This is a genomic window from Aureimonas sp. AU22 (assembly GCF_001463745.1).
GTDB lineage: Bacteria > Pseudomonadota > Alphaproteobacteria > Rhizobiales > Rhizobiaceae > Aureimonas.
In genome coordinates, this window is the sequence record NZ_BBWJ01000048.1 from 1 (window position 1) to 54,810 (window position 54,810).

Consider the following 54,810-nt stretch of genomic DNA (forward strand, 5'->3'; position numbering starts at 1 on the left):
GGCGCGGCTCGGGCGCACCGCGGCGACCTGCACTGCCGGCTCGGGCGCGGCGCGCGCCGGAGCGGGCGTCCGGCCGACCGGCGCGGCCGTGGCCTCGGCTTCGTCCTCCGCCTCGTCCGCACCACCGCCGAAGATCGCCGCGAGGAGCGAGCGACCGCCGCCCGACCGCGACGACGACGCGATCTGCACGTCGTTGGCGCCCTTGCGCTTGTTGTAGGAGGCGAGCGCCGTCTCGTAGCCCGCCAGGGGCTTGCCGTCGGACGGCACGTGGATCGTGTTGCCCTTCGGGAAGATGGCGGCCAGTTCGCGGCGGCTCATGCGGGGCCAGTAGCGGCCCTTTCCGGTGTCGAAATGCACGAAGGGCGAGCCCGAGCGGGGATAGTAGCCGACGCCGCCGAGCTGCATCTTGAGGCCGATGTCGCGCACCTTCTTGAGCGGCACGTCGGGCAGGAAGAAGTCCACCGCCTTGCCCGACATGTGAAGGCTGGAGCCCGCCACGCCCGACGAGCGCGACCGCAGCATCTTGTTGGTGCCGGGGGAGCGATAGCCGCCGATGACGTGGATGTAGCCGCGCGAGCCCGATTGCCTATGCGCCTCGTAGAGAAGGTCGAGGAGCTTGGGGTCCATCGTGGTCGGCTTGTTCTCGCGCCAGTCGCGCAGCGCCCAGTTGGCCTTCTTCAGACCGTCGGGCAGGAACTTGCCGTCACGCTTGTAGACGATCTCGGACTTTTCCTTGAGATGGACGTGATAGAGCTTGAGGGTCCGCGTCTCGGCCTGCGCGGCCGTCGCGGCCAGGAGGCCCATCAGGACGACCGCCGCACGTTTGAAGGCGCGTCGCGAAACGCATTCGGTCCATCCGAACATGCGGTACTTCCCCCGGTGCGTCGTCCCGCTGATGGAAGTCCCCCATCAGTTCACGAATGGTCCCGATCAAGCGGATGAGCTTATTCGGCAACGAGTGCGGCACGAAAATGACACTTGGTCTATTTCTGCGCCAATACACAGGATTTTGGTTAACGGCGAGTGAAATTCGGGCGAGGGTCGTGGCTTGCCTATCGAATCGATCGCTCGCTTCCCCCTGTTCGCCCCCCGATGCGGCGACCGGTGGACCGTCCTATATGCGTGCGCTCGAAGCCCCGCCTTTCGCCATCCGGAGTGTCGTCCCATGAGTTCCGTCCAGCCGACCCGTTCGCACACCCGTGCTGCCGGGACCCTTCCCGAATGGAACCTTGCCGATCTCTACGCGGGCATCGACGCGCCCGAGATCGCGCGCGACCTGGATGAGGCGAGCCGTCGCGCGAGCGCCTTCCAGGGTCGATGGAAGGGCAGGCTGGCGGAAGCCGCCGGCGCCACCGGCGACGACGGGCTCGGCGCGGCGATCGCCGAGTTCGAGGTGCTGGAAGAGCTGCTCGGCCGCCTCGTCTCCTATGCCGGCCTCGTCTATTCCGGCGATACCGCGTCGCCCGCCAACGCCAAAATCTATGGCGACATGCAGGCCCGCGTCACCGACATCTCCTCGCTCCTCCTGTTCTTCGCGCTGGAACTGAACCGGATCGACGAGGCGACGGTGAATGCCGCGATGGAGCGCGACGCCGCACTTGCGCACTACCGCCCATGGGTGGTGGATCTGCGCCTGGACAAGCCCTTCCAGCTCGAGGACCGGGTGGAGGAGCTGTTCTTGGAGAAGTCCGTCACCGGCCACGGCGCCTGGAACCGCCTCTTCGACGAGACGATGACGGCGTTGCGCTTCGAGGTGGACGGGGAGGAGCTCGCGCTCGAGGAGACGCTGAACCTCCTGCAGGATCCGGACCGGAGCAAGCGACGCAAGGCTGGCGCGGCGCTGGCCGAGGTCTTCCGGCGCAACCTGCGAACCTTCGCGCTCGTCACCAACACGCTGGCGAAGGACAAGGAGATTTCCGACCGCTGGCGCGGCTTCACCGATGTCGCCGACTCGCGCCACCTCGCCAACCGCGTCGAGCGCGAGGTGGTGGACGCGCTGGCGAAAGCCGTGTCCGACGCCTACCCGGCGATCGCCCATCGCTACTACGCGCTGAAGGCCCGCTGGCTCGGGCTCGACGCACTGGAATTCACCGACCGCAACGCGCCGCTGCCCGGCGCCTCGCGCCGCGACATCGGCTGGGACGAGGCGCGCGAGACCGTGCTCTCGGCCTACCGGGGCTTTGCGCCCGACATGGCCGAGATCGCCGGTCGCTTCTTCGAGCGGAACTGGATCGATGCGGCCGTACGCCCCGGCAAGGCGCCGGGCGCGTTCGCGCATCCGACCGTGCCGAGCGTTCACCCCTATGTTCTCGTCAACTATCTCGGCAAGCCGCGGGACGTGATGACGCTGGCGCACGAGCTCGGCCACGGCGTGCACCAGGTGCTGGCAGGCGACCAGGGCGCGCTGATGGCCTCGACGCCGCTGACGCTCGCCGAGACCGCGTCGGTCTTCGGCGAGATGCTGACCTTCCGCTCGCTCCTGGAGCGCGCCGCCACGCCCGCCGAACGCCGCACGCTGATCGCCTCCAAGGTCGAGGACATGATCAACACGGTGATCCGGCAGATCGCCTTCTACGAGTTCGAGCGCGAGATCCACACCGAGCGCCGCCAGGGCGAACTGACGGCCGAGCGGATCGGCGAGATCTGGATGGCGGTGCAGGCTCGCAGCCTCGGGCCCGCGGTGCGCCTCGGGCCGGGCTACGAGACCTTCTGGACCTACATCCCGCACTTCATCCATTCGCCGTTCTACGTCTACGCCTACGCCTTCGGCGACTGCCTCGTGAACTCGCTCTACGCGGTCTACCAGAACGCGGACGAAGGGTTTCAGGACAAGTATTTCGCGATGCTCAAGGCGGGCGGCACCAAGCACCACTCGGAGCTTCTCGCGCCCTTTGGGCTCGACGCCGCCGACCCCGCCTTCTGGAGCCAGGGGCTTGGCGTGATCTCCGGTCTGATCGACGAGCTGGAGGCGATGGACCGGGCGGGCTGAAGCCTCAATCGGGCAGGCGGTCGCCCCAGTCGGCCCGCCGCGCCCGGCGAAAGCGCTCGCCGTCGCGCTTCGTCACGAGCGTCTCGACCGCCGTGCCGTCCGGCCGGCAGAGCTTGAGGCGCACCTTGCCGCTGCCCGCGCGCGGCGGAGCAAGGATCCGGGCGAACGCCTCGTCCTCGGGGCGATCGCGCGCGAGGGCGACGTAGGCGAACTTCTCGTCTTCGAACGGGACTTCGGCTTCCTTGGCGCGCAGGTGAAGGCGCGAGCGCGGCAGGCGCTGGGCGAAATGGCACCAGTCGGGCGGCACGATCGGGCAGGCCTTCTCGTGCGGACACGGGGCGACGACACGCGCGCCGGCCGCGACGAGGCGCTCGCGCACGAGGAGGATGCGGCGCCAGCCGGCCGGCGTTCCCGGCTCCACCACCAGAAGAAGCCCGCGCGTCTTCGCAAAGAGCGCGTCGGCGAGGGGTGCGATCGCGTGGGGAGCGATCTCGTCGAGCACATAGGACAGGGTGACGAGATCGGCCTCCGGCAACGCGCCGAGGTCCGCCGAGAGGTCACCGGCGCGCCATTCCGGCGGGAAGCCGAAGGCGCCCTCGCCGAGGCGCTCCCCGAGCCGGCGGATCGGGTCGGAGGCTTCCAGAAGCGTCGCGCGGCCGAGCGCCGGATAAGCGTCGGCGACGGCCCACAGCGCGGTTCCCGGTCCCGCGCCGACATCGAGAAGGCTCGCCGGTGCGAAGGCCGGAAGCGCCTCTCCAACCGCTTCGAGGCAGGCGCGCAGGGCCGCATAGGTGGCCGGCAGGCGCGCCGCGGCATAGGCCTTGGCGAAGAGGTCGTCCGACAGGTGCAGGCGCCCGTCGCGCGTTTCGGCGCGGTATCGCCCCGAAAGAACCTCGCCCGCCCGCTGCAGGTCGGCGAGCGGCGTCGAGCCGAGTTCCGCTTCGATCGCGGCGCGTAAGGCAAGCGGAAGGTCCATGGGATCGGTGTGCCGGTGGCATGGAACCAGCGTGCTTTTGCAGGCCGGCTCGGACCGCGAGCCCTTTTATTTGACAGCATTCTGCTCTAGCCCGGCCCTTCCAGACACGTCCAGACCGAAAGGGACCCCATGGCAGACGAGAACTTCCCGGTCCACGCCGAGATCACCGGCCCGATCGTGATGATCGGCTTCGGCTCCATCGGGCGCGGCACCCTGCCCCTGATCGAGCGCCATTTCCGCTACGACAAGTCGCGCTTCACCGTGATCGACCCGCGCGACACGAGCCGCCATCTCCTCGACGAGCGCAACATCCGCTTCATCCAGGAAGCCGTCACCCGGCAGAACTACCGCGAGCTGCTGACGCCGCTTCTCACGGAAGGGGGCGGCCAGGGCTTCCTCGTCAACCTGTCGGTCGACACCGGCTCGGTCGATCTCATGCGGATGTGCCGCGAGCTCGGCGTCCTCTACATCGACACGGTGATCGAACCCTGGCTCGGTTTCTACTTCGACGAGAACATGTCGAACGCCGACCGCACGAACTACGCGCTGCGCGAGACGCTGCGCAAGGAGAAGCGCAAGCATCCCGGCGGCACCACGGCCGTCTCCACCTGCGGCGCCAATCCCGGCATGGTTTCCTGGTTCGTCAAGCAGGCGCTGGTCGACATCGCGCGCGACACCAACCTCGAGTTCGATGAGCCGGCGGCGTCCGATCGCGAAGGCTGGGCGAAGCTCATGAAGAAGGTGGGCGTCAAGGGCGTCCACATCGCCGAGCGCGACACGCAGGTCGCCACCAAGCCGAAGCCCCGCAACGTGTTCTGGAACACCTGGTCGGTCGAGGGCTTCCTGTCCGAGGGCATGCAGCCGGCCGAACTCGGCTGGGGCACGCACGAGAAGTGGATGCCCAAGAACGGCAAGACCCACAAGAAGGGCTGCCAGGCCGCGATCTATCTCGAGCAGCCCGGCGCCAACACGCGCGTGCGCTCGTGGTGCCCGACGCCGGGCCCGCAATACGGGTTCCTCGTCACGCACAACGAGTCCATCTCGATCGCGGACTACTTCACCCACCGCAACAAGGAGGACGAGGTCACCTACCGGCCGACCGTCCACTACGCCTACCATCCGGCGAACGACGCGGTCCTGTCGCTGCACGAGCTGTTCGGTGCCGCCGGCAAGATCCAGCCGGAGCATCACGTTCTCGACGAGAACGAGCTGGTCGAGGGCATCGACGAGCTCGGCGTCCTCCTCTTCGGCCACGAGAAGAACGCCTACTGGTACGGCTCGCAGCTCTCGCTGGAAGAGACGCGGCGCCTTGCCCCCTACCAGAACGCGACGGGCCTTCAGGTCACCTCGGCCGTGCTCGCGGGCATGGTCTGGGCACTGGAGAACCCGGAAGCCGGCATCGTGGAAGCCGACGAGATGGACTACCGCCGCTGCCTCGAAGTGCAGCGTCCCTATCTCGGCCCGGTGAAAGGCTACTATACCGACTGGACGCCCCTCACCGATCGTCCCGGCCTCTTCCCCGAGGATCTGGACGAAAAGGACCCCTGGCAGTTCCGGAATATTCTGGTCCGATAGAGTCCACAGACCAAAATCAACAGTGGAAAAGCCGCAGGACGACCTGCGGCTTTTTCGTAGGATGCTGGCGCATCGCTTTCCCCGCCCTAACATTCCTGCCCAAGTGCTTGATGCGCTTGAGGAGTGACTGATGGGCGAGTTTCTGACCGAAGCCCAACGTAAGCATAGTATGATCCGGGAGATCATGGACGCGGCGATGGCGGGCTCCGCCGGCTCGATCGCACGTCATTTCGCGCCGGGCGCCATGTTTTCCAACCGGAACAACGCGGGGATCATCGACGCGCCCTGGTTCAACCGGATGGAAGGGGAATATCGCCTGCAGGGCGAAGAGGAGGCCAAGTCCTTCCTGAACGAGCTTCTGCGCCGGGCGACCTATATCTCCTACAAGCCGCGCGGCATCGTCGTGGAGGACGACGAAGGCGCCAGCCGCTGCGACTGGACGCGCCAGGACGAGACCAACGGTTCGCTCGTCACCGGCAGCACCATGTACTGGTTCTCCTTCACCACGGACGGGCGCATCCGTTCGATCGAGACGATCGGCACCATTCATTCGGTGATCGCCGCCAAGCGCGAGGAAGCCTTCGCGGGGTCGGCATCGCGCGTCTAGCGCTCCGGCCGCGTGTTGCGGGCGGGGCGGGGCGGTGGATCCGGTGTCGGAGCGCGGTGCAAAGTCCCCAGCAGCCGGCCGAGACGGTGCCACAGCGCCGATCCGCGCGAAGTCCCGGGCGAGATGCCGAGAGATGGGGATAGTCCCCCGCCGGGCCGATGACTCCGCAAGGCGTCTGCCGTAACTTCGTTAAACCTTTATCCATCGACCTTTCGGAGTCGCCGATGCGTTCCCTTTCTCGCGCTCTCCCGCTCCTGGCGGCGGCTCTCGCCCTGTCCGCCTGTCAGACGGCCGCTCCGCCCACGCAGGTCGCGGTCGCACCGCGCGCCACGGGGCTGGAAGGCCAGTGGTCGTCGATGGGGGGACCCGTCGCCTACACGGCGACCTTCGCCAGCGGTCGCTTCACCTCGCGCGAGGCTGCGACCGGCGCGGTTCTGGCCGAGGGCAACTACACCAAGACCGGCGCCAGCCAGGCGAGCATCATCTACACCTCGCGCTCGCGCAACCAGCAGATGTCGGTGAACTGCAACCAGATGTCGGCGGACCGCCTCGCCTGCGTCAACGCCGACGGCAGCCGCTTCGAATTCAGCCGCAAGGCGTGACGACGGCGCGGGGCGGGCGTCGGACGGAGCGCGCCGGGGGTCTCGCGACGAGATCCGCCGGAAGAAAGCGACCGCGCACGGTGTTGCGGACGAGGATCCGTCCGACCGACCCCGCGCGACCCAGCTCGGGGTCGGACGACTTGTCCGCTTGCCCATCCGCGCCTCCCTGTCCATATCCGGCAGGGAGAGGGGCGAGAGCGCCCGCTAGCCCTGCCGCCCCACCCCGAGCGATCCCGTCCCGCCCATGCTGACCAGTCCCCGCCCCGTCGACCTTTCCACCGCGATCGGCCCCCTGCCCGCTGGGCATCCGCCGGTGAAGCCGAAGAAGGTCGGCGTCCTCCTGGTCAATCTCGGCACGCCCGATGGCACCGACTACAAGCCGATGCGCCGGTATCTGCGCGAGTTCCTGTCGGACAAGCGCGTGATCGAGTGGCCGCGCGCGGCCTGGTATCCGATCCTCTACGGCATCGTGCTCAACACGCGGCCGAAGAAGTCCGGCCACGCCTACGAGCAGATCTGGAACAAGGAGCGCAACGAGAGCCCCTTGCGCACCTTCACCCGCTCGCAGGGTGAGAAGCTCGCCGAGCGCATGGCGGGGGAGCGCAACGTCGTCGTCGACTGGGGCATGCGCTACGGCCAGCCCTCGATCGCCGAGCGTGTCGAGGCACTGCGGGCGCAAGGGTGCGAGCGCATCCTCTGCTTCCCGCTCTATCCGCAATATTCGGCGTCCACCACGGCGACCGTGAACGACAAGTTCTTCGAACACCTGATGGCGCAGCGCTGGATGCCGGCGGTGCGCACGGTGCCCGCCTACCACGACGAGCCGGTCTATATCGAGGCGCTCGCGCGATCGATCGAGGCGCATCTCGCCACGCTCCCCTTCGAGCCCGAGCGGGTGATCGCCTCCTATCACGGCATTCCGCAGAGCTATTTCCGCAAGGGCGACCCCTACCACTGCCACTGCCAGAAGACCTCGCGGCTCGTGGAGGAGCGTCTCGGCTGGGAGAAGGGGCGTTTCATGACCACCTTCCAGTCGCGCTTCGGGCCGGAGGAGTGGCTGCAGCCCTACACCGACAAGACCGTCGAGGCCTTGGCGAAACAGGGGATCAAGCGCATCGCCATCCTGAATCCCGGCTTCGTCTCGGACTGCCTGGAAACGCTGGAGGAGATCGCCGGCGAGGCGGGCGAGATCTTCCGCGAGCATGGCGGCGAGCATTTCAGCCACATCCCCTGCCTCAACGATTCCGAGGACGGGATGGACGTCATCGAGCACATGGTGCGGCGCGAACTCGGCGGCTGGGTCGGCTGAGGCCGGCGCCGTCGCAGCATCGGTGAAGGGGCCGCCGCGGGAAACCCGGCGGCCTTCTCTTTGTGTCCGGCAGATCGGCGCGGACCGAGCGGATCGCCGTCAGGCGACCCCGAGACGCAGCAGGTCGTGGAGGTGGATGATGCCGACCGGCTTCTCGTTCTCCACCACCATCAGGGCGGTGATGTTGGCGCCGTTAATGATGTCGAGCGCCTTGATCGCCAGCGTATCGGGGCGGATCGTCTTGGGCGCCGGCGTCATCACCTCGTCCACCGTGCGGGCCAGGAGGTCGGGCGCGAGATGGCGGCGCAGGTCGCCATCGGTGACGATGCCGAGCAACCGCCCATCCTCGGCCACCACGGCCACGCAGCCGAAGCCCTTGCGCGAGATGGCAAGGATCGCCTCGCCCATCGGCGTGCCGCTCGCCACCAGCGGCAGCGCTTCGCCGCGATGCATGACGTCGCCGACATGGCGCAGGCTCGCGCCGAGCTGGCCGCCGGGGTGGAAGACGCGGAAGTCGTTGGGGCTGAAGCCCTTGCGCTCGAGAAGCGCCACGGCGAGCGCGTCGCCGAGCGCCAGTTGGAGCGTCGTCGAACTGGTTGGCGCGAGGCCGTGCGGGCAGGCTTCCGCCACGCGCGGCAGAACGAGCCGCTCGTCGGCAGCGGAGCCGAGCGCCGAGGTCTCGCGCGACGTGACGGCGATCAGGGGAATGCGGAAGCGGCGCGTATAGGACACGATGCCCTTCAACTCGGCCGACTCGCCGGACCAGCTCATGGCCAGCACCGCGTCGTCGCGCCCGATCATGCCGAGATCGCCGTGATTGGCCTCGACCGGATGGACGAAGAAGGCCGGCGTTCCCGTCGAGGCGAAGGTCGCGGCGATCTTGGAGCCGATATGGCCGCTCTTGCCGATGCCGGTGACGACGAGACGGCCGCGCACGGCCGCGATGATGTCGAGGCTGCGCTCGAAAGCGTCCCCGAGCTCCCCGCCCAACGCTTCGGCAAGAAGGGCGAGCCCCTCCGCCTCGGTGCGCACGGTGCGTATGGCGGATTGGGTGCCGGGACCCGACACGGCGGCGAGCGGAAGAGCTTGGGACGTCATGCGCATCCTCTACTCCCCGACGCGAACGGGCGCCAGCGTCGGCGCGAACACCTTCCGCTCGGTCAGCCCTGCACCATCGTGGCGCTTTACGACTGAACGCACGCCGCGAGCGCCGACCATCCACCCGGCGCCTCCATAAACGATCGGACATGACGCGAAGCCTTCGTCCCTTTCTCGCCTCGCTGCTCCTGACCGCCGGGCCAGTCGGTCCGGCGCTGGCGCAGAGCGTGCGGCCGGACGAGCCGCCCCGGCGTGGCGAGAGCGAGATACGCCTCTCCGACACGTCCGATCTGCGGGCGCAGACCCCGCGCGATTCCGAGCGCGAGGCGATGCAGCCGCTGGACCCCGCGCTTCGCGAACTCTCGAACGATCTCGACGCGGGCCTCGCCGACCCGACCACGCCCCCGCCACGGCCAACGCCGGAAAACGCGGGGATCGGCGCCGTCGAGGCGCTCGACCTCTTCGCCGGGCCGCCGGAGCCCCGACGCGAGAACCTTCCCCAGTCCACCCGGCAAGCCACGCCGACCGGGCCTGTCGATGCGGCGGTGCGCCCGGCCAGGGCCTCGCGCAACGGCACGGCCGTCCCGCGCGAGGACGGCGTCGCGACGGATGCCGACATGGTGGACACCGACGATCGCGAACGCTCTTCCGGGGCCGAGGCCCCCGCCGAACTCTTCCGCGCCGTCGGGCCGGTGCGTAGCCCGACGCAGGACACGCGCCTGGGCCGCCAAGGCGCGGCAGGGCTCGACGACCTGCGCCGCGCCCTGCCGCGCTCGCCGGACGATCCCTTCGCGGCGCTCGGTCTACGGGTCGGAACCTTCACCCTCACCTCCTCGCTGGAGCAGAGCTTCGGTACGTCCGACAACCTGACCAACACGCTGGACGGCGTGCGCGGCGCCTTCTCGGAGACGACGGCCTCGGTCCGTCTTCTGTCGAACTGGACGCGGCATGAAGCGGAGATCAACGCGCTCGCCAGCTATCGGCGCAACGACTCCGGTCCGTTGAGGGACGTCCCCCGGATCGATCTCGACGGGCGGCTCCGCATCGATATCGACCGCGACTGGACGGCGACGGTGCGCGGTGCGCTGCGCTTCGACCGCGACGATCCGCTGGTCAGCGGCCCGGCGACGGCGGACGCCTCGACGCGCGACATCCTAGCCTATTCGGCCGGCGCCTCGCTGTCGCGCGACGTCGGGCTTATCCACAACGAACTCGACCTGTCGGCCGTTCGCGAGGACCGCAGCGACGGGCTGTTCGACGGAACGGTGCGCCGCCTCGACGACAGCTTCACCACCTGGAGCGCGGGCGTTCGCAGCGGCTACGACGTGACGCCGGCCATCCGGCCCTTCGTGGCCGCGAGTCTCGGGCGGCGCCTGTTCGACGAGGACGCGCCGAGCCTCCTGTCGCGGGACAGCACGATCCCGGCCCTTCGGGGCGGCGTCGGGTTCGACTGGGGCGAGAAGATGTCGGGCGAGGTGGCGGTCGGCTATGCCTGGAACCTGCCCGACGAGGACGCGCTGGAACGCACGGCCAGTCCCACGATCGACGCGCGGATCAACTGGTCTCCGCGTCGGGGAACCGATGTTCTCCTCAGCGGCGAGACCTTCTTCGAGCCGGACACGACGGGCCTCTCGACCTCGACCCTGTATCAGGCCTCGCTCGGGCTCCGGCACCGGGCGACGGCGCGGATCGATCTGGAGGGCCGGCTGATCGCCGGCCTGCGCGATGGTCCCGTGGCCGGCGACGAGAATCTCTACGCTGCCGAGACTGGGCTGACCTACTGGCTCAACCGCGCCCTCGCTGTCACGGCGCGCTACCGCTACGACCGGTTCGATGGCCCCCTGCCCGGTCTCGACTACGACGCCAACACGTTCCGCCTCGGCATCCGTCTGCAGCGCTGACGAAAAAGGGCGCCGGTCGGGGCGCCCTCTTCCGCGTTGGATCTTGGCACTCCCGCCTATTCGGCGGCGGTGCGAGACGTCGAGCGGCGCTCCTCCGGCTCCACCGTGCGCATCAGCTCGTCGAGGTCGTCGAAGACCTTGTGGCGGATGTCGTTGCGCCACAGGGCGAAGGCGACGTTGGCCTGGATGAAGCCTTCCTTGGAGCCGCAGTCGAAGGTGCGCCCGGTGAAGGGGTAGGCGAAGAAGTCCTGCTGCTTGGCGAGCTTCAGCATGCCGTCGGTCAGCTGGATCTCGTTGCCCGCGCCCTTTTCCTGCGTCGACAGGATGTCGAAGATCTCGGGCTGCAGGATGTAGCGGCCGGAGATGAAGTAGTTGGACGGAGCCTCCTCGGCCTTCGGCTTCTCGACCATGCCGTCGATGCGGAAACCCGAGCCGACTTCGGCGCCCTTGCCGACGATGCCGTACTTGTGGGTCTCGGCCGGGTCGCACTGCTCCACCGAGATGACGTTGCCGCCGGTCTGGTCGTAGAGCTCGACCATCTTCTTCAGGCAGCCCTCGGTGTCCTGCATGATCATGTCGGGCAGAAGCAGGGCGAAGGGCTCGGGGCCGACGAGGTCGCGCGCGCACCAGACCGCATGGCCGAGCCCGAGCGGCGCCTGCTGGCGCGTGAAGCTGGCCGTGCCGGGGGTCGGCTGGATGTCGTCGAGAAGGCTGAGCTCGATGGTCTTGTTGCGCTCCTTGAGCGTGTTGACCAGCTCGACCTGGATGTCGAAATAGTCCTCGATCACGCCCTTGTTGCGGCCCGTGACGAAGATCAGGTGCTCGATGCCCGCCTGACGGGCCTCGTCCACCACGTACTGGATCACAGGGCGGTCGACGACCGTCAGCATCTCCTTGGGGATTGCCTTGGTGGCGGGGAGGAACCTCGTTCCCAGACCCGCGACCGGAAAGACGGCCTTCCTGACCTTGCGCATTCGTGATCCTTCCTGCCGATTACGAGAACGTGACTATAAGGCGTTCGGTGCGACTGCGTCGAGTGAATCGACGGACGCGCCGTGATTTCGCCTAAGAAGATGCTGATTAGATGACACATCACGCGTCGAAAAGCTTTTCGTGTCCGGACGTGGTAAAGGAAGCGTTCACATCCGCCCTCTAGACTCGAGGCCCTCGCTAACGTTCTGTCCTTCCAAGGAGTAGACCCATGCCTGGACCGATCCACAAGCGCTTCCTGGCCCTTGGCGCCGGCTGCCTCGCGCTCCTGGTCGCCTCGGCGTCCACGCCCGCCCTCGCCGACGCCGGTTTCCGCAACTGGATCTCGGGCTTCGAGAAGACGGCCGTGGCCAACGGCATCAGCCGCAACACCTATCGCGCCGTGTTCTCGGGCGTCAGCGAGCCCGATCCGGACGTGATCCAGAAGGCGCGCTTCCAGCCGGAGTTCCAGGACAAGATCTGGGATTATCTCGACAACCGGGTGAACGATGAATCGGTCGCCGAGGGCCGGCGCATGCTGGTCCAGTACAAGCCCTGGCTCGACCGGATCGAGCAGCGCTTCGGCGTCGATCGACACATCCTCCTCGCCATCTGGTCGATGGAATCCAACTATGGCCGCATCCTGGAGCGCCAGGACGTAATGAAGAGCGTGCCACAGGCCCTGGCGACGCTCGCCTATCTCGATCCGAAGCGCGCCAAGTTCGCCCGGACCCAGCTTCTGGCCGCACTCAAGATCGTGCAGGACGGCCACGTGACGCCCAAGGGGCTGACCGGCTCCTGGGCCGGCGCCATGGGTCACACGCAGTTCATTCCGACGAGCTATCAGGCCTATGCCGTGGACATGGACGGCAACGGCCATCCCGACATCTGGAACTCGGTTCCGGACGCGCTCGCCACCGCCGCCAATCTCCTGCGCAAGAACGGCTGGCAGACCGGCAAGACCTGGGGCTACGAGGTCGTGGCGCCGGCGGGCGCCGCGCAGATGCAGCGCGCCAACCGCAAGCTGTCGCAATGGTCGGCGAGCGGGTTCAAGCGCGTCAGCAACCGCGCCTTCCCGTCTCCCGGCGACAACGCCAACCTCCTCCTGCCGGCGGGCACCGAGGGTCCGGCCTTCCTGATGACCAAGAACTTCTTCGTCATCAAGCGCTACAACAACGCCGACAAGTACGCGCTCGCCGTCGGCCACCTCGCCGACCGCATCGCGGGCTACGGCGACTTCGCGCAAGGCTGGCCGCGCGGCTACACGCCGTTGTCGATGGAGGAGCGCTACGAGGTGCAGCAGCGCCTGACCCGGCACGGCCTCTACGACGGCAAGATCGACGGCAAGATCGGCTCGGGGTCCAAGGCGTCGATCACCGCCTACCAGCGCCGCGCGGGCGTCGCGGAGGACGGCAACGCCTCCAAGGCCCTTCTCGACCTCTTGCGGAGACATTGAAGCCCATGGCGGACACGACCAACGCGCGGACGACCCGCGCCCTCCTGTCCGCCATCCTGGCCTGCGCTCTCCTCGGGGCACAGGTCGTGCATGCACCGCCGGCCGAGGCGCAGGAGCGCCGTGGCCTTCTCGACATGCTGTTCGGCGGCGGGCGCAGCGAAACGCGCCAGCCGCCGCAGCGCGTCGAGCAGCCGCAGCCGCGCCGTCAGGTCAAGAAGGTCCGCAAGCCGCGCAAGGACGCGGCGACCGCCTCGCGCTCGCGCGGCTCCAAGGGAACCGCTCGGACGGCAGCGGCGGGAGCCGGCGCCGCTACTGCGGCGGCGGCTGCCGCGCCGGTCGAGAAGAGCGAAACCGCACGCACGGTCCTGGTGGTCGGCGACTTCATGGCGGGGTCGCTCGCCAAGGGGCTGGAGGAGGCAGTCTCGCAGAACCGTGAGATCCGCGTCGTCTCGAAGGTTGACGGCTCGTCCGGCCTCGTGCGCGACGACCATTTCGACTGGCCGGCCACGATCGGCAAGACGATCGCAGAGACCAAGCCGGCCGTCGTGGTGGTGATGCTGGGTGCCAACGACCGTCAGGCCATCCGCGACGCCGGTTCCTCGCTCGCCTTGCGCACCGCCGAATGGAGCGCCCGCTACACCGCGCGCACCGAAGCGCTGGCCGCGGCGGTGCGGGCCGGCGGGGCCTCGCTCGTCTGGGTCGGCGCGCTGCCCTTCGGCATCGACCGCGCCAGCGAGGACATGGTCTATTTCAACGACCTCTATCGCACGGCCGCCCTCAAGGCGGGGGGCGAGTACGTGGACGTCTGGGGCGGCTTCACCGACGCCAACGGCGCTTTTGCCGCCTCGGGCCCCGACATGGCCGGCCAGACGGCACGGCTGCGTAACTCCGACGGCGTGACCCTGACCGGCGCCGGGCAGGACAAGCTTGCCTATTTCGTCGAGAAGCCGGTCACGCGCGTCCTCGGCCTCAGCGTCGACGATCTCGTGGCAAGCCTCGGCGCGCAGCAACTCTCGGCCTCCGACCTGCCATCGGTGGGCGATCTCGCTTCCACCACCAGCACCCCGCCCGTCAGCTTCTCCGATCCCAGCCTTGACGGCGGCGACAGGCTGCTCGGCGGTGCCCCGGCGCGGGCGTTGCAGGCCGGCACCGACGCCAGCCCGCGCGCCCGGCTCGTGGTGGCCGGCGCGGCGCACGACCCGACCGAGGGCCGTGCCGACCAGTTCAACTGGACCGGGCGCGGCGCGGCGGTCTCGCCGACGACGCGGGACAACGCCATCGTCTTCCGCGGCTCCACGTCGCTGGAAGAGTTGCGCCGGCAAGCCAAAGACGCCGGTGCGCCGGAAACCGCCGGCGCGGCGGATGCAGCCGCGCGCAGCCTGCCCGCCCCCAACCAGCCCTGACAGCTATCCGATGAGAGCACCTGCCGTCGTCGCGGCCACGATGGCGTAGCGCGCGAGCTTGCCGGCCCCCACGAGGAGAAGGAAGGGCAGCACGCGGACGCCGAGGACCCCCGCGACCAGCGTCAGCGCATCCCCCACCACGGGCAGCCAGCTGAACAGGAGCGACGGCAGGCCGAACCGCGCGAACCAGCGCTTCGCCCGGGCGAGATGGCGCTCGGAAACCGGAAACCAGCGCGCGTCGCTCCGGTCCATGAGCCAGCGCCCGCAGGCCCAGTTGAATAGGCTGCCGAGCGTGTTGCCGGCAGCCGCCACGACGGTCAGCGCCACCGGGTCGAAGCCGCCTTGAAGGATCAGGGCGACCAGCAAGGCTTCCGACGAGCCGGGCAGCAACGTCGCCGACAGGAACGCGGAGACGAAAAGAGCCCCCTGGATCGCCAGGGGGCCCGCGTTCTCGACAAGCCCGATCAAGGCTGGCGTCAATGGCGTCGACCGGCCGCCTTCTTCTCCAGGCGCCGGCGGTGGAGGACCGGCTCGGTGTAGCCGTTCGGCTGCTCGCGGCCCTTCAGCACGAGTTCGAGAGCCGCCTGGAACGCGATGGAGCGGTCGAAGTCCGGGGCCATCGGCTCGTAGGTGGGATCGCCCGCGTTCTGCTTGTCGACGACATCGGCCATGCGCTGCATGGTCTCGCGCACCTGGGCCTCGGTGACCACGCCATGGCGCAGCCAGTTGGCGATGTGCTGGGAGGAGATGCGGCAGGTGGCGCGGTCCTCCATCAGGCCGACGTCGTGAATGTCGGGCACCTTGGAGCAGCCGACGCCCGCATCGACCCAACGCACGACATAGCCGAGAATGCCTTGCGCGTTGTTGTCGAGCTCGGCCTGCACGTCGTCCGGCGTCCAGTTCGGGCGCACGGCGACGGGGATGGTGAGAATGTCGGCGAGCTCGGTGCGCGGATGGCCTTCGAGCCCGGCCTGGACCTTTGCGACCGAGATCTCGTGGTAGTGCGTGGCGTGGAGGGTCGCGGCCGTCGGCGACGGCACCCAGGCCGTGTTGGCGCCGGCCTTGGGGTGGCCGACCTTCTGCTCGAGCATCGCCGCCATCTTGTCGGGCATCGCCCACATGCCCTTGCCGATCTGCGCGTGGCCCTTGAGCCCGCAGGCGAGCCCGGTGTCGACGTTGCGGTCCTCGTAGGCCTTGATCCAGGTGGAGGCCTTCATGTCCCCCTTGCGGATCATGGGGCCGAGTTCCATCGAGGTGTGCATCTCGTCGCCGGTGCGGTCGAGGAAGCCGGTGTTGATGAAGACGACGCGGCGACGCGCCCGGCGGATGCACTCCTTGAGGTTGACCGTGGTGCGGCGCTCCTCGTCCATGATGCCCATCTTCAAGGTGTCGGGCTCGAGGCCGAGCGCCGTCTCGACGCGGCTGAAGATCTCGTCGGTGAACTCCACCTCGTCGGGGCCGTGCATCTTGGGCTTCACGATATAGACCGAGCCGGCACGGCTGTTGCGCGGACCGTCCGTCTTCTTCAGGTCGTGCATCGCGATCAGCGAGGTGATCATCGCGTCGAGGATGCCTTCCGGCGCCTCCGATCCATCGGGCAGGAGCACCGCGAGGTTGGTCATGAGGTGGCCGACATTGCGCACGAGCATCAGCGAGCGACCCGGCAGCGTCAGCGCCCCGCCGTCCGGCGCGGTGTAGTCTCGGTCGGGGTTGAGGCGGCGGGTCATCGTCCGGCCGCCCTTCTCGAAGGTCTCGGCGAGGTCGCCCTTCATCAGGCCGAGCCAGTTGCGATAGACCGCGACCTTGTCCTCGGCATCGACGGCGGCGACCGAGTCCTCGCAGTCCTGGATGGTGGTGACGGCGCTCTCCAGCACGACGTCGGAGATGCCGGCGCGGTCGAGCTTGCCGATCGGCGTCGCGGCGTCGATCACCACCTCGGCATGGAGGCCGTTGGTGACGAGAAGCAGCGCCTCGGGGGCCTCCGGCGAACCGCGATAGCCGGCGAACTGGTCCGGCCTGGCGAGAGCGGTCTCGCGGCCCTCCAGGCGCACGACAAGCTTGCCATCCCGGGCGGAGAAGCCCGTGGCCTCGGTCCAGGATGCACCCGCCAGCGGCGCCGAGCGATCGAGAAACTCCCGCGCCCACGCGACGACCTTCGCGCCGCGCGCGGGGTTGTAGTCCCCGCTCCGCTCGGCTCCCCCGTCTTCCGAGATCGCGTCCGTTCCGTAGAGCGCGTCGTAGAGAGAGCCCCAACGGGCATTGGCCGCGTTCAGCGCGAAGCGCGCGTTGAGCACGGGCACGACGAGCTGCGGCCCGGCGATGGTGGCGATCTCGGGATCGACCTTGACCGTTTCGACCGCGAACGCTTCGCCCTCCGGCACGATGTAGCCGATCTCGCGCAGGAAGGCCTCCGCCTCCGCGCCGTCCACCGCCCGGCCCTGCCGCTCTCGGCACCAGGCGTCGATCCGCGCCTGGAAGTCGTCGCGTATATCCAGGAGTTCGCGGTTGCGCGGCGCAAGGTCCGCCAGGATCTCGGCCAGCGAACGCCAGAACCCGTCCGCGTCGACACCGGTGCCGGGCAGCGCTTCGGTCTCCACGAAGTCCTTCAGGACGGGCGCGACCTTCAGGCCGTGAATCTCAACGGTATCGGACATGGGCAGGCTCCTCCTGGTTCGATCGCCCGAGGGTTTGGGGGAAGGAGATACCCCTGTCAAACGCCTTGGGTAGGGTCACGGAGGCAAGGGTTGCCAAAGCGGCCCGGTGCCCGGACACTCCCGCGCGACTCGACGCAAGGAGCCCCCATGCGATCCGCCCTCCTCGGCCTCGCAGCCATCGTGGCCGCCGGCACCGCCCTGCCCGCCCGCGCCTTTGACCTGACGATCCTCCATATCAACGACTTCCACAGCCGCGTGGAGCCGATCTCGAAGTCGGACGGGCCCTGCTCGGAGAAGGACGCGGCGGAGAAGGCCTGCTTCGGCGGCGTCGCGCGCATCGCCAGCGCGGTTCGGACCGAGCGCGCGGCGGCCGGGCGGACGCCGACGCTTCTTCTGGATGCCGGCGACCAGAGCCAGGGTTCGCTCTTCTACACACGCTACCGCAACGACGACGCGGCCGAGTTCATGAACGCGATCGGTTTCGAGGCGATGGCGGTCGGTAACCACGAGTTCGACGACGGCGTGCCGGTGATCGAGACCTTCGCGGGCGCCGTCCGCTTCCCCATGCTGATGGCCAATGCCGACCTCGTGCGCGAACCGGCGCTCGCCCGGCTGGTGAAGCCCTCGACCGTCATCGAGAAGGACGGCGAGCGGATCGGCGTCATCGGTCTCACCCCGCAGGACAACGGCGAGCTGACGGCGGCGGGCAAGTCGATCGCCTTCACCGACCCGGTCGCGGCCGCACGCCGCGAGGCCGAACGGCTGACCGCCGAAGGGGGTGACCAAGATCATCCTCCTCAGCCATTCCGGCTACGAGATCGACAAGCGCCTCGCCGCCGAGGTGCCGAACATCGACGTGATCGTGGGCGGCCACTCGCACACGCTGCTCTCGTCCACCGATCCCAAGGCGGCGGGGCCCTATCCGACGCTGGTGAAGCGGCCGGACGGCCGGGACGTGCCGATCGTCCAGGCCTATGCCTATTCCAAGTATCTTGGAAAGCTCACCGTCACGTTCGACGACGAGGGCCATGTGACGAAGGCGGACGGAGCGCCGATCCTCCTCGACGCCTCCGTGCCGGAGGACGAGGCGGTCAAGGCGCGCGTCGCCGAACTCGCGAAACCTCTGGAGGAAATCAAGGCACAGGTCGTGGCCGAGGCCGCAGCCCCGATCGACGGCCAGCGCGACACGTGCCGCGTGGCGGAATGCGAGATGGGCAACGTCGTGGCGGATGCGATCCTCGACCGGACGAAGAACCAGGGCACGACGATCGCCATCGGCAACGGCGGCAACGTGCGCGCCTCGATCGACGCCGGGCCGATCACCATGGGCGAGGTGCTGACGGTCCTGCCGTTCCAGAACACGCTCGCGACCTTCCAGCTCAGCGGCGCCGAAATCCGACGAGCCCTGGAGAACGGGGTCTCCAAGGTCGAGGAAGGCGCCGGCCGTTTCCCGCAGGTCGCCGGCATCCAGTTCGACTGGTCGCGCAAGGGCGCGCCCGGCGTCGAGCGCGTCAGGGCGGTGCGGGTTCGCAATGCGGCCGGCGAATGGGTGCCGATCGAGCCGGAGGGCACCTACACCGTCGTCTCCAACAACTTCCTCAGGCAGGGCGGCGACGGCTACGACGTGTTCGAGCGCGATGCGAGGAACGCCTACGACTTCGGACCAAACATGGAGGATGCGGTGATCGCCTATCTTCAGAACGGCAACTCGCCCTACAAGGCTTCAACCGACGGGCGAATCCGCGAGGTCGAATGAAATGAGAAACGCAGAGGCGGTAGCTTGATGAACGGCACTTTCATGGATTTCGGCCTCGGCAGCATCCTCGTCGTCGTGGCGGTGTTCGCAGTCCTCATCGTCCTCGCGTCCACGGTCAAGATCGTGCCGCAGGGCTACAACTACACGGTCGAGAACTTCGGCCGCTACGTGCGCACGCTGACGCCCGGTCTCAACCTGATCGTGCCCTTCGTCGAGCGCATCGGGCACAAGATGAACATGATGGAGCAGGTGCTCGACGTTCCCACGCAGGAGGTCATCACCCGCGACAACGCGTCCGTGGCCGCCGACGGGGTCGCCTTCTACCAGATCCTCGACGCGTCGGCGGCCGCCTACGAGGTGTCGAACCTGCAATATGCGATCCTCAACCTCGTGATGACCAACCTGCGTTCGGTCATGGGCTCGATGGACCTCGACGACCTCCTGTCCAACCGCGACACGATCTCCGAACGCATTCTGCGCGTGGTGGACCAGGCGGCGCACGGCTGGGGCATCAAGATCACCCGCATCGAGATCAAGGACATCAACCCGCCGAAGAACCTCGTCGATTCCATGGCCCGCCAGATGATGGCCGAGCGCGAGAAGCGCGCCGAGATCCTGGAGGCGGAAGGGGCGCGCAACGCCAAGATCCTGCGCGCCGAGGGCGAGAAGCAGTCGCAGATCCTCGAGGCCGAGGGCAAGCGCGAGGCGGCCTTCCGCGAGGCCGAGGCCCGCGAGCGGCTGGCCGAGGCCGAGGCCAAGGCGACGCAGCTCGTCTCCGAAGCCATCGCGGCGGGCGATGTGCAGGCGATCAACTACTTCATCGCCCAGAAATACACCGAAGCCCTCGCCAAGCTCGCGAGCGCGCCCAACCAGCGCGTCATCCTGATGCCGTTGGAGGCCTCGTCGCTGATCGGCTCCCTCGGTGGCATCGCGGAGCTCGCCAAGGCGAGCCTTCCCGATGCCCCGTCCCGCCCGGCGCCGCAGAAGCCCGCCTCGTCGGTCCCGAAGACAGGCGTCGTGTTTCCCCGGCCGGAGGCCTGATGCCGATGGGTGAACTCGTCGGCACCTATGGCTGGTGGATCCTCGGCGTCCTCCTGCTCCTCGGCGAACTCGCCCTGCCGGGCGTCTATCTCCTGTTCTTCGGGATCGGGGCCCTCGTGGTCGGCGCCAATGCCTGGGTTCTGCCCGGCCTCTCCTGGCAGAGCCAACTCATCGGGTTCGCCGTGGTCTCGGGCGTTGCGACGCTGCTCGGCCATCGCTGGTACGGGCAGCGCGCGAAGACGTCCTCGGGCGAGCCGCTCAACGACCGCACCGCCCGGCTGATCGGCCGCCATGCGCTGGTCAGCGAGGCGATTCGGAACGGGCGTGGCCGCGTCGCGATCGAAGACGGCTGGTGGAGCGCCGAGGGACCCGACCTTCCCGTCGGCGCAAGCGTGGTGATCGAGGCGGCCAAGGGCTCGGTGCTGCAAGTACGCGCGTCGGACCCCTAGCGCTCGGCCAGAAGCACGCGGTGATCGAGGAAGAACTTGGCGAAGAAGGGCAGGCTCGCCGACCCGACCTCGCGCGCCGAGCGGCCGATCGTGCCCTCGGCGACCGCCACCGGCGGCAGCCCCTGCAGGTCGATCTCCTTCAACGCCTCGCGGGTCGCCTCCGTCAGTCGCCCCCGCACGGGAGCGGGAAAGCTGCCGTCGATCACGGCCTTCTCGAAGTCGTAGACCGAGACGGCGGCGGCGATGGCATGGGCAAGGCCCTCGGCAGCCTCCGCGATCCAGGCGTCCAGAAGGTCCCCGAGACCGGTCCAGTCGGCGTCCTTGCGCCAGAGCTCGACCGCCGAGCGCCCCGCCTCCTCCACCCGGCGCTCCAGGACGTGGATCGAGGCGGCGTGGATGAGCTGATGGCGACCACCGCCGGCCGCAGGCACCGGCATCGAGCCCAGCGCCCCCGCATTGCCGGTGCGGCCCGAGACCAGCGTCCCGTCGATCACGATGCCCCCGCCCACGAAGGCGCCGACGAAGAAATAGATGTAATCGGCGGAATCGGTGGTGCCGAAAGCCTGTTCCGCGCCGCAGGCGGCCGTGACATCGTTGGCGACATAGACGGCCTCGCCGGTCAGCGACTCGAGTTCCGCAGCGATGTCGAGATGGCGCCACTCCTCCATCTCGCCGGCCGGCGCGCCGTTCGCCTCGCCCCAGGACCAGAGCTCGAAGGGCATGCCGACGCCGAGCCCGGCGATGCGCCGGCGAAGGGCCGGGGCAAGGCTTGCGCGCAGGTCCGCGACACCCGCCTCGACGAAGGCCTGGATCTCGGCGCGGCGCGGAAAGCGATACAGGATGTCCCGGGAGTCGCGCACCTGACCGACGAAGTCCATCAGCACGATCTCGCTCGTGCGGCGCCCGAGCTTGAGCCCGAAGGAAAAGGCCCCGTCCGGATTGAGGCGCATCGGCACGGATGGTTGTCCGACGCGGCCGCGCCGCGGCTCCCCCGCCAGCACGAGCCCTTCCGCCTCCAGCGAGCGCATGATCACGGACGCCGTCTGCGGCGACAGGCCGGACAGGCGCGCGATCTGCGACTTGGCGAGTTCCCCGTGACGGCGGATCAGCGAGAGGACCGCGCGTTCGTTGTGCGCCCGAAGTCCCGCCTGATTCGATCCGCGCAGGCGCTCGTCGGTCGCCTCGCGAACGGAGCCCGCCGGCGCCTCGCCGCCGGGCAGTATCGCCTCCTCCATGCCTGTCATCCTCTGGCCGTCCGGCGGGACGGCGATAGGTAACCCTTCACCACCCCCCAAAACCTGTCAATAAATAAATCTCGATGAGTTATCGATTGACAGATATTTCGCGAGGTTGTTGGATGCCTTGCGTTCGGTGTGGCCGAGGAGAGCCGCCCGACGGGACGCCATGACGGGCGTCGCATCCAGTTTCGGGAGATGGTCCTTGCAGCTTCGTCGATACCTCGCATCCGCCGCGCTCGGCGCACTCGGTCTCGCCGCCATGACGGCCGGTGCCTCCGCTCAGTCGCCCATGACCGTCTGCCTCATCACCAAGACGGACACCAATCCGTTCTTCGTCAAGATGAAGGAGGGCGCCGAGGCCAAGGCCAAGGAACTCGGCATCAACCTCCAGTCCTATGCGGGCCGGGTCGACGGCGACCATGACAGCCAGGTCCAGGCGATCGAGAGCTGCATCGCGGCCGGCGCCAAGGGCATCCTCATCGCGGCCTCCGACACCAAGGCGATCGTTTCCTCGGCGAAGAAGGCGCGCGACGCGGGCCTCATCGTGATCGCGCTCGACACGCCGCTGGAGCCGCTGGACGCCGCCGACGCGACCTTTGCCACCGACAACTTCGAGGCGGGCGTGCTGATCGGCCAGTGGGCCAAGGCCAAGATGGGTGCGGAGGCGGAGAGCGCGAAGATCGCCTTCCTCGACCTGACCCCGATGCAGCCTTCCGTCGCCGTGCTGCGCGACCAGGGCTTCATGCAAGGCTTCGGCATCGACGTGAAGAACAAGGACGTGGTGGGCGACGAGGACGACGCGCGCATCGTCGGACACGACATGACCAACGGCAACGAAGAGGGCGGCCGCCAGGCCATGGAGAACCTTCTCCAGAAGGATCCGACGATCAACCTCGTCTACACCATCAACGAGCCGGCCGCGGCCGGCGCCTACGAGGCCCTCAAGGCCCTCGGCCTCGCCGGCAAGGTCACGATCGTCTCCGTCGACGGCGGCTGCCCGGGAGTCGCGAACGTCAAGGACGGCGTGATCGGCGCGACCTCCATGCAGTATCCCTTGAAGATGGCGGCCATGGGCGTCGAGGCGGTCAAGGCCTTCGCCGAAAGCGGCGCCAAGCCGCAGGCGTCCGAGGGCCTCGAGATCACCAACACGGGCGTCGACCTCGTCACCGACCAGCCGGTCGACGGCGTGAAGTCGATGGACACCGCGGCCGCCGCCAAGGCCTGCTGGGGCTGACAGCATCGGGAAAACGGGAAGCCTTCGGGCTTCCCGTTTTCGTTTCACGCCGTCCCAGACCACCCCACAACGATCGGGCCGCTCGCCATAGGGCGCCCGGCGTGTCCATCAGGCGCACCGCCGGCGCCAGAACCGGCCGAGAAGCCCCCGGGAGGCCTCGTTCCATGAGCGAAACCACGTCTAGCAAGGGCAGCGACTTCGAATCCGGCCTCGCCAAGAGCGATACGCGCGTCGCCGACTTCTCCGGCCATGGCCGGACGCCGCTTCAGCATCTCCAGCATTTCCTGCACGGCAACCCGACCATGGTGCCGATCATCGTCCTGCTCTTCGGCATCATGGTGTTCGGCCTCCTGATCGGCCAGCGGTTCTTCAACGCCTTCACGATGACGCTGATCCTGCAGCAGGTGGCGATCGTCGGCATCGTCGGCGTGGCGCAGACGCTGATCATCCTGACCGCGGGCATCGACCTTTCGGTCGGCGCGATCATGGTCCTGTCCTCCGTGATCATGGGCAATCTCGCCGTGATGAACGGCGTGCCCGCCCCGATCGCGATCCTCGTCGGCTTCGCGGTGGGAACGCTGTGCGGGGCGATCAACGGCGTCCTCGTCGCCAAGGTTCGCCTGCCGCCCTTCATCGTGACGCTCGGCATGTGGTTCGTCTACGAGGCGGTCAACTTCATCTACACCCAGAACGCCACGATCCGGGCGCAGGACGTGACGGCCGAAGCGCCCCTCCTTCAGTTCCTCGGCAACACGTTCCAGCTCGGCGGCGCCGTCTTCACCTACGCCGTCGTCAGCGTGCTCATCCTGGTCGCGCTCTTCTACTACGTCCTGAACTACACCGCCTGGGGCCGGCACGTTTACGCCATCGGCGACGACGAGGACGCCGCGCGCCTGTCGGGCATCCGCTCCAACAAGGTGCTGATCTCGGTCTATGCGGTGTCGGGCCTCATCTGCGCCTTCGCCGGCTGGGCGCTCATCGGGCGCATCGGCTCGGTTTCTCCGACCTCAGGCTACGAGGCCAACATCCAGGCCATCACCGCGGTGGTGATCGGCGGCACCTCGCTCTTCGGCGGCCGCGGCTCGGTGCTCGGCACGCTGGTCGGCGCCCTCATCGTCGGCGTCTTCGCCATGGGCCTGCGCATCTACGGCACCGACCCTCAGTGGACGCGCCTCACCGTCGGCGCCCTCATCATCCTGGCCGTCGCGGCCGACCAGTGGATCAGAAAGGTCTCGGCGTAATGGTTCAGCTCGGCACCCAACCCGTCCTTCAGGCGCGCGGCCTCAACAAGCGGTACGGCCGCGTGGTGGCGATCGACAACGCCGACTTCGACCTCTATCCCGGCGAGATCCTCGCCGTGATCGGCGACAACGGCGCCGGCAAGTCGACGCTGATCAAGGCTTTGTCCGGCGCCGTGGCGCCGGATGCGGGCGAGGTGCGGCTCGACGGCAAGCCCGTCACCTTCGCCAATCCGCAGGCGGCGCGCGACAGCGGCATCGAGACGGTCTACCAGCAGCTCGCCCTGTCGCCGGCCCTCTCGATCGCCGACAACATGTTCCTCGGTCGCGAGCTTCGCCGCCCGGGACCGCTCGGGTCGTACCTGCGCATGCTCGACAAGCCGCGCATGCGCAAGATCGCCCGCGAAAAGCTCTCCGAGCTCGGCCTGATGACCATCCAGAACATCGACCAGGCGGTGGAAACGCTCTCCGGCGGCCAGCGCCAGGGCGTGGCGGTGGCGCGGGCCGCCGCCTTCGGCTCCAAGGTCCTGATCCTCGACGAGCCGACAGCGGCGCTCGGCGTGAAGGAATCGCGCAAGGTTCTCGACCTCATCCTCGAGGTGCGTGCGCGCGGCCTGCCGATCGTGCTCATCTCGCACAACATGCCGCATGTCTTCGAGATCGCCGACCGCATCCACATCCATCGCCTGTCGAAGCGTCTCTGCGTGGTGGACCCGAAGTCGATCACCATGTCCGATGCCGTGGCGCTGATGACCGGCGCCAAGGCGCCCGAGCCGGAAATCCTGGCGGCCTGACGACGGGATCTTCCCCAACTGCCTGCGAAGCCGGCTCCTCACCGAGCCGGCTTCGTTCGTTTCGGGGTTCGGGCGGTTGACTTCGGGTTCGCGGAACCGAGCTTCCCGGCGAAGGACCGATGGGAGCCCCAGCGATGACCGAGCGCTTCGACCTCTACTATTGGCCCGGCCTTCAGGGCCGCGGCGAGTTTCCGCGCCTCGTCCTGGAAGCGGCGGAAGCCCCCTATCGCGACATGGGCCGCCTGGACGAAGCGGAAGGCGGCGGCGTTTCGGCGATGATGGCGATCCTGGAGACGGGCATCGGCGGACGCATCCCCTTCGCGCCGCCCTTCCTCGTCGAGGACGATCGGCTCGTGGCACAGGCCGCCGAGGTCTCGGCCCATCTCGGCGAACGGCTGGGCCTTGCACCGCAGGCGGAAGCCGACCGCCTCTTCGCCCGCACAATCGCGCTCACCACCGCGGACCTCGTGGCGGAAGCGCATGACACGCACCATCCGGTCGGCACCGGTCTCTACTACGACGATCAGAAGCCGGAAGCGCGGCGGCGCTCGGAGGAGTTCCGGCGCGAGCGGATGCCGAAGTTTCTCGGCTGGTACGAGCGTCTTCTGTCGGCAAACCCGAGCGGCTTTCTCGTCGGCGATCGCCTGACCTATGTCGATCTCGGCCTGTTCCAAATCGTCGAAGGCCTGCGCTACGCCTTTCCCCGGCGCATGGCGGCGATCGAGGCGAACTATCCGCGCGTCCTCGCCCTGCACGACCGCGTGGCAGCCCATCCACCGGTCGCCCGGTATCTCGCGAGCCCGCGCCGCCTCGCCTTCAACGAAGACGGGATCTTTCGGCATTATCCCGAGCTCGACGGCGCGTGAGCGGCCGAACGAACCGCTCCAAGTCATGAAAAAAGGGCGGCGGCATCGCTGCCGCCGCCCTGTCCGATCGAAAGGCCGATGCCGCCGCGGCGGCAGGTTCGTATCAGTTGGCGAGCTTCGAGGCGAAGAGCGCGAGGCCCTGCTGGTAGACGGTCGCGCGGTTCCAGTCGACGAGGCGCGCGAAGTTCGGCTCGCCCGGGCCGTAGCCGGCGCCGGCCACCCAGCCGTGCTGCTTCAGGAAGTTGGCGGTCGAGGCCAGGACGTCGGCCTTCGAGCGGATCAGGTCGCGTCGGCCGTCGCCGTCGAAGTCCACGGCATAGCGCAGGTAGTTCTTGGCGAGGAACTGCGTCTGGCCGATCTCGCCGGCCCAGGCGCCCTTCATGTCGGCGGCGCGCTTGTCGCCCCGGTCCACGATCTCCAGCGCTGCCATCAGCTCCTCGGTGAAGAAGTCCGAGCGGCGGCAGTCGTAGGAAAGAGTCGCGAGCGAACGGAAGATGTTCATGTTGCCGGAATTGGAACCGAAGCCCGTTTCCATGCCCCAGATCGCCACCAGGATCTCCTTCTGGACACCGTAGCGCTGCTCGATGCGGTTCAGGAGGTCGCGGTTCTGCGCGATGATGCCCTTGCCCTTCTTGACGAAGGACGCCGGGGCCCGACGCTCCATGAAGGCGTCGAGCGACAGCTTGAAGCTCTTCTGGTTGCGATCGAGGCTGATGACCTTGGGGTCGTAGCTGACGTTGCCGAGCGCCGTCTGGAGCGTGTTCTGCGAAATGCCGCTGGCCGCTGCCCGGGATTTGAAGCTTTCCAGCCACGGTCCGAAGCCCGCCGAGGAATTGCCGCAGCTCTGGGCGAGCGCCGGCGCGGCGAAGGTGAGAGCGGCAGCGGCGAGCGCCGCCCGAAGAAGCGGGAGTCTGCTCATGCGATGGTCCCCTTGGGTTCTGGTCCGCCGCCCCCTCGAAGGGCAGGTCCGGCTGTTGGTCGTGCGTGGTCGCGCGGAGCCCGGAAAGGCACCACCGTCGATTGATTCTTTGGCCTTAAACAACAACAAAGCGTTTGCGAAGAGGCGTTCCCAGCCGGTTTCGCATCCGGCGCAAGTCGATTGCGCTCACGCTTTCGCGAGGCGGCCCGGACGAACCGGGGTGGTCAGCTGGGGAGCACCGACTTATCCTTCCGCGTAAGCCCCCCGCTTCTGCCAGAAAGTCTGCCGATGTTCATCGCCATGAACCGCTTCAAGGTCCTTCCCGACGCCGCACAGGAGTTCGAAACGCTCTGGGCGAACCGCGAGACGCATCTGCACACCGTCCCCGGCTTCCAGGAGTTCCATATGCTGAAGGGGCCCGAGCGCGAGGATCACCGGCTCTACGCGTCGCACACGATCTGGGCGAGCCGGGACGCCTTCGAGGGCTGGACGCGCTCGGAAGCGTTCCGCGCGGCCCATCGCGGCGCGGGCGGCACGCGCCCGCTCTATCTCGGCCATCCGGAGTTCGAAGGGTTCGAGGTGATCCAGACCGTGGACGCTCGGGGGCAGCGCAGCTAGTTAGCGCCGCCCTATTCGGCCGCGATCGGCTTCACCCAGAGCGAGGAACACACGATCCGGCTGGTGTCGCAGCGGTCCTTGTGGCGCTCTGCGATGTGGACGACCTCCTCCATCAACCCGTCGGACAGGCGGGTCGGCTGGAGGCCGAGCCCGATCAGCGAATCGTTGGCGACCACGAGATCGTTCTCGGCCATTTCCTTGCGCGGATTGTCGAGATGCTCGACCGGCACGCCGGTCATGCGCGACACCATCTGCGCGAGGTCGCGTACCCGGTGGGTCTCGGTCATCTGGTTCATGATCCGGACGCGCTCGCCGCGCTCCGGCGGTGCCTGGATGGCGAGCGCGATGCAGCGAACCGTGTCGCGGATGTGGATGAAGGCGCGCGTCTGGCCGCCCGTGCCGTGGACGGTGAGCGGGTGGCCGATGGCGGCCTGCGCCAGGAAGCGGTTGAGCACGGTGCCGTAGTCGCCATCGTAGTCGAAGCGATTGACCAGGCGCTCGTCGAGATCGGTCTCCGGGGTCGAGGTCCCCCAGACGATGCCCTGGTGAAGATCGGTGATCTTCAAACCGTCATTCTTGGCGTAGTACAGGAAGAGAAGCTGATCGAGGGTCTTCGTCATATGGTAGATCGAGCCGGGATCCACCGGGTACAGGATCTCGACATGGGCCTCGGCGCCCGCCGAGCGGAGCGTCGCGTCGATGTATCCTTCGGGGATCGTCATGCCCTTGGTCTTGCCGTAGCCATAGACGCCCATCGTGCCGAGATGGACGAGATGGGCCTCCGGACAGGCCTCCACCATGGCGCAGAGCACGGCGGACGTCGCGTTGACGTTGTTGTCCACCGTGTAGCGCTTGTGCCAGGGCGACTTCATCGAATACGGCGCGGCGCGCTGCTCGGCGAAATGGACGATGGCGTCCGGCGCGACCTCGCGGAACAGCGCCTCCAGCCGGTCGTAGTCCTTGGCGACGTCGAGCTCGACGAAGTCGATCGGGGTGTTGCGCGTCTCGCGCCAGGCCTGCAGCCGCTCGTCGATGGAGCGGATGGGCGTCAGGCTGGAAACGCCGAGCTCCTCGTCGGTCCGACGCCGAACCAGGTTGTCGACGATGGTCACATGGTGCCCTTCGGCCGACAGGTGGAGGGACGTCGCCCATCCGCAGAACCCGTCGCCACCCAGAACAATCACCTTCATGCGGACATCACTTTCGTCTCGTGGCGCGCCCCGGCGCGCCCAGTCAAGGCAAGCTCTATCATCGTGAAAAGCTTTCGGAAACGGCGCTTCCGTTTCCCGGGGTTGGGGGAAGTCGAAACATGCGCATCCTGATCGCGTCCGACGCAGCCGCACCACAGATCAACGGTGTCGTCCGGGTCCTGGAGACCACGGCGGACTGGCTTCGCCGCTTCGGCCACGAGGTGGAGCTTCTGGGGCCGGCCGCGTGCCCGCACACGATTGCAGCGCCCGGCTACCCGGAAGTCCGGCTGGCCGTGGCGCCCGGCCGCACGATCGCCCGGCACATCGAGGCCTTCCGCCCCGATTCGATCCACATCCCGGTGGAGGGCCCGATCGGCCTGTCGATGCGTCGCTTCTGCCGCACGCGGGGCATCCCCTTCACCACCTCGTTCCACACCCGTTTCGGCGACTATTTCGACCGCAAGCTCGGCTTCGGCTCGGCCGCCGCCTATGCCGCGCAGCGCTGGTTCCACAACGGGGGCGCGGGGATGATGGTGCAGACGCAGACGCTGGAGAAGGAACTCGGCGAACGGGGCTTTCGCAACATCTCCCGCTGGGGCCGGGCCGTGGACACCGATCTCTTCCATCCCTGCCGGGACGAGCCCGGCTTCGACGCCGATTTCCTGAACCTGCCCCGCCCGATCTTCATGTATCTCGGCCGCGTCTCCGACGAGAAGAACCTGCCGGCCTTCCTGGGGCTCGACCTGCCGGGGTCCAAGGTCGTGGTGGGCGACGGGCCGACGCGGACCAAACTGACGGCCGCTTATCCCGCGGTGCATTTCCTCGGCTATCGCCACGGCGCGGATCTCGCCCGCCACCTGTCGGCCGCCGACGTCTTCGTGTTCCCCTCGCGGTTCGAGACCTTCGGGCTGGTGGTTCTGGAGGCTCTGGCCTGCGGCACGCCGGTGGCCGCGCTCCCGGTTCCCGGACCGCGCGACATCGTCGGCGGCACGCCGCATGCCGTCCTATCGGAAGACCTGCGTCAGGCGGCGCTGGACGCGCTCTCGATCGACCGGGCGGGATGCCGGCGCTTTGCAGAAGGGTTTTCCTGGGAAACCTGTTCGCGCGAGTTCGAAGCCAATCTCGTCGCCATCCCGCAGAACGTCTGGGAACGGGCCGGGCACATCGCGCAGGCGGCCTGAAGGCGGCGGGCGGATCCGGCGGACCCTTGCCGGATCGGTCCCCACGGGACCCCGCCCCTGGCAGCGTCCCGGCAGGCCGTCCGAGGCCCGCCGGGTCGTCGATCTGACGTCAGGCGACCTTCTTGGCGGCAGCCGTCTTGCGGACGCGCTTGGCCGGCTTCGGCGCGGCTTCCGCCAGCGCGGCGGCGGCGGCCGCATCTTCGGCCTCGCGCGCCAGGCGCAGCGCGCGCAGACGCGTCGTCTTGTCGTTGGTCGCCTTGGTCTCGGCACTGATCAAGCGCATCGCCGACCCCTTCTCGGCGCGGTTGGCAATGTCGCCGCGCTCGCTCGAACGCAGCGTCTCGCTCCTGATTGGCATATCCATGAGGCACGTCCTTCCCGGCCGGGACCTTGATCACGCACCCGAGGAAGCCCTCGCGTGCGGGAAAACCCGGCATGGCGACCGAGGCGGCCACCCAATGGGACAACTAGGGCGTGGAGCGCCTTTTGCGAGAGCCGAGGCGGCCTACAGGGTGACGTAGGTGCCCAGCTCGACGACGCGGTTGGCGGGGATCTTGTAGTAGTCGATCATGTCGTAGGAATGCCGAGCCATCTTGATGAAGAGCTGGCTCTGCCAGCGCGGCATCTCCGAACGCGCCGCCGAGCGGATGCGCCGGCGCCCGACGAAGAAGGTCGTCGACATGACGTCGAACTTCACTCCCTTCTCGCGCAGCTGGATAAGCGCCTGGACGAGGTTGGGCTCTTCCAGGAACCCGTAATGCAGCTCGATCAAGGCGAAGCCGGGCGCCAGCTCGCGGTACCGGATCCGCTCGGCGAGCGGCACATAGGGCGTGTTGGCCGTGCGGATCGTGACGATGACGTTGCGTTCGTGCAGGACGCGGTTGTGCTTCAGGTTGTGCAGCAGCGCCGACGGCACGGTCTCGGGCGTCGACGTCAGATACATCGCCGTGCCCGCGACGCGCGAGACGGACGAGGTTTCCATCGCCTTGATGAAGGTCTCGAGCGACAGGTTCTGCTGGGCGGCCTTCGTGTTGAGAAGGCGCACGCCCCGCACCCACACCGCCATCAGCACGACGATGCAGCCGCCGATGACGAGCGGCAGGTAGCCGCCGTCGGCGAGCTTCAGGAGGTTGGCGGCGAGATAGGCGAGGTCGATGGCGAGGAACGGCGTGACCACGGCGACGGCGAGCCCCAGCCCCCATTTCCAGCCATAGGCGAAGACGACGACCGCAAGGAGGCTGGTGACCACCATCGTGCCGGTGACGGCGATGCCGTAGGCGGCGGCCAGCGACGAGGAGTCCTGGAAGAACAGGACGAGGAGCACGACACCGATCAGCATGAGCCAGTTGACGGTCGGCAGGTAGATCTGCCCCTGCTCGGTCTCGGACGTGTATTCGATCTGCAGGCGCGGCAGGAGGCCGAGCTGGATCGCCTGCTGGGTCAGCGAGAAGGCGCCCGTGATCACCGCCTGCCCCGCGATGATGGTGGCCATGGTCGCCAGGATCACCAGCGGAACGCGCGCCCATTCCGGAGCCGACAGGAAGAAGAGGTTCGGAAGCACGGTCGGATCGTGCAGCGCGTAGGCGCCCTGGCCGAGATAGTTGAGAAGCAGCGCCGGACCGACGAAGCCGAGCCAGGCGAACTGGATCGGCCGCTTGCCGAAATGCCCCATGTCCGCATAGAGCGCCTCGGCGCCGGTGACGGCCAGGAACACCGAGCCGAGCACCGTGAAGCCGATGATCCCGTGGCTCGTCATGAACCAGAACCCGTTGATCGGGTTGAGCGCGTGCAGGATCTGCGGCGCGTCGCCGATGTGCGAGACACCGATCGCGGCCAGCGCGATGAACCAGACCGACATGATCGGCCCGAAGAAGCGCGCGACCTGCGAGGTGCCGAAGGACTGGACGGCATAGAGCCCGACGATGACGGCGAGCGCGATCGGCACGATGTAGGGGTCGAGGCCGGGAGCGGCGACCTTGAGCCCTTCGACCGCCGACAGCACGGAGACCGCGGGCGTCAGGATGGCATCGCCGTAGAACAGCGCGGCGCCGACGATGCCGAGACCGAGGATCACCTTGTTGGGCTTGGCGAGCGCCTTCTGGGCCAGCGCCATCAGCGACAGCGCCCCGCCCTCGCCCTGGTTGTCGGCGCGCAGCACCAGCATCACGTACTTCACCGTGACGACGAAGATGAGCGACCAGACCAGCAGCGACACGATGCCGATGATCTCGCTCGCCGAGGGAACGCCGCCGACATGCAGCAGCGATTCCTTCATCGCATAGAGCGGGCTCGTCCCGATATCGCCATAGACGACACCGATGCTGCCCAGCACGAGAGGGCCGAGGCTCTTGGCGTGCGGGTTCTCGCGCGTCTGAATCTGCGTCTCGGCCGCAGGAGCCGCCTGACCACTGGTCATTCCTCGAACGAGGCCTCCGGGATGGAACGGAACGGGTGGGTCAAGAGGCCGACGCCTTCGCCTCTGCGCTGGCCGTGCGCCCGGGTGTCGGACGGCACGTCATGATATGATGGCACCGGACGCGCTGGTGAGCGCGGCGGGCCTGCGGCAGCGGCAATAGCACGGAAACGCGGCGCTGCAAAAGGCAGCGCGCGGCAACCGGGAGCTGCCCTCGGATGTCTCGAAAAAACCTGTCGCGCCTAGCCATTGCCATGCCTTCCCGGCCGGGTCGGGAGGCTTATGTATCAACACCGAGAGGTCGATCTTCGGCCGGCCGACGAGCGTTGATCGCCTGGCCCCGCAGGAACAGGACCGCCAAGCGTGCGAGGAGACCGCAATGACGTCGGATCGGGATCAGGAAATCCGGAACCTGGCCTACTTCCTGTGGGAGAAGGCCGGACGACCGTCGGGCCGGGAGCACGACTTCTGGGCCGAGGCCGCGCGCAAGGTCGAAGGCGAGCCCGACCAGCGCAAGGATGAACCCACCCACGAGAACCGCTTCGTCGCGCGCTGAGCGCCCCATCCAGATCGGAGACATCGATGCGCCAGGACATCAGGGAACACATGGACGTCATCGGTGCCGACGGCACCCATGTCGGCACGGTGGATCGCGTGGAGGAGCACCGGATCAAGCTGACCCGCCGCGACAGCGGCGAAGGGACGCACAAGGGCCACCATCACTACGTGCCGATCGGCCTCGTCGCCGAAGTCGAGGGCGAGCGCGTACGTCTGTCGGCCAATGCCGATGTCGCCGTCTCCATGGAAGAGGAAGACGACGGCTCTCCGGCCTGATGCCTTTCGCCGCGGGCGGCGGCAGGACCCTGCCCGGCACGACGGGGCCGCGTATCGCGCGGCGTCGTTGACTTCGCGATCGCGCTGCGCGATCCTTTCCCTATTCCGAGGGGTGCACCATACGGGTGCTGAGATGGCCGGGCGGCTGAACCCTTGAACCTGATCCGGGTCATACCGGCGTAGGAACGGGAATGGGCGTCGTCCGCCTTCGTTGTCTCCGCTCGACATCCGGATCTCTTGTGGCCGATACCGGCCGGGGAGATCGCATGCGCCCAACCCGTTCACCTCCGCCGTCTCCGGCGCTGCCCCCTCTCCGCCGCCTGTCGATCTGAAGCCGGGTGCGCGCGTTTCGCGCGGTCGCGTTCGGCCTTCTGGCGGGGCTTCTCGCCTGGGCCGCGATCGTCCTCCTCATCAACCCTCCGCGCTACATGCTGCCGCCGCCGATCGACGTCGCGCGCGCGTTCGCGGCGCAGGCCGGCCGCCTCGCCGGTGGCACCATCGTCACCGTCTCCGAGATCGCGCTGGGGCTCGTTCTCGGCGTGATGGCTGGTGCGGCGACGGCGCTTGCCACCGTCGCCTTTCCACGGGTCGGCGCCGTTCTCTGGCCCCAGGTCCTGATCCTCCAGGCCATGCCCGTCTTCGCCCTCGCGCCGCTTCTGGTCCTCTGGTTCGGCTTCGGCCTCGCCTCCAAGGTGGTGATGGCGGCGCTGATCATCTTCTTTCCCGTGGCATCGGCCTTTGCCGACGGCCTGCGGCGCACCGACCCGGACCTCCTCGACGCCACCGCTATGACCGAGGCCAGCCATTTCCAGGCGCTTTGGCATGTTCGGATCCCCCTTGCCATGCCTGCCCTCGTCAGCGGCCTGCGGGTGGCGGCCCCCCTCGCGCCGCTCGGCGCGGTGATCGGCGAGTGGGTCGGCGCATCCGGCGGGCTCGGGTTCCTGATGATCCAGGCCAACGCCCGAATGCAGACCGACCTCGTGTTCGCGGCGCTCGCGATCCTCGCGGCGCTGTCCCTTGCCCTTCGCGCCTTCGTCGACGGGATCGCCCCGCGCCTCGCCCCTTGGGCGACGGAGGAAGCGCCATCGCCTTTCCCGACCCGCATTTCGCCATGGAGGACCCCATCCTGATGCCCTTCCGCTCCTTCCCTGCGGCAGCGGGCTTCGCGCTCGCATTGCTGACCGCCGCGCCGGCCCTTGCCGCCGACAAGCTGACCGTCCTTCTCGAATGGTTCGTCAATCCGGATCACGTCCCGCTCGTCGTGGCACGCGAGAAAGGCTTCTTCGCCGCCCATGGTCTCGACGTCGATCTCGTGCCCCCGGCAGACCCGTCCGCCCCGCCCCGGCTTCTCGCGGCGGGCCAGGCGGACGTCGCCGTCCATTACCAGCCCAACCTGATGCTCGACGTGAAGGCCGGCCTGCCCCTCGTGCGCTTCGGCACGCTCGTGGAAACGCCGCTGAATACGGTCCTGGTGCGAGCCGACGGGCCGGTGAAGACGCTGGCCGACCTCAAGGGGCGCAGGATCGGATACTCCGTTGCCGGCATCGAGGAGGCGGCGCTTTCGGCGATGCTCGGTGCGGCGGGGCTGTCGCTTTCCGACGTCGAGCTCGTCAACGTCAACTTCGCTCTCACGCCCGCGCTTCTGTCGGGGAGCGTCGATGCCACGATCGGGGCCTTCCGCAATTTCGAGCTGACGCAGATGCGTCTCGAAGGCCACGAGGGCCGCGCCTTCTTTCCCGAGGAAAACGGCGTGCCGGCCTATGACGAACTGATCCTCGTCACCAGCCGAGACAAGATCGACGATCCCCGCCTGCCGCGCTTCCTCGCCGCGGTCGAGGACGCCGCGATCTTCGCGACCAACCACCCGGACGAGGCGAAGGCGCTCCTTCTGAAGGCCTATCCCGATCTCGACGACGCGTTGAACGCCCAGGCCTTCGCCGACACGCTGCCGCGGCTCGCCAAGCGCCCCGCCGCTCTCGACGCCGGTCGATACGAACGCTTCGCCGCCTTCATGGTGCGCCAGGGACTGCTCGACGAAGCTCCGGCTCTTGCGACCTACGCCGTGGAGCTGAAGCCATGACTGCGATCGCGCTCACCATCGCGGGCTCCGATTCCTCCGGCGGCGCCGGTATCCAGGCCGACCTGAAGACGTTCTCCGCCCTCGGCGTCTACGGTGCCAGCGTCCTCACGGCCGTCACCGCGCAGAACACCCACGGCGTCACCGCCATCGAGGACCTGTCGCCGGCCATCGTCGCTGCGCAGATCGACGCGGTTCTCACCGATCTCGACGTGGGCGCGATCAAGATCGGCATGGTCTCGCGAACCGAGACGATCCGCATCATCGGCGAGCGCCTGCGGGCCCACGGCCGGCGCGCCGTGGTGGATCCCGTGATGGTCGCGACCTCGGGCGACCGGTTGCTGCGCGAGGAAGCGATGGAGGCGCTACGCGGTGAACTTCTGCCCTTGGCCGATCTCGCGACACCCAATCTCCACGAGGCCGCGCTTCTCACCGCCACGCCCCAGGCGCTGAACGAGGCCGACATGGAGCGTCAGGGCCGCGCGATCCTCGGCTTCGGCGCCCACGCGGCGTTGATCAAGGGCGGTCACGGCGTTGGGCCGGACAGCGTCGACCTCCTGGTCCGGCCGGACGGCGTGCAGCGTCTTTCCGCCCCTCGAAGCGCAACGGCGTGCGATCACGGAACCGGCTGCACGCTCGCCGCCGCGATCGCGGCCGGGCTTGCACGGGGCCTCGCCTTGCCGCACGCTGCAATGGCGGCCAAGGCCTATCTCACCGATTCGCTGCGCGCGGCGGAAGGTCTCGGGGTCGGAAGCGGACGAGGACCCGTCCATCACTTTCATCACTGGTGGCCGCTCACCAGCGAACGCAGCGCGTGACCCCTCGTTCCGGCGATGATCCGCATGCGAACGGTAAGCAACCAGCGTCGACAGGCGCCCGGTGCATCAGGGGTAAGCGGTTTTCAGAGATGAACCGAAAGGAATGGTGCCCAAGGGCGGAATCGAACCACCGACACTGCGATTTTCAGTCGCATGCTCTACCAACTGAGCTACTTGGGCGCCGTTCGGGAGTCGGCCCAGTAGGGTCGTTCCGTTCGGTTCGGGCCTTATAGTCAGGCCGTGGCAGACTGTCCACCCCTCCGGCAAGGGACCGCAAAAAAACCGTCACACGACACGCCTTGCGCTCACCGCCAGCCTATGGCAATAGAGCCGCCGTCGGCCAGCTGCGGTAGCTCAGTGGTAGAGCACTCCATTGGTAATGGAGAGGTCGAGAGTTCAATCCTCTCTCGCAGCACCATCCTTTCCCGGAACAGCGTACGATCGGATCGACATAGGGCGATTGCGCTTTGCCGTGCGGGCAGCGTTATGCGTTCGATGTTCTCGGTGGATGGGTTGCAGCGCGTTTCCGATACGCGCCAGGCGGCCCGATGCAGCCGATGTGCGGAGCCATGAAGCCGTCCGTGCGTTGCCCCTCACTCAACGAGGGAGACCATTATGGCCGACATGACGCTCAAGGACATTTCCGACGCGATGGCCGACATCGATTTCTGCATGCTGTCGACGCGCACCGAGGGCGGCGACATCGCAGCACGGCCGATGTCGAACAACGGCGACGTCGCCTACGAGGGCGATTCCTGGTTCTTCACCTACGAGGAAGCCCGGACGGTGTCCGACATCGAGCGCGATCCGAAGGTCGGCCTGGGCTTCCAGGGCAAGAAGGGGCTGCTCGGCAAGCCGCCGATCTTCATCTCCGTAGAAGGGCGCGCCGAACTGATCCGCGATAAGGCCGCGTTCGAGGCGCATTGGACCAAGGACCTCGAATACTGGTTCAAGGACGGCGTCGACACGCCGAACCTCGTCCTCATCAAGGTTCACGCATCTCGCATCCATTTCTGGAACGGCGAGGACGAGGGCGAAGTGCCGGTTCGCTGACGAGCCCGAGGCTGCGGGACCGCCGCCCTTTCAGGACAACGGGCAAGCCTTCGCCCGACGGGAACAAGCGGGCGCCATCGGCGCTTCTCCTGCATCGAACCATCGAAGGAGACACCATGTCCCGCACCCCACAGGACGAGCCGCTCCTGCCCGGCGAAACGGAAACGGACCGCATCAACCGCTACGAAAGCAAGCTTCCGGGTGGCGCACGGGTCGAGAACGACCCCGACCCGGAGAACGAGGAGGGCGCCGTCGATCCCGACACGTCCGATCCACTGGATGTCGATCCGGACGTGGAGCGGGTCAAGAGCATGCGCCCGGCCTGACTGTCCAGACGATTGACAGGGCACCCCCACCCGCCGGCTTCGGTCGGCGGGTTTCTTGCGACGCCGGTGCCGCCGAGCGCGGGTCGTTCCGGCCGCTCTGCTGAACATCGGCTGTTGTCTCCGCGGAGCGCTGGCGGAACACGACAGTGATCACGCCGACTGCGCTCCCGTGGGATCGGTCATGGCGCAGACCGGGCGACAGGGGCTTCAGCGGTTCGCTGACGATCCTGCCTTCGGGTCATGGCCCGCAGCATCGGCAGCGAAGGCAGGGGGGCTCTCGTCCGCTCCGACGCACCTCGTCGTTTCGCCGTTGCTTGCTGCCGGGGTGGGCGGAAGGTCTGGATGCGGGTCGTCTTGAGCAGCGGCTTCGTCGTCATGCAGGTCGCCTGAGCGATCGTTGCAAACGTCGCTGACGATCATCCCCGCTCTTGTCTATGCGAATTGGCCGGTCAGCACATGGCCACGCGCAGGACAACTTCGCCTTCGGCGGAGCGACGCGCGGGCGCGTGGACCACGCTGCGCACGGCGCCCCTGCGCGGAGCGCCGCTTCCCGGGCGCACGATGATCTGATCGCCGACCCTGGGCACCATTCGGAACCGATAGACGCTTCGCTCCACCATTTCGCTATCGACGAGAAGCTCAACCATGCACTGCACTTCACCAACTCCCGCGATTGTCTTGCGCGATAAACGATAGGTCGAAGGTTGTGTTGCCTTGCGCTTCCGCAGAAGGTTTCCAACGCGTGAAAGCTTGTCGATGCCTTTGATCGATCGTGACCTTCAGACCCACCGCAGTCGTAGTGCGTTTCGGTGACGACGGCAGCCGTTGAGACGACCGGGGATCTGCAGGGCCGGAAAGGCCAAGGGCGACGTCGGCACCGTTACGTCCTCCCGTTCGCGCCTCGTCCTACCGGCGCGTCGCAAGCATGCCGGGCAACTGTCCGATGCGCGTGCCTCTGCATCGCGGGGGAACGAATGGCCGGTCGAAAGCCCCGAGTGCCGCTGAAACGGACGCGACGCCCACGGCGCGTCCTGGAGGGATGGTGATGCGCGGCGCCGCCGGTGCGGCCATTCGCTCAAGTTCCCATCGGATCGCGCGCGACCTGGGTTGTGATCCACTGGACGAATGCTTGCACGATGGGTTCCGAAGCCCGCCCATCGGACACGACGATGTAGTAGGCCGTGTCGGTCTCGGCGATCGGATGCTCCCCTTCGAGCATGACGAGACGCCCCTGCCCGACCTCGCGCTCGATCAGGTAGGCCGGCAGGAGGGAGGCACCGAGGCCGGCCAGCGCCGCCTCGATCATCAGGGCGAACTGATCGAAACGATGCCCGTGAAACCCGCGCGTCGGATCCCGTCCGTTCGTGCCGAGCCAGGCCGACCACTGGGCGGGGCGCGATTCCAGATGCAGCAGCGGCGTTTGGTCCGACAGGACACGCCCCGATCCCGCGAGTTCGGGCGTCGCGACCGGGATCACCGTCTCGGCGCAGAGGTAGCTGCAGGTCGCCCCGGGCCAGGTGGGCTTGCCATGATGCACCGCCAGATCGACGCCGGCTTCCCCCATGTCGAAGGCCTCGGCGCGCGACAGGACCGTTGCCTGCAGGCCCGGATGCAGTGCCAGGAAGCTGGGAAGGCGCGGCATCAGCCAACGGCTGCCGAAGGTCGGCAGCGTCGCGATCGTCAGATGGCCGGTGACGTCCCGTGAGCTGGCCGCACGCAAGGTGAGATCGGCGACGCCGGCGAGGATGCGCTCGGCTTCGGGCAGGAGACGCTGGCCGGTGCTCGATACAACGACACGCTGGCGCACGCGCTCGAACAGGGCGACGCCGAGTTGGGTCTCCAGGTCGCGTATCTGCCGGCTGACCGCGCTCTGCGTCAGATTGAGTTCCACCGCCGCGCGGGTGAAGCTGCCATGGCGCGCCGCCGCTTCGAACGCTTGGAGCGCGGACAGCTCCGGCATCAGGCTGCGGCTCAGCTTCATTCCCATCTCGCATCAAGTCGATTGGCGATAGCGGATCTAGGCGCTCATCCCGTCGACGATCAAGGGGCCGGACCCTCCACTGGTCCTGCACCGATCATGATGCTCATCTCGCCCAGTCATCGAACCGATGCAGGCGACGCCTCCGCAGCCGGCACGCTTCCGTCGCCGGTCTCGGCGAAGCCGACTATTCCGCGTAGACCCAGAGCACCACGGCATCCCCCTCGCCTTCCGAGGTCCAGAGATGACCGGTCGAGGCGTCGTAGTAGATCGAGTCGCCCGCTTCGAGCCGCGTCGGCTCGTAGCTTTGGCTGTGAATCACGAGCGTACCCTCGAGAACCATGAGGAAGATCTCGGCCTCGTAACGCGCCCATTCCTCGTAGGCCGAGAGATCGCGTGCGCGCACGCGCGTGCGAATCGGCGTCATGCGGCGGTTCTTCAGATCGCTGCACAGAACCGCGTTGTCGCAGGCACCGGTCGCCGTGCCCTTCGCCTCGCCGGCTCGCGACAGGCTTCGGCGCGCCATGCCCGCGCGCTGACGCGGCGATTCCAGAAGCTGGCTGAGCGAGAGATCCATCCCGTGGGCGATCTTGGTGAGCGTCGTGACGGTGGGAGAAAGCTCGTGGCGCTCGATCTTGGACAAAGTCGAGAAGGCGACGCCCGTGTGCGCCGCCGCCTGCTGAAGGGTCCAGCCCCGGTCGGCCCGCAGCTGCGCGATGCGCGCCCCGACATCGATCGAACCCACCGGCGCGGGACCGGACGGTTGCGGCGAGCGCGAGGCAGCGATGTCGAAATCCATGGGCCGGCCGCCTCGACGATGGGGACGATATGCTCCGCAAATTGCCACGACCGCGCCCCGCTGCACAATCATGCCATTGATTTTCGTATTCGACAATTTGTAGTCTCTCGCGACAACGGGCGAACGACAGGACCCCTCCATGCGCGCTAACGACCTTCACGGCATCCTACCGGCTCTTCCGACACCGCTGCGATCCGACGGACGGCCGGACCTCGCTGCGCTCGGCGCTCTGGTGGAGCGCAACCTCGCCGCCGGTGTCGGGGGGCTCGTGCCGATGGGCGGAACCGGCGAATACACCGCGCTGTCCCCCGAGGACCGGGTCGCCGTGGTCCGCCGCACGGTCGAGGTCGCCAAGGGAGCGGTGCCCGTCCTGCCGGGCGTCCTGTCCCCTGGCTTTGCGGAAGCCGTGGCGACCGGCGAGGCCTTCCGCGAAGCCGGTGCGGCCGGGCTCATGCTGGTGACGCCGTTCTACGTGATCCCGAGCCAGGATGGCGTCCTGGAATACATGCGGGCCTACCGCCGGAGCGTCGACCTGCCGCTCATCTACTACGACATTCCCGCCCGCACCGGCTTCAAGACGGCGACGGCGACGCTCGCCACGCTGGCGCGCGAGGACACCGTCATCGGCGTCAAGGTCTGCAACACCGACGCGCACTACTTCAACTGTCTGTTCCAAGCGGTCGAGGACCGCATCTCGCTCCTGTCGGGCGACGACATGCTTTACGCCATCCATGCGATGCACGGCGCGCGCGGTGGCGTCCTTGCGAGCGCACCGCTCCTTCCCGATTACTGGATGCGGATCCACGAGACCCTCGCGGACGGACGTTTCGCCGAAGGCATCGCATTGCACCGGCGGCTGCTTCCGGTCTTCGAAGCGCTCTTCAACGAGACCAATCCGGGGCCGTTGAAGGCGATGCTCGCTGCCCTCGGCTGCCCCGTGGGCGAGGTCGCCCTGCCCCTCCTTCCGCCGAACGGCGAGACGCGGGCCCTGATGGATCGTGCGCTGGGCGTCATCCGCACCGATGCCATGACCGCCCCTCGCGACCAGGCGCTCGCCTTCGCCTGAGGCGACGGTCGCCTCAGTTCTCGAAACTCGCGATCAAGGCGTTCGAGAAGAACAGGGTGTCGGCCAGGAGGGGTGCACTCCGCTCCTCGCCGACATCCCCTCGCAAGAAGGCCCGGCGTGATCCGGGCCTTTCGCTTTGGTGTCTCTAGAGAACGGTGCCGGGATTCATGCGCTGGCCGGGGTCGATGACGCCCCGGATCGCGCGCATCAGCTCGAGCCGGACCGGATCGCCGCGCTGCGCCAGTTCGCCCTTGAGCTTGCGTCCGATTCCGTGCTCGGCCGAGAAGGTTCCGTTCAGAGCCTCCACCTCGTCATGGACGATCCGCATCACCTGTGCCGTCACCGCCTTCGGATCGGCGAAGGCGTCCCATTCGGCGTGCGTGAAGTGAACGATGAAGTGCACGTTCCCGTCGCCAACATGCGAGACGATCAGAATGTTGGCGCCGGGATGGGCCGCGCGCACGCCTTCGCTGCAGGCCTCGATCATCCGGGGAACCAGCGAGGGCCGGACGGCGACGTCGTGCGAGAGCGAATGGCCGTGGATCTTGTTCGCTTCGGAAACGGAGTGCCGGATATGCCAGATGTCGCCGCCCTGCGCCTCGCTCTGCGCGACGAAGGCGTCCAACACCGCCCCGTCCTCGAAGCGCTCGGCCAGCCACTCCTCGAGCTGACCCTGGAGGTCGGCGGCGGCGTCCGAGCTGCCGAGTTCGACCAGCAGCGACCAGTCGGATCGCGTCTCCAGGGGATGCCGCGTGCGCGGAATGTGCCGGAGCACCAGTTCGACCTGATTGCGGGACAGAAGCTCGGCCGCCTGGACGGCGGTGTCGAAGCGGTCCTGAAGACCGGTGAGGATCGTGACCGCAGCGTCCAGATCGGCCAGCGCGACCCAGGCATGGGCGGAGGCGCGCAGCATCGGGTGCATGCGGATGGCCGCGCCCGTGACGACGCCGAGCGTCCCCTCGGCGCCGACGAAGAGGTTGCGCAGATCGTAGCCGGTGTTGTCTTTCCGCAAGGCCCGCAGATCGCTGAACACCCGGCCGTTGGGCAGCACCACCTCGATGCCGCAGACGAGTTCGCGCATCGGGCCGTAGCGCAGGGCGCTGGTGCCACCCGCATTGGTGGACAGGAGCCCGCCGATCTGCGCCGTGCCCTCGCTGCCGAGATTGATCGGCACGCGTCGCCCCACCCCTTCCGCGGCGGCATGGACGGCGGCCAGCGCCGCTCCGGCATCCACGATCATCACCCCGGACGGCTTGTCGATCTCGCGGATGCCCGCCATGCGGCGCAGCGCGAGAACGATCCCGTTGCCGCCCTCCGGCGGCACCGATCCCTGGCACAGGCTGGTATTGCCGCCCTGCGGCACGAGCGAGCGACCGCACTCGGCGGCGGCCTTCACCACGCCGGCGACCTCGCTCGTATCGCCGGGAAGCACCACCGCGAGCGCCGTGCCGCGGCTGTAGCCGCGCCAGTCCTCGAGATACGGCGCCATGTCGGCCTCTTCCGTCAGGACGTTGCGCGCCCCGACGATGCCGCGGAGCCGGGCAAGAACGTCGTCGTCTGCGAGGGAGGCGGTCATGCTGTCTTCCTGTTCTTCGAGCCCGTCGATGCGACGAGGTGGGCGTTTGGGCACACGAGGGTCGGGCGTGTGTTGCCGAGCCGGTTCAGCCGATCCACTCGCAGGATCGAAGCGCTGCAAGGTTCGGCGCACCGCTGAACGCGAGGAAGCCGCGCAGTTCGTCCGTCAGCTGGTTCAGGATCTCGGCGACGCCCGCTTGGCCCCCCGCCGCGAGGCCGTAGAGCGGCGCCCGGCCGAGCATCACGGCATCGGCACCGGCCGCCAGAAGCTTGGCGGCGTCCGATCCGCGCCGCACCCCGCTGTCGGCGAGGAGCGTCGCGGACGGACCGACGGCGTCCCGGATGCGGGAGAGGACGTCCAGTGGCCGGACGGCGCTGTCGTGGTTGCGCCCGCCATGCGAGGAGACGACGATGCCGTCGCAGCCGGCGTCGAGCGCCGTCTTCGCATCGGCCGGCGAAAGGACGCCCTTCAGAAGCAACCGTCCCTGCCACCGCCGACGAAGTTCGCGGACGAAGCCCTCGTCGAGAACCGTATCCAGCGCAAAGCGCGGGTCGGCGATCGCGGCGGTGACGGATTGCGCGGCATGCGTGGGATAGTGGGCGTAGGAGGGAAGCCCGCCCTGCCGGACGTATCGGCCCATCACGCCGGCGGTCCAGCGGGGGTGGAGCGCGAGATCCAGCGCCAGCGCAGGCGAGGGTTTCAGCGGAATGCCGAACCCGTTGCGCCGGTTGTGGATCTTCTTCGGGGATGCCGGCGTGTCCACGGTCAGAACGAGCGTGCCCGCACCACAGCGTGCCACGCGGTCCAGCAGAGCCCATGTCTCGGCCCGGTCGCGCCAGACATAGAGCTGGAACCAGAGCTCGACGCCGGGCGCACGCTCGGCGATCGCCTCGATCGCCGTCGACGACTGCGTCGAGACGGTAAACGGAAGGCCGGCTGCGGCGGCCGCTCGGGCGACGAGGACCTCCCCGTCGAACCGCACGAGACCGGCGAGCGCCGTCGGCGCGATCACCAAGGGCGAGCGCCGCGCCATCCCGAAGCAGAGGGTCGTCATGTCGGGATCGGAGACGGGCTGGAGAACCCGCGGCACGACCCGCCTGATGTCGAAGCCCTCGCGCAACGCCGTCAGCGCCCGCTCGCCCTCCGTGCCGCGATCGATGTAGTCGAACAGGGCACGCGGCAGGAAGGCGCGCGCGGCCGTGCGCGCCTCGTCGAAGTCGAGAAACCCGGGCGCACGGCGCATGGATCGGTGCCCGTCCCGCGCCGTCAGTGCTCGACGCGCGACAGGAAGCTGCGCAGCCGATCGGTCTGGGGCTGGCGCAGGACCTCGTTCGGCACGCCCGTCTCGACGACGACCCCGCCTTCCATGAAGATCACCTTGGAGGCGACGTTGCGAGCGAAGCCCATCTCGTGCGTCACCACGATCATCGTCGTGCCGTCTTGCGCGAGCCCCTGCATGACCTCGAGGACCTCGCCCACGAGTTCGGGGTCGAGCGCCGACGTCGGCTCGTCGAACAGCATGACCTGCGGATCGAGCGCGAGCGCCCGCGCGATCGCCACGCGCTGCGCCTGCCCGCCGGAGATCTGCGAGGGATAGAGATCCGCCTTGTCGGTCAGCCCGACACGCTGGAGCAGCCGATTGGCGGTCTCGTGCGCCTCGGCCTTCGACTTCAGTCCGTTGAGATAGGGACCGGAGGCGACGTTCTGCAGCACCGTCATGTGCGGAAAGAGATTGAAGTTCTGGAAGACCATGCCGGTCTTAGACCGGAACTCGGCCTTCCGGCGCTCGGGAAGCTTCGTCGTCGGCGTGAAGGCGAGGCGGTTGCCCGCGATCTCGATTTCGCCTGCCGAGGGCTGTTCCAAAAGGTTGAGGCAGCGAAGAAGGGTCGACTTGCCGCAGCCGGACGGACCGATGAGGACGGCGACCTGCCCCTGCTGGATCTCGATGTCGATGCCCTGAAGGACTTCGCGCTCGCCGAACGACTTGCGGAGCTGATGGGTGCTGATCACGCCGGCCTCAGTGCTTGAGTTCGAAACGGTTCGCCAGAAGCGTCACCGGTGTCAGGATCACGAGGTACAGGAGCGCCGCGAACGTATAGACCTCGAGCGGGCGGAACGTGGACATCGTGAGCGCGCCGGCCGCGTACATGATGTCGGGCATCGCGACGACCGAAAGAAGCGACGTGTTCTTGAGCTGCAGGATCGCCTGGCTGACGATCGGCGGGATCATTCGCCGCGTCGCCTGCGGCAGGATGATGTGGCGCATCTTCGTCGCATAGGAGAAGCCGAGAACGGTGGAGGCCTCCCATTGCCCCTTCTCGATCGAGATCACGCCGGCGCGGAAGATCTCGGCCGCGAAGGCCGCCATGTAGAGGGTGAGACCGAGGCCCGCCGCGAACCAGTCGGGCATGGTGAAGCCGGTCATCATCGGCAGGGCGTAGAAGAACCAGACGATCTGGACGAGGAGCGGCGTGCAGCGGAAGACGTGGATGTAGATCCGCACGATCATCGCCAGAACGGGGATCCGGGAGACGAGGACGAGACCCAGAACCACGCCGAGCGCCAACCCGACCACCGACGTCACCGCGGCGTATGCGATGGTCACGCCCATCGCCTGCAGCCAGAGCTGCGGATCCAGAACCACCGACCAGTCGAACTCGTACATGGGGCCTCCGTCGCGGGCCGGCCGGCGATGCGGCGGCTGCCATGGCTCACGCGAGGGCGGAACCAACCGTTTGCCGAAGTCTAAGCAAAGCCTCGCCAGAAAATCCAGCTTACGATCACGACTTCCGGCAAATACGCCAACTTTTTCGCTGTTTTATCGTAATGCGATGAAATATCATTATCTGAGGCGTTTTTTCGTACTGCGCCTCACCATTTACGATTGTTGCGTGCTCACTCATGTGGAACGATGCCTGTCATTGCAGCGTCATCTGCATCTGCCCAATCGCCCATCAGCCATCGGAGACACGCCATGACCATCAAGTGGGGAATTGCAGCCACCGCCATCGGCATCCTCGCGGCCACGCCTGCCTGGAGCGAAGCGCTCTGGGACAAGATCGAACGCACCGGCGAGGTCGTCTGCGGCGGCGTCCATGCCTACAAGCCGACGTCCTTCTATACGGGCAGCGAGCTGGTCTACGAAGGCTACGGTCCCAATGTCTGCCGCCAGATGGTCAAGGACCTCTCGGAGAAGATGGGCAAGCCGCTGACCGTGAAGTGGCACGAGACCACGTGGCAGACCGTCGTCCTCGACCTCCAGGCCGGACGCATCGACATCTTCCCCGGCATGACGGCGACGGAAGAGCGCAAGAAGGCGCTCGACATGGCCGGCCCCCTCTACCGCATGACCGATTGCGTGCTCGCCGGCAAGAAGGCCGAGACCCGTCCGACCTGGGCGGACTACAACAAGCCGGACGCCTCCTTCGCGATGGTGACGGGCACCGCGCAGACGCAGTTCATCAAGGACGAGCTGCCGGAAGCCAAGGTGATGACGCTGAAGGAAATGAACGAGGCCATCATGGCCATGCAGTCGGGCCGCGCCGATTACGTCGTGCAGGAACTGCCGATCTGCCTGCAGACCTACGCGACGACGCCGCAGGTGTTCTCCGGCTACACGGTTCCGACCCCCGAACACGGCATCCCGGCCGCGGCGGGCCTGCGCAAGGACGGCGACGGGCGCCTGCGCGACTTCCTCCAGGCCTGGGGCGAAGCCAAGCGCGCGGACCAGTCCATCGCGCCGCTTCTGATCGACGGCTTCAAGGCGGCGGGAATGGACACCGATTCCATTCCCAAGGGTATCACGTTCTAAGCCGAAGCAGTTTCAGAACCTGAAGGGGCGCCGGGGAAACCCGGCGCCCCTTTCGCATGGGGCCTTCAGCCCTTGCGATCGAAGAACTTGGCCATTTCGGCCTGGGTCTCGCCGATCTCGAAGGCACGGCGGTGGATCTGCCGGGCGAGTTCGAAGGTCTCGTCGAACCCGGCCTGCGTCGCGGCCGCGATCCGCTGCTTGTTGAAGGCATAGGCGCGCTTCGGCTTGGCGGCGAGGAACCGTGCCAGTTCCAGCGCGCGCGGCATCACCGCCTCGCGCTCCACGATCTCGTTGATGAGACCGAGGCGGTGGCACTCCTCCGCATCGAGAATCCGCCCCGTCTGCACGAGGTCGATCGCGCGTGCGAGGCCGAGCATCTCCCGCAGGATCCAGAAGCCAGTGGCGCTGGCGATGCCGCTGTTGATCTCGGGCTGCCCCATGCGGGACTGCGCGTGCCCGATGCGGAAGTCGGCGAGAAGCGAGACCTGGAAGGCCGAGCCCGCCGCGATCCCGTTCAGCGCGACCACGAACGGCTTCTCGAAGCGGCGGATCGCGTTGTAGAGGGTGCGCCACTCCTCGATCCAGAGCTCGGCGCGGTCGGCGTCGAAGGTCTTGCCCTCGTTGAGGTCCTGCCCCGCGCAGAAGGCCCGGTCGCCGGCGCCGGTCAGGATCACCGCCTCGACCTCCGGCGCCTTCGACGCCTTGAGGATCGCGGCGACGAGCGTGTCGCGCATCGGCTTGTCCCAGGCGTTCAGCTTCTCAGGCTTGTTGAGGGTGATCACACGCACGGAATCGTCCATCCGTTCCAGGATGGCGTCGGTCTGTTCGCTCATGAGGGTGGTTTCCTTAAGCGCGGGTCCAGTCACCCGCCGGTGTCGCATCGAGCTTGTGCTTCATGATCCGCTGACTGGGCGTACGCTCGAAGGCGGGGATGAAGGCGATATGCCGGGGAAGCTGATGGGGCGCGAGGCGGCCGCGCACCCAGTCGAAGAGGTCCGGCGCCGTCAGTGCAGCGCCCGGGGCGCGCTCGACGAAGAGCTTGATGTCGGCCTCGCCGATCTCGGCCTTCACCGGGATCACCGCGCAGGCCGCCACGCCCTGATGCTGGGCGACGATGTGCTCGACCTCCCAGGCCGAGACGTTCTCGCCGCGCACGCGAATGGTTTCCTTCAGGCGGCCGTGGAACCGGACCCGGCCCGCCTCGTCCATCTCGCCGAGATCGCCGGTGTGCAGGCGCCCCTCGCGCAGGGTCTCGCGCGTCGCCTCTGCCGAATTGAGGTAGCCCGCAAACAGCGCGGCCGCGCCCTGCCCGATGGGCTCGACCACGATCTCGCCGCGCACGCCCGGCAGGCATCGCTCCCCCTCGGACGTGCGGATGCTGACATCGAACCAGGGCATCGCCCGGCCGACGAACCCCGGCATGTCCTCGTCGTTGATGGTGGTCAGGCTGGACGCCTCGGTCATCCCGTAGCATTCGACCATGCGCGTGCCGAAGCGCTGGGCGAAGGCGGTCCAGACCTCCGGCGTGCATCCCCCGCCCCAGGCGACCGCCACCTTGTGGTCTCGATCGCGCGGGCTCTCGGGCTGCTTCAGGAGCATCTGCAGGATTCCGCCGAGATGGTGGATTCGGGTCGCCCCGCAGGCGCGCACCTCGTCCCAGAACCGGGACGCGGAAAAGCGGGAGGTCAGCGCCAGCGTCACGTCGCGGATCAGCGGAAGGATGATGAGCTGGGCGCCGCCAATGTGGTTGAACGGCTCCCAGACATAGAGCACCTCGCCCGGATCGGCCTTCGCGGCCAGCGCGGCGGCCTCGGCCGCAAAGCGCATCATCGCGTGCGTGACCGGCACGGACTTCGGCCGTCCCGTGGTGCCGGACGTGAAGCTGATCATCAGGATGTCGCTTGCGCGAACGTCGACCTCGGGCAGGTCCGCGTCGGAGGCGAGAGCCGCCGCAAGGCCGCCGTCCGCCTCGCGCAGGATCAGCGGAAGGGCCTCGCCGGCAGCGCGGACCGTTGCCGCCAGCGCCGCCTCGGCGATCACCATGCCGACGCCGCTCTCGCTGAAGATGTATTCGAGATGCGAGGGAAGGAGCCGGGTTCCCACCGGCACCCAGATCGCGCCGAGCCGCGCGATCGCGAGGATCAGGCACAGATGATCGGAATGGGTGTCGAGCATCACGGCGACGCGGTCGCCCTGCCGAACCCCCTGTCCGGCCAGTCCGCGGGCCAGCGCCTCGGACCGTGCCACGATGGACGCCACGGGATGCGCCACGAGTTCGCCGGACTGGAACTCGGTCGCATAGATACGCCGGGGATCCGCGTGCGCCCTCTGCGTCAGAAGATGCAGGAAGCCCTGTCCTTGCCAATCCATCTCGATCCAGCCGTATTATCTCTATGCAATAAAAGTTATTGCATAATGCCGATGAAATCCGATAATGAGATCAGTATTGGATATTTTCGATCGTGAGAAGAGGCATTATGGCGGAGGAACGCGACGACCCCCTGATGGTGCGCGCGGTGGAGAAGGCGTTTCGCGTCCTCACCACGTTCGATGCCTCGCATCCGCGCCAGACCCTCACACAGATCGCGGAAAGGACGGGCCTCGACCGGTCGGCGGCGCAGCGCTTCATCCATACGCTGACGCAACTGGGCTACCTCCGGAAGGACACGCGTTCGAAGGCCTACGAGCTGACGCCCAAGGCGCTGAGCCTCGCCTATCAATACTCCCGGTCCAGCCCCCTCGTGCTGCGCACGCACCCCTACCTGTCGCACCTCAACCGGACGACGGAAGAGGCGATCTCGCTGACGGTTCTGGACGACAGCGACATCATCTACCTCTCACGCTACCTGTCGCCCAACGTCCTCGATACCGATGTCAACGTCGGCAGCCGTCTGCCCGCCTACTGCACGGCGGGAGGGTTGGCGCTGCTGTCGGCGCTTCCCGACGAACAGGTCGACGCGCTCCTGTCCAGGTCCCAGCTGCGCGCCTTCACTTCCAAGACGATCTACGACCTCGACGGCATCTGGCGGCAGATCAGAACGGTTCGCGAGCGCGGCTTCGCGCTGGTGCAGGAGCAGATCTACTCCGGCGACATCTCGATCGCCTGCCCCATCGTCTCGCCCGATCGGCAGATGCTCGCCGCGGTCAGTCTCGGCGCCTCGAAATTCCGCTACGACGAGGAGACCCTGGTCCAGCGCTTCGTGCCGACCCTGATCGCCGCGGCACGGTCCATCTCGCAGGTGATCCCGGGCTAGCAAGCTGCCGGAGCCGGCACGGGCCCTCGCCCTACCACCAGAGGTTCTATCCGGCCACCGATCGAATGCGGGAGCCCGGCTTCACCAGTGGTTAAGCAAGGATTCCTTCGTTTTTTAAGTATCTGAAACTGCACGTTGTTTTTCAACGTCTCTCCCCTGCATCGTACGTTCGCGACCATGCGACAAGGGAGAGAGAACATGAACAGGTATCGGACTTGTCTTGCTGTCACGCTCTTCGGTTGTGCAGCAATTATGGGTGGCGTTTCCAGCGCACATGCGCAGTCCGAAAGGAGCGCGGGTGGCGGGTTCGGGGGTGAGCGCGGATCGGGCGCAGGCCTCGGGGCCGGCCTCGGAGCGTCGCTGGACGGCGGAGGCGGCCTTGGCCTCGGCGTTGGCGCCTCGCTCGGCGGGAGCCGCGGCCTTGGCGTCGGCGTCGGAGCCTCGCTCGGCGGATCGAAGGGACTTGGAGCGGGCCTCGGCGCGTCGATTGGGGGCAACCGGAACACGGGCGTCGGCGCAGGCGCATCGCTGGGTGGCGGACAGGGCGCGAACGTCGGCGCCGGCGCATCGATCGGCGGGCGAAACGGGATCGGCGCAGGGGTGGGCGCGAACGTCGACGGCGGCATCAAGGCCGGTGGCGGCGCGTCCATCGGCGGCACCTCCGGGATCGGCGCGGGTGTCGGCGCATCGCTGGGCGGCACGCGCGGCGTCAACGCGGGTCTCGGCGCTTCCGTCGGGGGCACGCGGGGCGTGGGTGCGGGAGCCGGCGTCTCCGTCGGTGGCGGCGGCGGTCTCAACGCCGGTGTCGGCGTGTCGGTCGGCGGCAACGTTCCCGGTCGGCCGGGGGGCGGCGACACCGTCGCCAGCCGCCCGGACGCCAACGGCCCGAACACGATCGGTCGACCCTCCCGGCCGGACGGCATCGGCCAGTCCGGCCCGGTGATGACGGCGCCCCCCACGGTCCTGCGGCCGCCCGGCAGCGCCATTCCGGAGACCGGCAACATGAACCGCCGCGCGCTCTCCGCGGTGCGCGGGTTCAACGACATGAGTTCCAGCGACCGGCGACGGCTCCAGAAGCAGTGCCGCTCGATCCTGAACGACCCGAACGGCAACGAATGGGATCTCGTGCAGCTCTGCAAGCTGCTTCGCTCTTAGGGCGAACGGCGGATGTTGCGGGCTCGAACCCGCCGCATCCGCCCCGTTCCGGCACCGAGACCCCTCATTCGCGAGTTCAGCTCTCCTATGGAGAATGCAGATGCCGTTCCTTTCCGCATCCACCCCCGCCCCCCGCCCCTTCCCGGACCGCGCGTTCCGACTGAAGCAGGGCCGGATTTATCAGCTCCTCCAGCAGCGTTCCTTCCGCGCCGCCTATCAGCCGCTGTTCCGTCTCGACGACAACCGGATCCAGGGCGTGGAATCGCTGACGCGTGTCCAGCTCCGCCCCTACCGGTCCCCCGACGTCTGGTTTCGGGAAGCCTACGAGGTCGGCCTCGGGCTGGAGATGGAACTCGAGACCCTTGCGGTCGCCCTCGGCGGATTGAAGCTCTTCCCGCCGCATCTCTTTCTGGCGGTGAACGTCTCGGCGGAGATCCTGGTCGACCGTCGCCTCGGCTCACTCCTCGAGAGCGTCGATGCCAGTCGGCTGGTCTTGGAGCTGACCGAACACACGCCCGTCGACGACTACCGTCCGCTCACGTCCGCGCTGTGCCCGCTGCGCGAGCGAGGCGCTCGCATGGCGATCGACGACGTCGGCGCCGGATACGCGAACATGCAGCACATCCTCAACCTGAGGCCCGACTTCATCAAGATCGACGCCAGCCTGACGAGAAACATCCACCTCTGCTCGAGCCGGGCGGCCCTGGTGGCCGGGCTCGTCCAGTTCGCCCGAACGTTCGGCACGCAGATCGTCGCGGAAGGGATCGAGGTCGCCCCGCAGCTGGAGACCTTGCGCGGTCTCGGCATCGACTTCGGGCAGGGCTACCTGATGGGACGCCCGCTATTGATCCGGGAGACCCAGTCCTGAACTTGCCGCGCAAAGGGTCGGATATCCCCTCCCCGCAGCCACCGGCGCGTTCCGGGCGGGACTCCGCCCTCAGGCGACAGGGGTCCGCTGGGGCCAAAGGCTCGCCCAGAGCGGCGCCAGGACCTTGCCCACGACCGGGATGAGGGCGAAGCCGACGAGAAGGCCGACGAGGCCCGATCCGAGCGCGGTCACCAGCCATTCCACGACGGAGGCAACCGAGGGAACGGCGTCGGCCGCCCGCACCGCCGCCTCGTGAATCCAGTGCTCCGGACCGTCGAGACCATAGCCCGCGAGGCTATGGACGATGATCCCGCCGCCGACCCACACCATGGCGGCGGTCCCGACGATCGCCAGGGCCTTGAGGAAGCCCGGCATGCCCCGGACGAGCCCGCGGCCGAACGCGGCGAGAGCGCCGGTGCCCCGCTTGGCGAGCGCAAGCCCTGCATCGTCCGCCTTAACGATCAGCGCGACGGCGCCGTAGACGGCCGCCGTGATGCCGACAGCGACCAGTGCCATGATCACGGCCTGCATCCAGATCGACGCGGCGCCGAGGCTCGCCAGGGTGATGGCCATGATCTCCGCCGACAGGATGAAGTCGGTACGGATCGCGCCGGCGACGCGCTCGTTCTCGAGCGCCACGGGATCCCCGCCCCCCGCATCGACCTTGGCTTCGTGCGCGTGCGCCTCGTGCGGCACGATCATCTCGAAGACCTTTTCCGCGCCCTCGTAGGCGAGGTACACGCCGCCCACCAGAAGTAGCGGCGTGATCGCCCACGGTGCGAAGGCTTGCAAGAGGAGCGCCACGGGCAGCAGGATCACGAGTTTGTTGAAGAGGGAGCCGCGCGCGATGCGCCACACGATCGGGATCTCCCGGTCGGGCGTGAAGCCGACGACGTAGCGAGGCGTCACCGCCGCGTCGTCGATCACGACGCCGGCAGCCTTCGTGCCCGCCTTGGCCGTCAGCGCGGCGACATCGTCGAGCGAGGCAGCCGCCACCTTGGTCAGGGCGACGACGTCGTCGAGAAGGGCGAGAAGGCCAAGGCTCATGTTCGCTCGCTCCGATTGCGGTGTCCGGCAGGCATATGGAGCGACATCGTGCGCGATGAAGCCGGAACGGATCGCTCCGGGCAGTCTTAGCCGTAGCGCCGATCGCGCTCCTGGTGGAGATGCAGGTAGAGGGGATCGAACTCGCAGAACCTTGCCAGCGCATCCCAGTCCAGAACCTGGATGCTGCCGCGCTCCATGCGGATCAGATTGCGCGCGCGAAGCGTCTGCGCCGCGCGATTGACGCTCACCGTGGTCAGGCCCACAGCCTCGCCGATCAGCTCCTGCGACATGGAGAACCGGAAGCCCTCGGGAGTGGTGAGACCCACCGCTTCATGGCGCAGGTGCATCTCGCAGATGAAGTGCGCAAGACGCGCATCGGCCTCCAGCTGCGCATTCCGGAAGATCGCCGCGCGGTAGAGCGCCGCGTCCACGAGTGTCTCACGCCAGAACGCCGCCGTCAGGGAGGGCGATTGATCGCACACCCGGCGCAGATCCCCATGGTCGACGAAGGCAATGCGGCACGGGCTCACCGTTTCCAGCACATGGTCCATACGTCCGAGATGCAGGCTCTGCAGATCGGGCATGTCGCCCGGAATGTGGGCGGAGAGGATCTGGCGCTGGCCGCCGGACGTGTAGCGGGATCGCACCACGATGCCGCTGACGATGATGCAAGATTCAGACGTCCGGTCACCTTCCTGGACGAACTGCAAACGGGCCGGCCGATCCTCCAGACGCCACGAGAGCTGAGCCAGAAGGGCCTGATCCGCGCCCGGCATCCGCTTGGCAGCCGACAGACGCCGCAGAAGCGGTTCATGTGCTTCGTTGAAGGATGGAAGCATCTTGCCCTTATCCGATGTGGCTCACACGTCGCACGAAGCGCCCCGGTTTGCACGCGACTTCGGGCTGATACTGGCTTTGGCGAAGTTTTTGTTCAGCTACCGACCGATCAACGTCGATGGGGACGGGTGATCACGAGGTCGGCCTTCCCGCTTGGAATGCCCTCAGCCGTCGCCGTCCAACTCGAACATATCGACGACTTCGCCTCGCGCCGTTGCGGGCAAAGGGGACAGCCTTCGATGAACATGCAGGGCGCGGCGCAAGAATGCCGGGGCCCTACATCGCCCGAGGTCCGCGTTCCTGAAACGGATGGTGATGCGATGCGCCAACCCGCCTAGCCCGCGGCTGGCCCTGTGCGCCGCAACCGTTCCGCAACTGCTGGCCGGTAAGATCCGGCCCGCCGTGCGACGCACGGGTTTCGGCAATCGGAGATCGCGTCGCATGGGCGAAGGTTTCGCCTGGTCAGTCCCCCTGATCATGATCGCTTTCGGGGTGCTGTTCCTGGCCGCGCGCCGGGCCGGCGCGGCGCCCGAGTCGCGGCTCTGGGGCATCGGCTTCCTTCTTTCCGCCCTCGCTTTCGCGGTCCCGGCCCTGGAAGGCGTCCTGCCGATCCAACTCGTCGCACTCTCGGCGGATACGCTCTTCGCCGTCTCGTTCTTCTGCTTCGCTCGGTCGATCGTCACGCGCTACCAGACGCCGGCCCTGCCGCGCGTTCGCGCGGCACTCCTCGTGATCGGCATCGCCGCGCCGGCCTATGCCGTGCTCGTGCTCGTGGATCTGCCGTCCGAACTCTTCGCGTCCGACATCACGTGCGCCCTGCAACTCGGCTTCGCCC

53 protein-coding genes, 2 tRNA genes, 1 pseudogene and 1 riboswitch (1 of these 57 only partly in view) are annotated in these 54,810 nt (G+C 67.8%); of the genes and pseudogenes, 32 read left to right on the forward strand and 24 right to left on the reverse strand.

From position 1 onward, the window contains the following. The coding region (locus AUL34_RS18000; protein WP_156420986.1) for a DUF882 domain-containing protein at positions 1 to 864 on the reverse strand (864 nt) is incomplete at its 3' end. Positions 865 to 1,165: 301 nt separating this feature from the next. On the opposite strand from AUL34_RS18000, the gene AUL34_RS18005 reads away from it, so the two are divergent. After that, on the forward strand, positions 1,166 to 2,989 hold the full coding sequence (locus AUL34_RS18005) for a M3 family oligoendopeptidase (protein ID WP_061936830.1): 1,824 nt from the start codon (positions 1,166 to 1,168) through the stop codon (positions 2,987 to 2,989). A gap of 4 nt (positions 2,990 to 2,993) precedes the next feature. On the opposite strand, the gene AUL34_RS18010 is transcribed toward AUL34_RS18005, so the two are convergent. Next, positions 2,994 to 3,965: a small ribosomal subunit Rsm22 family protein gene (locus AUL34_RS18010; protein ID WP_061936834.1), complete on the reverse strand. Its 972-nt coding sequence runs from the start codon at positions 3,963 to 3,965 to the stop codon at positions 2,994 to 2,996. A 129-nt stretch (positions 3,966 to 4,094) separates the two neighbouring features. Between AUL34_RS18010 and AUL34_RS18015 the strand changes: the two genes are divergently transcribed. The 4 genes from AUL34_RS18015 to hemH all read left to right on the forward strand — a co-directional run bounded on the left by AUL34_RS18015 (position 4,095) and on the right by hemH (position 8,058). Then, on the forward strand, positions 4,095 to 5,540 hold the full coding sequence (locus tag AUL34_RS18015) for a homospermidine synthase (RefSeq protein WP_061936837.1): 1,446 nt from the start codon (positions 4,095 to 4,097) through the stop codon (positions 5,538 to 5,540). A 130-nt stretch (positions 5,541 to 5,670) separates the two neighbouring features. Continuing rightward, positions 5,671 to 6,147, forward strand: coding sequence for a nuclear transport factor 2 family protein (locus tag AUL34_RS18020; protein ID WP_061936840.1), 477 nt, complete (start codon positions 5,671 to 5,673; stop codon positions 6,145 to 6,147). A gap of 224 nt (positions 6,148 to 6,371) precedes the next feature. Next, the gene (locus tag AUL34_RS18025) at positions 6,372 to 6,749 is read left to right on the forward strand and encodes a hypothetical protein (RefSeq protein ID WP_061936843.1); all 378 of its coding nucleotides are present in this window, start codon (positions 6,372 to 6,374) and stop codon (positions 6,747 to 6,749) included. A gap of 244 nt (positions 6,750 to 6,993) precedes the next feature. Then, the gene (hemH, locus tag AUL34_RS18030) at positions 6,994 to 8,058 is read left to right on the forward strand and encodes a ferrochelatase (RefSeq protein WP_061936846.1); all 1,065 of its coding nucleotides are present in this window, start codon (positions 6,994 to 6,996) and stop codon (positions 8,056 to 8,058) included. Positions 8,059 to 8,157: 99 nt separating this feature from the next. Here hemH and AUL34_RS18035 read toward each other — a convergent pair whose 3' ends face one another. Next, positions 8,158 to 9,156, reverse strand: coding sequence for an SIS domain-containing protein (locus AUL34_RS18035; protein WP_061937121.1), 999 nt, complete (start codon positions 9,154 to 9,156; stop codon positions 8,158 to 8,160). Between the two features lie 149 nt (positions 9,157 to 9,305). On the opposite strand from AUL34_RS18035, the gene AUL34_RS18040 reads away from it, so the two are divergent. Further along, a complete protein-coding gene (locus AUL34_RS18040; protein WP_061936849.1) occupies positions 9,306 to 11,057 on the forward strand; it encodes an outer membrane beta-barrel protein in 1,752 nt (583 codons plus the stop codon). Between the two features lie 56 nt (positions 11,058 to 11,113). Here the strand turns inward: AUL34_RS18040 and galU are convergent, their stop codons facing one another. Beyond that, positions 11,114 to 12,031, reverse strand: a complete 918-nt coding sequence (galU, locus tag AUL34_RS18045; RefSeq protein WP_061936852.1) for a UTP--glucose-1-phosphate uridylyltransferase GalU — start codon at positions 12,029 to 12,031, stop codon at positions 11,114 to 11,116. Between the two features lie 227 nt (positions 12,032 to 12,258). Between galU and AUL34_RS18050 the strand changes: the two genes are divergently transcribed. Then, positions 12,259 to 13,482, forward strand: coding sequence for a lytic murein transglycosylase (locus AUL34_RS18050; protein WP_061936855.1), 1,224 nt, complete (start codon positions 12,259 to 12,261; stop codon positions 13,480 to 13,482). Between the two features lie 5 nt (positions 13,483 to 13,487). Next, positions 13,488 to 14,885 (forward strand): DUF459 domain-containing protein, encoded by a 1,398-nt coding sequence (locus tag AUL34_RS18055; RefSeq protein WP_061936858.1) that lies wholly within the window; start codon positions 13,488 to 13,490, stop codon positions 14,883 to 14,885. Between the two features lie 3 nt (positions 14,886 to 14,888). Here the strand turns inward: AUL34_RS18055 and AUL34_RS18060 are convergent, their stop codons facing one another. Next, the gene (locus AUL34_RS18060; protein ID WP_244492633.1) at positions 14,889 to 15,353 is read right to left on the reverse strand and encodes a YqaA family protein; all 465 of its coding nucleotides are present in this window, start codon (positions 15,351 to 15,353) and stop codon (positions 14,889 to 14,891) included. An 8-nt stretch (positions 15,354 to 15,361) separates the two neighbouring features. Beyond that, positions 15,362 to 17,539 (reverse strand): malate synthase G, encoded by a 2,178-nt coding sequence (locus tag AUL34_RS18065; RefSeq protein ID WP_061936861.1) that lies wholly within the window; start codon positions 17,537 to 17,539, stop codon positions 15,362 to 15,364. A gap of 147 nt (positions 17,540 to 17,686) precedes the next feature. Here AUL34_RS18065 and AUL34_RS23110 point away from each other — a divergent pair. Further along, positions 17,687 to 18,025: pseudogene (locus AUL34_RS23110) on the forward strand (multifunctional 2',3'-cyclic-nucleotide 2'-phosphodiesterase/5'-nucleotidase/3'-nucleotidase); the annotation flags it as partial. On the opposite strand, the gene AUL34_RS22920 reads toward AUL34_RS23110, so the two are convergent. Next, the gene (locus AUL34_RS22920) at positions 17,977 to 18,264 is read right to left on the reverse strand and encodes a hypothetical protein (RefSeq protein WP_244492634.1); all 288 of its coding nucleotides are present in this window, start codon (positions 18,262 to 18,264) and stop codon (positions 17,977 to 17,979) included. The pseudogene AUL34_RS23110 and the gene AUL34_RS22920 sit on opposite strands and share 49 nt — an antisense overlap. 53 nt (positions 18,265 to 18,317) lie before the next feature. Here AUL34_RS22920 and AUL34_RS22925 point away from each other — a divergent pair, with 53 nt between their 5' ends. The 3 genes from AUL34_RS22925 to AUL34_RS18080 are packed head-to-tail and all read left to right on the forward strand — an operon-like array spanning position 18,318 to position 20,785. Beyond that, positions 18,318 to 19,295 carry a bifunctional UDP-sugar hydrolase/5'-nucleotidase gene (locus tag AUL34_RS22925; RefSeq protein WP_244492635.1) on the forward strand — a complete coding sequence of 326 codons (978 nt, stop codon included), beginning with the start codon at positions 18,318 to 18,320 and terminating at the stop codon, positions 19,293 to 19,295. A 42-nt stretch (positions 19,296 to 19,337) separates the two neighbouring features. After that, positions 19,338 to 20,336 carry an SPFH domain-containing protein gene (locus AUL34_RS18075; RefSeq protein ID WP_061937127.1) on the forward strand — a complete coding sequence of 333 codons (999 nt, stop codon included), beginning with the start codon at positions 19,338 to 19,340 and terminating at the stop codon, positions 20,334 to 20,336. Further along, positions 20,336 to 20,785: an NfeD family protein gene (locus AUL34_RS18080; RefSeq protein ID WP_244492636.1), complete on the forward strand. Its 450-nt coding sequence runs from the start codon at positions 20,336 to 20,338 to the stop codon at positions 20,783 to 20,785. Before AUL34_RS18075 ends, AUL34_RS18080 begins: the two co-directional genes overlap by 1 nt. On the opposite strand, the gene AUL34_RS18085 is transcribed toward AUL34_RS18080, so the two are convergent. Further along, entirely contained in the window at positions 20,782 to 22,020 is a 1,239-nt protein-coding gene (locus AUL34_RS18085; RefSeq protein WP_082653470.1) for an ROK family transcriptional regulator, read from the reverse strand. The two genes, AUL34_RS18080 and AUL34_RS18085, sit on opposite strands and share 4 nt — an antisense overlap. 262 nt (positions 22,021 to 22,282) lie before the next feature. On the opposite strand from AUL34_RS18085, the gene AUL34_RS18090 reads away from it, so the two are divergent. The 4 genes from AUL34_RS18090 (at position 22,283) to AUL34_RS18105 (ending at position 26,155) form a co-directional block, all read left to right on the forward strand. Beyond that, positions 22,283 to 23,257 (forward strand): sugar ABC transporter substrate-binding protein, encoded by a 975-nt coding sequence (locus AUL34_RS18090; RefSeq protein ID WP_061937136.1) that lies wholly within the window; start codon positions 22,283 to 22,285, stop codon positions 23,255 to 23,257. 164 nt (positions 23,258 to 23,421) lie between these two features. Further along, positions 23,422 to 24,498, forward strand: a complete 1,077-nt coding sequence (locus tag AUL34_RS18095; protein WP_061936874.1) for an ABC transporter permease — start codon at positions 23,422 to 23,424, stop codon at positions 24,496 to 24,498. Then, complete coding sequence (locus AUL34_RS18100; protein WP_061936877.1) at positions 24,498 to 25,289, forward strand: ATP-binding cassette domain-containing protein; 792 nt, start codon at positions 24,498 to 24,500, stop codon at positions 25,287 to 25,289. Before AUL34_RS18095 ends, AUL34_RS18100 begins: the two co-directional genes overlap by 1 nt. 134 nt (positions 25,290 to 25,423) lie before the next feature. Then, a complete protein-coding gene (locus AUL34_RS18105; RefSeq protein WP_156420987.1) occupies positions 25,424 to 26,155 on the forward strand; it encodes a glutathione S-transferase in 732 nt (243 codons plus the stop codon). A gap of 103 nt (positions 26,156 to 26,258) precedes the next feature. Here AUL34_RS18105 and AUL34_RS18110 read toward each other — a convergent pair whose 3' ends face one another. Continuing rightward, positions 26,259 to 27,074, reverse strand: coding sequence for a lytic transglycosylase domain-containing protein (locus tag AUL34_RS18110; RefSeq protein ID WP_061936883.1), 816 nt, complete (start codon positions 27,072 to 27,074; stop codon positions 26,259 to 26,261). Positions 27,075 to 27,362: 288 nt separating this feature from the next. Here AUL34_RS18110 and AUL34_RS18115 point away from each other — a divergent pair, with 288 nt between their 5' ends. Continuing rightward, entirely contained in the window at positions 27,363 to 27,692 is a 330-nt protein-coding gene (locus AUL34_RS18115) for an antibiotic biosynthesis monooxygenase (RefSeq protein WP_061936886.1), read from the forward strand. 11 nt (positions 27,693 to 27,703) lie between these two features. Here AUL34_RS18115 and AUL34_RS18120 read toward each other — a convergent pair whose 3' ends face one another. Beyond that, entirely contained in the window at positions 27,704 to 28,882 is a 1,179-nt protein-coding gene (locus tag AUL34_RS18120) for an NAD-dependent epimerase/dehydratase family protein (protein WP_061936889.1), read from the reverse strand. 119 nt (positions 28,883 to 29,001) lie between these two features. Between AUL34_RS18120 and AUL34_RS18125 the strand changes: the two genes are divergently transcribed. Continuing rightward, a complete protein-coding gene (locus AUL34_RS18125) occupies positions 29,002 to 30,063 on the forward strand; it encodes a glycosyltransferase family 1 protein (RefSeq protein WP_061936892.1) in 1,062 nt (353 codons plus the stop codon). 109 nt (positions 30,064 to 30,172) lie between these two features. Here AUL34_RS18125 and AUL34_RS18130 read toward each other — a convergent pair whose 3' ends face one another. After that, positions 30,173 to 30,427 carry a hypothetical protein gene (locus AUL34_RS18130; protein ID WP_061936895.1) on the reverse strand — a complete coding sequence of 85 codons (255 nt, stop codon included), beginning with the start codon at positions 30,425 to 30,427 and terminating at the stop codon, positions 30,173 to 30,175. Between the two features lie 141 nt (positions 30,428 to 30,568). Beyond that, complete coding sequence (locus AUL34_RS18135; RefSeq protein WP_061936898.1) at positions 30,569 to 32,479, reverse strand: potassium transporter Kup; 1,911 nt, start codon at positions 32,477 to 32,479, stop codon at positions 30,569 to 30,571. A gap of 376 nt (positions 32,480 to 32,855) precedes the next feature. On the opposite strand from AUL34_RS18135, the gene AUL34_RS22005 reads away from it, so the two are divergent. The 5 genes from AUL34_RS22005 (at position 32,856) to thiD (ending at position 36,205) form a co-directional block, all read left to right on the forward strand. Continuing rightward, the gene (locus AUL34_RS22005) at positions 32,856 to 33,032 is read left to right on the forward strand and encodes a DUF2934 domain-containing protein (protein ID WP_082653472.1); all 177 of its coding nucleotides are present in this window, start codon (positions 32,856 to 32,858) and stop codon (positions 33,030 to 33,032) included. A 26-nt stretch (positions 33,033 to 33,058) separates the two neighbouring features. Then, positions 33,059 to 33,310 (forward strand): DUF2171 domain-containing protein, encoded by a 252-nt coding sequence (locus tag AUL34_RS18140; RefSeq protein ID WP_061936901.1) that lies wholly within the window; start codon positions 33,059 to 33,061, stop codon positions 33,308 to 33,310. Positions 33,311 to 33,408: 98 nt separating this feature from the next. Further along, positions 33,409 to 33,513, forward strand: a riboswitch (TPP riboswitch). Positions 33,514 to 33,648: 135 nt separating this feature from the next. Next, positions 33,649 to 34,440: an ABC transporter permease gene (locus AUL34_RS18145; protein ID WP_061936904.1), complete on the forward strand. Its 792-nt coding sequence runs from the start codon at positions 33,649 to 33,651 to the stop codon at positions 34,438 to 34,440. Further along, entirely contained in the window at positions 34,440 to 35,390 is a 951-nt protein-coding gene (locus AUL34_RS18150; RefSeq protein WP_061937139.1) for an ABC transporter substrate-binding protein, read from the forward strand. Before AUL34_RS18145 ends, AUL34_RS18150 begins: the two co-directional genes overlap by 1 nt. Then, the gene (gene thiD / locus AUL34_RS18155; RefSeq protein ID WP_061936907.1) at positions 35,387 to 36,205 is read left to right on the forward strand and encodes a bifunctional hydroxymethylpyrimidine kinase/phosphomethylpyrimidine kinase; all 819 of its coding nucleotides are present in this window, start codon (positions 35,387 to 35,389) and stop codon (positions 36,203 to 36,205) included. The genes AUL34_RS18150 and thiD overlap by 4 nt, the downstream gene beginning before the upstream one ends. A gap of 104 nt (positions 36,206 to 36,309) precedes the next feature. Here the strand turns inward: thiD and AUL34_RS18160 are convergent. Then, positions 36,310 to 36,385 (reverse strand) — tRNA-Phe (locus AUL34_RS18160). 163 nt (positions 36,386 to 36,548) lie between these two features. Here AUL34_RS18160 and AUL34_RS18165 point away from each other — a divergent pair. From AUL34_RS18165 to AUL34_RS18175, 3 genes are all read left to right on the forward strand, one after another. Further along, positions 36,549 to 36,623 (forward strand) — tRNA-Thr (locus AUL34_RS18165). A gap of 197 nt (positions 36,624 to 36,820) precedes the next feature. Then, positions 36,821 to 37,258: a pyridoxamine 5'-phosphate oxidase family protein gene (locus tag AUL34_RS18170; protein ID WP_061936910.1), complete on the forward strand. Its 438-nt coding sequence runs from the start codon at positions 36,821 to 36,823 to the stop codon at positions 37,256 to 37,258. A 116-nt stretch (positions 37,259 to 37,374) separates the two neighbouring features. Beyond that, positions 37,375 to 37,584, forward strand: coding sequence for a hypothetical protein (locus AUL34_RS18175; protein WP_061936913.1), 210 nt, complete (start codon positions 37,375 to 37,377; stop codon positions 37,582 to 37,584). Positions 37,585 to 38,033: 449 nt separating this feature from the next. Here the strand turns inward: AUL34_RS18175 and AUL34_RS22400 are convergent, their stop codons facing one another. From AUL34_RS22400 to AUL34_RS18185, 3 genes are all read right to left on the reverse strand, one after another. After that, positions 38,034 to 38,231: a hypothetical protein gene (locus tag AUL34_RS22400; RefSeq protein ID WP_156420988.1), complete on the reverse strand. Its 198-nt coding sequence runs from the start codon at positions 38,229 to 38,231 to the stop codon at positions 38,034 to 38,036. Positions 38,232 to 38,659: 428 nt separating this feature from the next. Then, positions 38,660 to 39,565 carry a LysR substrate-binding domain-containing protein gene (locus AUL34_RS18180; protein ID WP_061936915.1) on the reverse strand — a complete coding sequence of 302 codons (906 nt, stop codon included), beginning with the start codon at positions 39,563 to 39,565 and terminating at the stop codon, positions 38,660 to 38,662. A gap of 184 nt (positions 39,566 to 39,749) precedes the next feature. Further along, positions 39,750 to 40,361, reverse strand: coding sequence for a helix-turn-helix domain-containing protein (locus AUL34_RS18185; protein ID WP_061936918.1), 612 nt, complete (start codon positions 40,359 to 40,361; stop codon positions 39,750 to 39,752). A gap of 139 nt (positions 40,362 to 40,500) precedes the next feature. On the opposite strand from AUL34_RS18185, the gene AUL34_RS18190 reads away from it, so the two are divergent. Then, a complete protein-coding gene (locus AUL34_RS18190) occupies positions 40,501 to 41,427 on the forward strand; it encodes a dihydrodipicolinate synthase family protein (RefSeq protein ID WP_061936921.1) in 927 nt (308 codons plus the stop codon). Positions 41,428 to 41,572: 145 nt separating this feature from the next. Here the strand turns inward: AUL34_RS18190 and AUL34_RS18195 are convergent, their stop codons facing one another. The 4 genes from AUL34_RS18195 to AUL34_RS18210 form a co-directional block, all read right to left on the reverse strand. Further along, positions 41,573 to 43,003 (reverse strand): FAD-binding oxidoreductase, encoded by a 1,431-nt coding sequence (locus AUL34_RS18195; RefSeq protein ID WP_061936924.1) that lies wholly within the window; start codon positions 43,001 to 43,003, stop codon positions 41,573 to 41,575. Positions 43,004 to 43,088: 85 nt separating this feature from the next. Next, the gene (locus AUL34_RS18200; RefSeq protein ID WP_061936927.1) at positions 43,089 to 44,246 is read right to left on the reverse strand and encodes an alpha-hydroxy acid oxidase; all 1,158 of its coding nucleotides are present in this window, start codon (positions 44,244 to 44,246) and stop codon (positions 43,089 to 43,091) included. Between the two features lie 23 nt (positions 44,247 to 44,269). Then, positions 44,270 to 45,013, reverse strand: coding sequence for an amino acid ABC transporter ATP-binding protein (locus AUL34_RS18205; protein WP_061936930.1), 744 nt, complete (start codon positions 45,011 to 45,013; stop codon positions 44,270 to 44,272). 7 nt (positions 45,014 to 45,020) lie between these two features. Then, positions 45,021 to 45,668 carry an amino acid ABC transporter permease gene (locus tag AUL34_RS18210; protein WP_061936933.1) on the reverse strand — a complete coding sequence of 216 codons (648 nt, stop codon included), beginning with the start codon at positions 45,666 to 45,668 and terminating at the stop codon, positions 45,021 to 45,023. Between the two features lie 309 nt (positions 45,669 to 45,977). Between AUL34_RS18210 and AUL34_RS18215 the strand changes: the two genes are divergently transcribed. After that, entirely contained in the window at positions 45,978 to 46,814 is an 837-nt protein-coding gene (locus AUL34_RS18215) for a transporter substrate-binding domain-containing protein (RefSeq protein WP_061936935.1), read from the forward strand. A 65-nt stretch (positions 46,815 to 46,879) separates the two neighbouring features. On the opposite strand, the gene AUL34_RS18220 is transcribed toward AUL34_RS18215, so the two are convergent. Further along, positions 46,880 to 47,647 carry an enoyl-CoA hydratase/isomerase family protein gene (locus AUL34_RS18220; protein WP_082653475.1) on the reverse strand — a complete coding sequence of 256 codons (768 nt, stop codon included), beginning with the start codon at positions 47,645 to 47,647 and terminating at the stop codon, positions 46,880 to 46,882. A 13-nt stretch (positions 47,648 to 47,660) separates the two neighbouring features. Continuing rightward, complete coding sequence (locus AUL34_RS18225) at positions 47,661 to 49,184, reverse strand: AMP-binding protein (protein WP_061936939.1); 1,524 nt, start codon at positions 49,182 to 49,184, stop codon at positions 47,661 to 47,663. A 107-nt stretch (positions 49,185 to 49,291) separates the two neighbouring features. Between AUL34_RS18225 and AUL34_RS18230 the strand changes: the two genes are divergently transcribed. The 3 genes from AUL34_RS18230 (at position 49,292) to AUL34_RS18240 (ending at position 52,091) form a co-directional block, all read left to right on the forward strand. After that, on the forward strand, positions 49,292 to 50,068 hold the full coding sequence (locus AUL34_RS18230; RefSeq protein WP_061936942.1) for an IclR family transcriptional regulator: 777 nt from the start codon (positions 49,292 to 49,294) through the stop codon (positions 50,066 to 50,068). A gap of 252 nt (positions 50,069 to 50,320) precedes the next feature. After that, positions 50,321 to 51,223: a hypothetical protein gene (locus AUL34_RS18235; protein WP_061936945.1), complete on the forward strand. Its 903-nt coding sequence runs from the start codon at positions 50,321 to 50,323 to the stop codon at positions 51,221 to 51,223. A gap of 100 nt (positions 51,224 to 51,323) precedes the next feature. Beyond that, a complete protein-coding gene (locus AUL34_RS18240; protein ID WP_061936948.1) occupies positions 51,324 to 52,091 on the forward strand; it encodes an EAL domain-containing protein in 768 nt (255 codons plus the stop codon). Positions 52,092 to 52,160: 69 nt separating this feature from the next. Here AUL34_RS18240 and AUL34_RS18245 read toward each other — a convergent pair whose 3' ends face one another. After that, entirely contained in the window at positions 52,161 to 53,138 is a 978-nt protein-coding gene (locus AUL34_RS18245) for a DUF808 domain-containing protein (RefSeq protein WP_061936951.1), read from the reverse strand. An 86-nt stretch (positions 53,139 to 53,224) separates the two neighbouring features. Beyond that, on the reverse strand, positions 53,225 to 53,977 hold the full coding sequence (locus AUL34_RS18250) for a Crp/Fnr family transcriptional regulator (RefSeq protein ID WP_061936954.1): 753 nt from the start codon (positions 53,975 to 53,977) through the stop codon (positions 53,225 to 53,227). A gap of 439 nt (positions 53,978 to 54,416) precedes the next feature. Between AUL34_RS18250 and AUL34_RS18255 the strand changes: the two genes are divergently transcribed. After that, positions 54,417 to 54,810: the beginning of a GGDEF domain-containing protein gene (locus tag AUL34_RS18255; protein WP_061936957.1), read on the forward strand. The gene runs 758 nt beyond the window's last position; 394 of the gene's 1,152 nt are visible here — the first part of the coding sequence; it begins with the start codon at positions 54,417 to 54,419; its stop codon lies beyond the right edge, outside the window.

Bases quoted from the DNA above. Each gene is read 5' to 3' on its own strand.
- AUL34_RS18005 (WP_061936830.1), top strand. From the start codon at position 1,166: ATGAGTTCCGTCCAGCCGACCCGTTCGCACACCCGTGCTGCCGGGACC.
- AUL34_RS18010 (WP_061936834.1), bottom strand. From the start codon at position 3,965: ATGGACCTTCCGCTTGCCTTACGCGCCGCGATCGAAGCGGAACTCGGC.
- AUL34_RS18015 (WP_061936837.1), top strand. From the start codon at position 4,095: ATGGCAGACGAGAACTTCCCGGTCCACGCCGAGATCACCGGCCCGATC.
- AUL34_RS18020 (WP_061936840.1), top strand. From the start codon at position 5,671: ATGGGCGAGTTTCTGACCGAAGCCCAACGTAAGCATAGTATGATCCGG.
- AUL34_RS18025 (WP_061936843.1), top strand. From the start codon at position 6,372: ATGCGTTCCCTTTCTCGCGCTCTCCCGCTCCTGGCGGCGGCTCTCGCC.
- hemH (WP_061936846.1), top strand. From the start codon at position 6,994: ATGCTGACCAGTCCCCGCCCCGTCGACCTTTCCACCGCGATCGGCCCC.
- AUL34_RS18035 (WP_061937121.1), bottom strand. From the start codon at position 9,156: ATGACGTCCCAAGCTCTTCCGCTCGCCGCCGTGTCGGGTCCCGGCACC.
- AUL34_RS18040 (WP_061936849.1), top strand. From the start codon at position 9,306: ATGACGCGAAGCCTTCGTCCCTTTCTCGCCTCGCTGCTCCTGACCGCC.
- galU (WP_061936852.1), bottom strand. From the start codon at position 12,031: ATGCGCAAGGTCAGGAAGGCCGTCTTTCCGGTCGCGGGTCTGGGAACG.
- AUL34_RS18050 (WP_061936855.1), top strand. From the start codon at position 12,259: ATGCCTGGACCGATCCACAAGCGCTTCCTGGCCCTTGGCGCCGGCTGC.
- AUL34_RS18055 (WP_061936858.1), top strand. From the start codon at position 13,488: ATGGCGGACACGACCAACGCGCGGACGACCCGCGCCCTCCTGTCCGCC.
- AUL34_RS18065 (WP_061936861.1), bottom strand. From the start codon at position 17,539: ATGTCCGATACCGTTGAGATTCACGGCCTGAAGGTCGCGCCCGTCCTG.
- AUL34_RS18075 (WP_061937127.1), top strand. From the start codon at position 19,338: ATGGATTTCGGCCTCGGCAGCATCCTCGTCGTCGTGGCGGTGTTCGCA.
- AUL34_RS18080 (WP_244492636.1), top strand. From the start codon at position 20,336: ATGCCGATGGGTGAACTCGTCGGCACCTATGGCTGGTGGATCCTCGGC.
- AUL34_RS18085 (WP_082653470.1), bottom strand. From the start codon at position 22,020: ATGGAGGAGGCGATACTGCCCGGCGGCGAGGCGCCGGCGGGCTCCGTT.
- AUL34_RS18090 (WP_061937136.1), top strand. From the start codon at position 22,283: ATGACGGCCGGTGCCTCCGCTCAGTCGCCCATGACCGTCTGCCTCATC.
- AUL34_RS18095 (WP_061936874.1), top strand. From the start codon at position 23,422: ATGAGCGAAACCACGTCTAGCAAGGGCAGCGACTTCGAATCCGGCCTC.
- AUL34_RS18100 (WP_061936877.1), top strand. From the start codon at position 24,498: ATGGTTCAGCTCGGCACCCAACCCGTCCTTCAGGCGCGCGGCCTCAAC.
- AUL34_RS18105 (WP_156420987.1), top strand. From the start codon at position 25,424: ATGACCGAGCGCTTCGACCTCTACTATTGGCCCGGCCTTCAGGGCCGC.
- AUL34_RS18110 (WP_061936883.1), bottom strand. From the start codon at position 27,074: ATGAGCAGACTCCCGCTTCTTCGGGCGGCGCTCGCCGCTGCCGCTCTC.
- AUL34_RS18115 (WP_061936886.1), top strand. From the start codon at position 27,363: ATGTTCATCGCCATGAACCGCTTCAAGGTCCTTCCCGACGCCGCACAG.
- AUL34_RS18120 (WP_061936889.1), bottom strand. From the start codon at position 28,882: ATGAAGGTGATTGTTCTGGGTGGCGACGGGTTCTGCGGATGGGCGACG.
- AUL34_RS18125 (WP_061936892.1), top strand. From the start codon at position 29,002: ATGCGCATCCTGATCGCGTCCGACGCAGCCGCACCACAGATCAACGGT.
- AUL34_RS18130 (WP_061936895.1), bottom strand. From the start codon at position 30,427: ATGGATATGCCAATCAGGAGCGAGACGCTGCGTTCGAGCGAGCGCGGC.
- AUL34_RS18135 (WP_061936898.1), bottom strand. From the start codon at position 32,479: ATGACCAGTGGTCAGGCGGCTCCTGCGGCCGAGACGCAGATTCAGACG.
- AUL34_RS22005 (WP_082653472.1), top strand. From the start codon at position 32,856: ATGACGTCGGATCGGGATCAGGAAATCCGGAACCTGGCCTACTTCCTG.
- AUL34_RS18140 (WP_061936901.1), top strand. From the start codon at position 33,059: ATGCGCCAGGACATCAGGGAACACATGGACGTCATCGGTGCCGACGGC.
- AUL34_RS18150 (WP_061937139.1), top strand. From the start codon at position 34,440: ATGCCCTTCCGCTCCTTCCCTGCGGCAGCGGGCTTCGCGCTCGCATTG.
- thiD (WP_061936907.1), top strand. From the start codon at position 35,387: ATGACTGCGATCGCGCTCACCATCGCGGGCTCCGATTCCTCCGGCGGC.
- AUL34_RS18170 (WP_061936910.1), top strand. From the start codon at position 36,821: ATGGCCGACATGACGCTCAAGGACATTTCCGACGCGATGGCCGACATC.
- AUL34_RS18175 (WP_061936913.1), top strand. From the start codon at position 37,375: ATGTCCCGCACCCCACAGGACGAGCCGCTCCTGCCCGGCGAAACGGAA.
- AUL34_RS22400 (WP_156420988.1), bottom strand. From the start codon at position 38,231: ATGGTTGAGCTTCTCGTCGATAGCGAAATGGTGGAGCGAAGCGTCTAT.
- AUL34_RS18180 (WP_061936915.1), bottom strand. From the start codon at position 39,565: ATGAAGCTGAGCCGCAGCCTGATGCCGGAGCTGTCCGCGCTCCAAGCG.
- AUL34_RS18185 (WP_061936918.1), bottom strand. From the start codon at position 40,361: ATGGATTTCGACATCGCTGCCTCGCGCTCGCCGCAACCGTCCGGTCCC.
- AUL34_RS18190 (WP_061936921.1), top strand. From the start codon at position 40,501: ATGCGCGCTAACGACCTTCACGGCATCCTACCGGCTCTTCCGACACCG.
- AUL34_RS18195 (WP_061936924.1), bottom strand. From the start codon at position 43,003: ATGACCGCCTCCCTCGCAGACGACGACGTTCTTGCCCGGCTCCGCGGC.
- AUL34_RS18200 (WP_061936927.1), bottom strand. From the start codon at position 44,246: ATGCGCCGTGCGCCCGGGTTTCTCGACTTCGACGAGGCGCGCACGGCC.
- AUL34_RS18210 (WP_061936933.1), bottom strand. From the start codon at position 45,668: ATGTACGAGTTCGACTGGTCGGTGGTTCTGGATCCGCAGCTCTGGCTG.
- AUL34_RS18215 (WP_061936935.1), top strand. From the start codon at position 45,978: ATGACCATCAAGTGGGGAATTGCAGCCACCGCCATCGGCATCCTCGCG.
- AUL34_RS18220 (WP_082653475.1), bottom strand. From the start codon at position 47,647: ATGAGCGAACAGACCGACGCCATCCTGGAACGGATGGACGATTCCGTG.
- AUL34_RS18225 (WP_061936939.1), bottom strand. From the start codon at position 49,184: ATGGATTGGCAAGGACAGGGCTTCCTGCATCTTCTGACGCAGAGGGCG.
- AUL34_RS18230 (WP_061936942.1), top strand. From the start codon at position 49,292: ATGGCGGAGGAACGCGACGACCCCCTGATGGTGCGCGCGGTGGAGAAG.
- AUL34_RS18235 (WP_061936945.1), top strand. From the start codon at position 50,321: ATGGGTGGCGTTTCCAGCGCACATGCGCAGTCCGAAAGGAGCGCGGGT.
- AUL34_RS18240 (WP_061936948.1), top strand. From the start codon at position 51,324: ATGCCGTTCCTTTCCGCATCCACCCCCGCCCCCCGCCCCTTCCCGGAC.
- AUL34_RS18245 (WP_061936951.1), bottom strand. From the start codon at position 53,138: ATGAGCCTTGGCCTTCTCGCCCTTCTCGACGACGTCGTCGCCCTGACC.
- AUL34_RS18250 (WP_061936954.1), bottom strand. From the start codon at position 53,977: ATGCTTCCATCCTTCAACGAAGCACATGAACCGCTTCTGCGGCGTCTG.